The sequence below is a fragment of the Mesonia sp. K7 genome (assembly GCF_003233725.1).
Classification (GTDB): Bacteria; Bacteroidota; Bacteroidia; order Flavobacteriales; family Flavobacteriaceae; genus Mesonia.
Map to the genome: position 1 here is coordinate 1 of NZ_QKQV01000005.1, position 57,671 is coordinate 57,671.

The following is a 57,671-nucleotide window of genomic DNA, read 5'->3' on the forward strand; positions in this document are numbered from 1 at the left end:
TTTCATCAAAAAACAATTACTATTTTTAATAATGAAATAAATGTTTAATAACGGTCAACTCTATTCAGGGAAGTTCAACATTGAAAAATTATATGGTAACCAAAACTCAACTATCGTAATATTTCAATTAACGATTAACAAAAAATCAAATAACTATAACTCCTAATCCGCTGAAAGCGAAAAAGTTTACGAAAAATAAGTTGACTTCTCTTGCTAAATAAATTATTAATTGTATTTTTGCACCCCGATTTCCCCTTTGGGAAAGGGAAAGGAATGTTTAATTATAAAATTTTTTAGTGTGGACACATTAAGTTACAAGACTGTATCGGCCAACAAAAACACCGTTAATAAAGAATGGGTAGTTCTTGATGCCGAAGGTCAATCGCTTGGTCGTCTTGCTTCTATCGCTGCAAAGCTTATCAGAGGTAAGTACAAACCAGACTTCACCCCACACGTTGATTGTGGCGATAACGTCATTGTTATCAATGCAGAAAAAATCAACTTAACTGGTAAAAAGTGGGATGCAAAAGAGTACATCCGTCACACAGGTTATCCGGGTGGACAAAGAAGTTTAACAGCACAAGAGTTATTCTCTAAAGACCCTGTTAGACTTATCGAAAAATCAGTAAAAGGGATGCTTCCTAAAAACCGTTTAGGTTCAGCTCTTTTCAAAAATTTAAAGGTTTACGTTGGTGAGAATCATGATCACGCTGCGCAAAAACCAAAAAGTATTAACCTAAACGAACTTGTGTAAATGGAGACAATTCACAAAATTGGTCGTAGAAAGACTGCTGTTGCTCGTGTATATCTTAAAGATGGAAAAGGAGATATCACTATAAACAAAAAGAACTTAAACGACTATTTCACAACGGCACCGCTTCAGTACAAAGTAAACCAAGCTTTAATGCTTACCGGTAACGAAGAAAACTTCGATATCAACGTGAGTGTTTACGGTGGCGGGATTACTGGTCAAGCAGAAGCTGTACGCCTTGCAATTTCGAGAGCAATGTGTGAGATAGACGCAGAGAACAGATTAACCTTAAAACCAGAAGGTTTATTAACAAGAGACCCAAGAATGGTAGAGCGTAAGAAATTCGGTCAGAAGAAAGCTCGTAAGAAATTCCAGTTCTCTAAACGTTAATTTTATTGGAAGTTTTTTCCAATACAAACAATTATTAAAAAAGTATTTGTTGTTATTCGTTAGTGATAACGAAGTTAGTTTAGCATCTAAATAGGCAAGGCCGAAAACAAATCGCCACTTGTTTATTGCTATCTCAACAGAACGTAAACTATTACAAAATGGCAAAAAAAGTAGAAGTAAAAGAATTATTAGACGCAGGTGTTCACTTCGGGCACTTGACTAGAAGATGGAATCCAAACATGGCTCCTTACATTTATATGGAGCGTAACGGTATTCACATCATCAACTTATACAAGAGTGCTGCAAAAATGCAAGAAACTGCAGAAGCACTTAGCAAAATAGCTGCAAGCGGAAGAAAAATCTTATTTGTAGCGACCAAAAAACAAGCAAAAGAAATTGTTGCTGAAGAAGCAAGCAGAGCTAACATGCCATACATCACAGAGCGTTGGCCAGGTGGTATGCTTACCAATTTCGTTACGATTAGAAAAGCGGTTAAGAAAATGGCTGCTGTAGATCGTATGAAAAAAGACGGAACTTTTAACTCGCTATCTAAAAAAGAGCGTTTGCAAGTAGACCGTATGAGAGCTAAGTTAGAGAAAAACTTAGGTTCTATCGTAGATATGACTCGTTTACCAGGAGCCTTATTTGTGGTAGATACAACTCGTGAGCACATCGCTATTAAAGAAGCACAAAAATTAAACATTCCTATTTTTGCAATGGTCGATACCAACTCAGACCCACGTGAAGTAGATTTTGTTATCCCTGCAAATGATGACGCTTCTAAGTCTATCAAAAAAGTAATTTCTTACGTTTCTGACGCTATCGTAGAAGGTTTATCAGAAAGAGGTTCAGAAAAAGAATCTAAAAAAGAAGAAGGTACAGAAAGTAAAAAGACAAAAGCTGCAAAGCCAAAGAAAAAAGCTGAAGTCGAAGTCCCTTCTACTGATAAAGAAGATGTTGAAGCAATGAAAGAAGCTAAAAACGAAAAGGTAGTACAATCTAAAGAAGAAACCTTAGACAAAGCTTTAGATAAGGACAAGGAATAAAATAACAATTTCGTAAAACAATAGAGATAAGTCGTTTGGTTTTTTGTCATATCATTAATCACTGAACGACTTATCTTTTTTTAAAATTAAAATTCAAAAGAAAATGAAAATAACTGCTGCAGAAGTAAATAAACTAAGACAAACCACTGGTGCTGGTATGATGGACTGTAAAAAAGCATTGGTAGAAGCAGAAGGAGATTTTGATAAAGCGATCGAAATTCTTCGTAAAAAAGGACAAAAAGTAGCTGCCAAAAGAGCAGACAGAGAGTCTTCTGAAGGTGCTGCAATTGCTAAAGTAAACTCAAGTCACAACAAAGGAGCTATCATTTCGCTTAACTGCGAAACCGATTTCGTTGCTAAAAATGATGATTTCATCAAATTGGCTAATGATTTTGCTAATATGGCTCTTAACTGTAATAGCAAAGAAGAATTATTAGCTGCAGATTACAAAGGTATTACCGTTGCCGATAAGCTTACTGAGCAAACAGGTGTGATTGGCGAAAAAATAGAAATAGGGGCTTTCAAAACTTTAGAAGCTCCTTTCGTAGGTTCTTACATTCACGCTGGTAATAAAATTGCTGTTTTAACTGGTCTTTCTTCAAATGGCGATCAAGCTGAAGAAGTAGCTAAAGATGTGGCTATGCAAGCTGCAGCGATGAATCCAGTTGCCTTAGACGAAAATGGTGTAGATCAAGAAATCATCAACAAAGAGATTGAGATTGCAAAAGACCAATTACGTCAAGAAGGAAAGCCTGAAAACATGTTGGATAACATTGCTCAAGGTAAAATCAAACGTTACTTTAAAGACAATACATTGGTTAACCAAGCTTTTATAAAAGATAACCAAAAGACGGTTGCACAACACGTACAAACGTTAGGTAATGACGTAAAGGTTGTAGGTTTCGAAAGAGTTGCTTTAGGGTAATTTTAAAAGAAATAACATTTTTCAGAAAACGCTTCCGAAATATCGGAAGCGTTTTTTTTACAAAAACCGCATTATCACTGCATTAATCATATTTTATTTCAAAAAAATAACTATATTTCACCACAATAAAAACCATTAAATCATGCTAGACTGGTACTCAAGTTTAGATTTAATTGCCAAAATATATTGGACAATTGCTATTGTTGGCTCTCTATTATTTATCTTACAATTAACCTTAAGCTTTGTCGGTGGTGAAATAGAAACTTCCGATGTTGATACAGATGTCGAGTCTGACACAGGAATTGGTTTTCAGTTTATCACTTTTAAAAACCTGGTGGGATTCTTTACTATTTTTGGGTGGACTGGAATAGCTTGTATAGATGCCAGATTATCAATACCAATAACTATTGTCATTTCATTTATTTCTGGTCTGGCAATGATGTTAATAATGGCTGCCATGTTTCATTACATGCGAAAACTCAACGACAGTGGTACTTTAGACTACAAAAACGCACTTGAAGCTATTGGTGAAGTTTACCTAACGATTGGTGCCAATCGTTCTAAAATAGGGAAAGCTCAAATAAAAATTCAAGGCACACTTCGTGAGTTAGATGCACTTACAGATAATGAGAACGAATTAAAATCTGGCACACTTATAAAAGTAATTGATGTCACTTCCAACGGAATTTTAATTGTAGAAAAACTAAATAATTAAACCTATGTCAACCATTTTCCTTCAATCAAGTTCGCTTGGTTACCCTCTGGCAATTATTTTTGCTGTTTTATTTGTCTTTTTATTTTTAGTTGTCTTAATACGCCGTTATAAAAGATGTCCCTCGGATAGAATCTTGGTGGTTTACGGAAAAGTTGGCGGCGGACAATCTGCAAAATGTATTCACGGTGGAGCAGCATTTATCATGCCCGTTATTCAAGATTATGAATATTTAGATCTGACGCCAATTTCGATTGAAGTAAACCTAGTGAATGCCCTATCGAAGCAAAATATTCGTGTAAACGTTCCTTCTCGATTTACCATTGGTGTTTCTACTGAACCAGGTGTGATGCAAAATGCTGCAGAACGTTTGTTAGGTTTAGGTTTAACCGAAATTCAAGAATTGGCAAAAGAAATTATTTTCGGTCAGTTGCGTTTGGTAGTAGCTTCGATGGATATTGAAGAAATTAATGCAGACAGAGATAAATTTTTGGCAAATATTTCGCAATCGGTAGAAAGTGAACTTAAAAAAGTAGGTTTAAAACTCATCAACGTAAACATTACCGATATTGTTGACGAATCGGGTTATATCGAAGCACTTGGTAAAGAGGCCGCTGCTCACGCAATAAACGCCGCAAGAAAATCGGTTGCAGAAAAAAACAGAGACGGTTCTATTGGTGAAGCAAACGCAGTTCAAGACCAAAGAACACAAGTTGCTGCTGCAGACGCCAAAGCAGTAGAAGGTGAAAACCGAGCAAAAATTGAAGTTGCTAATTCTAATGCTGAAAGAAGACAACGCGAAGCAGAAGCAGAAAGATTAGCAGCAGCATCAGAGAAAGTACAAGCGGCAAAAGCTTTAGAAGAATCTTATGCAGCAGAACGCGAAGCAGAAATGGCGAGAGCAGAACGTGAGCGGTCTTCTCAAATGGCAGATATTATTGTTCCAGCAGAAATAGATAAAAACAAAGTAGAAATAGATGCTGAAGCGGAAGCAGAACAAACCAGAAGAAGAGCTCGAGGGGAAGCTGATGCCATTTTGTTTAAAGCACAAGCAGAAGCACAAGGTATTTATGAGATTTTAACCAAACAAGCAAGAGGTTTAGAAGAAATTGTAAAAGCAGCTAATAGTGACCCGAAAGATGCTGTCTTATTACTCATTGCAGATAAACTACCAGAATTGGTAAAAACACAAGCCGAAGCGATTAAGAATATTAAAATCGATAAAGTCACAGTTTGGGATAACGGTAAAACCCAAGACGGTAAAACTTCAACCGCCAATTTCTTATCTGGAATGTATCAATCGGTACCACCGTTACAAGAAATGTTTAATATGGCAGGAATGAACTTACCTGAATATTTAAAAGGAAAAGATGTAAAAGAAAGTTCGCCTGAAGAAAAAGACTCTGATAACTCTGAAAAATAAATAAAAAAACGCTTCCGAAATATCGGAAGCGTTTTTTTATCCAACACTTTCACAAATTAGCTTTTTCATTATATTTGCACAACTTAGCTCACAAAACATGTCATACAAACGAATACTTTTAAAACTTTCTGGAGAAGCCTTAATGGGCAATCGCCAATACGGTATCGATCCAGAACGATTAGCTGAATACGCTAAAGAAATAAAAACCGTAACTGACAAAGGCATCGAAGTTGCTATTGTAATCGGTGGCGGAAATATTTTTAGAGGTGTAGCTGGTGCCAGCAAAGGTATGGATCGCGTTCAAGGCGACCATATGGGAATGTTAGCAACAGTCATCAATGGGTTGGCGTTGCAAAGCGCATGTGAAGATATGGGCATTCAGACAAGATTGCAAACAGCCATCAAAATCAATGAAGTAGCCGAACCTTTTATCCGCCGTAAGGCAATGAGACATCTAGAGAAAGGTCGTGTCGTTATTTTTGGTGGAGGAACCGGAAACCCTTATTTCACCACAGACTCTGCAGCAGTCTTAAGAGCTATCGAAATTCAGGCTGATGTCATTTTAAAAGGAACTCGTGTAGATGGAATTTATACGGCAGATCCTGAAAAAGACAAAGCAGCCACCAAGTTTGAAGATATTAGTTTTGACGATGTTTTAAAACGTGGATTAAAAGTAATGGACAGTACCGCTTTTACGTTAAGCCAAGAGAACGAACTACCAATTATCGTTTTTGATATGAACAAGCCAGGTAACTTACTAAAAGTAGTGTCTGGAGAAAAAATAGGTACCAAAGTAAATTTATAAAACTCACGATCATGGAAGAAATCAATTTTATATTAGAGTCTACCGAAGAAGCCATGCAAAATGCCATCAAGCATTTAGAAAAAGAATTATTGAAAATACGTGCAGGAAAAGCAAGTCCGTCAATGGTTGGTTCTGTAAAAGTAGATTATTACGGAGCATTAACACCGCTCAACCAAGTGGCAAATGTATCTACGCCAGATGCCAGGACGATTTCTATTCAACCTTATGAAAAATCATTTATTGGTGAAATTGAGAAAGCCATTTTAAATGCAAACTTAGGCTTCAATCCCATGAATAATGGTGAAAGCGTGATTATAAATGTTCCGCCACTTACCGAAGAACGCCGTAGAGAATTGGCAAAACAAGTAAAAGCGCAAGCGGAAGATGCTAAAGTGGGCGTTAGAAACGATAGAAAAAATGCCAATAACGACTTAAAAAAATTAGACATTTCTGAAGATTTATTGAGCAACGCCGAAACAGATGTACAAACCTTAACTGATAAGTACATTAATAAAATAGATGAAGTTTATCACCATAAGGAAAAAGAAATCATGACGGTTTAACCAGTGATTTTTTCCTAAAATTTATTTAAGAGCGGCACTATTGTCGCTTTTTTTAATTTTCTTGCAGTCTTAATCGAACCAAAGATAATGCACCATAAACATCAGCTAACTTTATTCCTTCTTTTTTTTTGCAGTTTGATACATGCACAAAAAACGATTTATGGTAAAGTTATCGATGAAGAGCTCAAAGAGCCTTTGCCTTATGCCAATGTTTTTGTAGGTGACGGAAACAACAGTACACTTACGGATATAGATGGTAGTTTTCAATTGAGTGTAAGTGATTCTACCACTCATTTTGTAGTGAGCTATATTGGATATCAAAAAAAGACTATTTCTATAGGCGAATCCAATTTTTATGAAATCACCTTAAAGCCTCGTATTGAACAGTTAAACGATGTCGTTCTAAACAATACGAGTGATTTAGCCAATAAGATTATCAGAAAAGCGATTTACTACAAACAAAAAAACGATCCAGATAATAAGTTTAAAACGTACACTTACCGAAGCTATAATAAACTCATTATCGACGACCAGAAACGTCTTTTAAATGTAAGATTAGACACGACACAAACTTCCGTAGAAACCATTATAACTGAAGGCAGAGCTTATTTAAGCGAGCAAATAAGTGACTTTTCATACAGCAAAGAATACGGGCAAAAAGAAAATATTGTCGCCACACGAACAGCTGGTTTTAAAAAACCTGTTTATGAATTACTGGCAATGAAAGTACAATCTAACACTTGGTATAAAGAAGAATATGTGGTCTTTGGAAATGAATATGCAGGACCACTTTCTCAATACCCGTTTAATAATTACACCTATAAAGTTTTAGACACTACAAAAACCAATCGCCCTGCGTTTGTGATTTATTTTCAGCCTAGACGACAAAAAAAAGTTGCTGCTTTAGAAGGTGTTTTGTATATCGACACACTAAACTACGGTTTACAAAAAGCAGTTGGGCAACTTAAAGGTGAAGTAGACATCAATGCTACACAGGAATTTACTTTTTACGAGCGAGAAAACATCTGGTTTCCACAACGGCATACCGTAACTTTAAAACCGGGAAGCACAGGCAAAAAAGTTTCTATTTTTGGCGGAAACATTTCCTTGGGAAGTTTACCAGAAGGGGAAGATGACCCAAATTTATTTTTACGATCAACGACTATCAACAAAGACATTTTTTTTAATCCTGTTTTGACCGAAGAAATCGATAAAAGCGCAATTACCTTAGATCCAAATGCTTTAAGTCAAACTGAAGATTTTTGGGAAGAAAATAGAATGATTCCCTTTACCGAAAGAGACCAAAACTCATTTGAAGAAATAGACAGTATTATCACCCAGGAACGCATCAACAGAAAACTCGACGTCCGGCATAATTTCAACATTGGGTATTATCCTATTGGGTTTTGGAACCTTGATTTAAGAAGTATTTTTAAATACAACGATTATGAGGGAATCCGTTTGGGCGCTGGCGGAATTACCAACGAAAAGTTCTCTGAAAAATTCCGTGTCAACGGGTTTTTGATGTATGGCTTTAAAGACAATGCTTTTAAGTATAATATTGGTAGCGGACTTGCACTGCGGCGCGAGTCGAACACTTGGCTGAATTTGGGCTACACTAAAGACATTCAAGAAGTGGGAAGTTATTTTTATGTCACTGATGCTCGTGAGTATACATTGTTTGAACCACGACTGGTCAACATCAATTTTTATTACAAACACCGGACATATAAAGCCAGTTTACAGCACAATTTTTTCCCTAAATTAACCTCAGAATTTCAGTTGGCATCTAGTAAAATAGAACAAACCGGACCTTATCGCTTTGTTTACAACAATGAAGTTCTAGATCGTTATGATATTACAGAAGCTTCAGCAAGTTTTCGTTGGAGTCCTTTTAGTCAGTTTTTAAAATCTCCTGATAAAATTATCGAAGTTGATGTAGGCTACCCTAAATTTTCGTTTCAGTTTTCACAAGCCATTCCACATGTTTTAGACGGAGATTTCTCGTACACCAAATTGGGCGCAAGAGTGATGTACAACATCCATAGAATTACCCAAAACAATACCGAGATTATTGCCGAAGTAAATTACGTAAGAGGAGAAATTCCGTTAACACACGCTTTTCACGCCTATCCGAACAACCCAACGAAAGATGAACTCTTACAACGCTTTTCCATTGCTGGGCGAAGAACTTTTGAAACCATGTATTTTGGCGAATTTTTTAGTGATAAATTGGCCACTATTCAAGCAAAACATAGGCTACGACCTCTCCATATCTCTAGACGTGTACAACCCGAAATTGTGTTTGTAACGCGCCATGCCATTGGCGATATGGATGATATCGAAAATCATCAAGGTGTTGGTTTCCAGTCACTAAAACACGGTTACAACGAAGCTGCTTTAGAAATCAATAAAATCTTTTTTGGCTTCGGACTTAATTTTGCGTATCGCTATGGTGCATATTATTTGCCGCAATTTGAAGATAACCTTTCTTTAAAATTCTCTTTTTATTTTCAGCTTTAGACTAAAAACTAATGATTTATTGCTAAGCATTTTATACCTTTGCACGCCTAAATTTATGCCATGCAAAAGTTGTTTAGTTTTGGTTTTTGGAATGTTATCGCAAGAGTAATTCTTAGAAACAGAATTTTATTCTTAGGTATTATCGCAGCGATTACTGTTTTTCTTGCATTTCAGTGGGAAAACATGCGTTTTTCTTATACCGAAGCTAACCTCCTACCCGATCATCATCCTGTAAATATTGAGTATAACAATTTTTTGGACAAGTTTGGTGACGAAGGAAATTTGTTGGTCATTGCAACAAATGATAAGGCTGTTTTTACTTCAGAAAAGTTTGATCAATGGATTGAATTATCTAAAAAATTAGACACTTTTGAGGAAGTTGAACATACGATTGGTATTCATAACCTTAAGACACTACAAAAATACCAAGATCCAAACCGTTTTGAGCTTACCGAAATAGAAGATTCTTTAGGGAACCCACTATCACCGAAAGAACTTAAAAACGAAATTTTTGAGAACCTACCTTTTTATGAAGGCCTGATATACAGTAAAAAATCAAACACCATACAAACCGGGGTTTATATCGATAAAGATATCCTCAACTCTAAAAAAAGAAAAGAGTTTATTCTCAATAAGCTTCAGCCAATTTTAGACGAGTTTAAAACCAATAACAATATCGAGATTCACGTTTCTGGAATGCCCTATATCAGAACACTCAACTCACAGAACATTATCGATGAGATTGGACTTTTTGTTGGAGCTGCTTTGTTGGTGACTTCGCTTATTTTCTTTTTCTTTTTCCGATCGGTTAGAGCTACTATGATTTCGATGTTTACGGTCATTATTGGGGTCATGTGGGCGTTTGGCTTTTTAGGGTTATTTGAATTTGAAATTACGGTCTTAACAGCCATAATCCCTCCACTCATTATCGTGATTGGGATTCCTAACTGTATTTTCTTGATCAACAAGTACCAGCAGGAAATAAAAAATCACGGAAACCAAGCCAAATCTTTACAACGTGTAATTACTAAAGTTGGAAATGCTACCTTGATGACCAACATTACTACAGCTTCTGGTTTTGCCACATTTATCATCACTGAAAGCACTTTGTTGAAAGAGTTTGGTGTGATTGCTTCCATTAATATTGTAGCGATTTTTATCTTGAGTTTATTCCTTATTCCTATTATTTATAGCTTTCTGGCACCTCCAAAAGAGCGACACCTTAAACATCTCGGGAAAACTTGGATAGAAAATTTTGTGAATTGGATTGTGCAAACCGTAAAAAACAGACGAATAGCCATTTATATTTCTTCACTAGTTTTACTGGTCGCAAGTATTATTGGTATTTATATGATTCGCGTATCAGGAAGTTTGCTGGACGACATGCCAAAAGATACCACATTTTTTAGGGATATCGAGTTTTTTGAAGATGAATTTAATGGTATTATGCCGCTCGAAATTCTTATCGACACCAAAAGAGAAAAAGGGGTGATGAAGCTTTCTACCATCAAAAGATTAGAACGCTTACAAGAGCTTTTTGCTGATTATCCAGAATTATCGAAGCCACTTTCGGTGGTTGAACTGGTAAAGTACAGTAAGCAAGCTTACTATAACGGCAACCCAAAATATTACCAATTACCAACTTCGCAAGAGCAAAATTTTATTCTTCCGTACTTAAAAAATATGTCTGACGGAAAAAATAGTTTACTCAATGCCTATGTAGATAGTACAGGACAATATGCCCGTATCACGGTGTTTATGAAAGATATCGGTACTGAGAAAATGGAGCGTATTGAAGATAATATATGGCCTAAAATCAATAAGATTTTCCCTGGAGAACGTTATGAAGTTTCGATGACTGGAAAAGCTTTGGTTTTTCAGAAAGGAACCAGTTATTTAGTAAAAAACCTAGTGCTTTCGCTTGGTTTGGCAATATTACTTATTGCTATTTTTATGGCTTGGATGTTCCGTTCTACCATTATGATTGTGATTTCGCTTATCCCTAACCTTTTACCGCTCATTATCACCGCCGGAATGATGGGTTATTTGGGTATTCCTATCAAGCCATCTACTATCTTGGTGTTTAGTATTGCATTTGGAATTTCGGTAGATGACACCATTCACTTTTTGGCCAAATACAGACAAGAACTCAAAGCTAGAAATTGGCGCATCAAACGTTCGGTTTATCCCGCTTTACGCGAAACAGCCGTGAGTATGTTTTACACTTCTATTGTGCTTTTCTTTGGCTTTTCGGTATTTATGATAAGTAGTTTCGGAGGAACAGTTGCACTTGGCGGACTTGTTTCTGCAACGCTGCTTTTTGCCATGCTTTCTAATTTACTGCTTTTACCTTCTCTGTTGCTTTCTCTGGAAAAAAGCGTTTCTAACCAGAAAACTTTTAAGAAACTCCATCTCGATGTGATTGGCGAAGAGGAAGAGTTTGAAGACGAGCATGAAAAATAACATCAAAAACTCAATAGATATTGTTTTTGGGCTAAGTATTTGCTAAGCTAAAAGCTAAAATTTATCTTTGTCGCTCAAAATTTATAAGAATGACACACACTAAAATTGTAGAGGTTTTAAGTTTAGATCCTGTGCTGCAGGAAGTACATATAAAAGGTTGGGTTAAGGCTTTTAGAAGCAATCGCTTTATTGCCTTAAATGACGGCTCGACGATCAACAATATACAATGTGTTGTAGATTTTGAAAATACAGACGAAGCTATCCTCAATGAGATTACGGTTGGTGCAGCCATTGCAGTAAAAGGAATTCTAAAAGAAAGCCAAGGACAAGGACAAAATGTAGAGATTGAAGTACAATCGGTTGAAATTCTGGGTAAAGCAGACCCCGAAGAAGTAAAAAAAACCATTCTTTCGCCAAAACGCCATTCCTTAGAGAAACTAAGAGAGCAAGCGCATTTGCGTGTTAGAACCAACACTTTTAGTGCTATTATGCGTGTACGTTCTAAACTCTCATTTGCAGTACATCAATATTTTCAAGAGAACGGTTTTAACTATGTCAACACACCCATAATTACCGGAAGTGATGCCGAAGGTGCAGGTGAAATGTTCAAAGTCACGAACTTCGATTTAAAAAATATTCCGCTTGACGAAAACGGAAAAATAGATTACAAAAAAGACTTTTTTGGGAAAGAAACCAATCTTACCGTAAGCGGACAGTTAGAAGGCGAGACCTACGCTTTAGGTTTAGGTCAGATTTATACATTCGGCCCTACTTTTAGAGCAGAAAATTCCAATACTTCACGTCACCTTGCCGAATTTTGGATGATTGAACCTGAAGTTGCTTTCTGCGATCTTGACGGAAATATGGATTTGGCAGAAGATTTTATTAAATATGTGATTAACTATGTGTTGGAAAACTGTGATGATGATCTAGCCTTTTTAGAAAACCGACAAGCGCAAGAAGACAAAAGTAAACCAGAAGCCGAAAGAGCTCCGATGGCTTTACGCGAAAAATTAAAATTCATCACCGAAAATAATTTTAAGCGCGTGAGCTACACCGAAGCAATAGATATTCTAAAAAATTCGAAACCCAACAAGAAAAAGAAATTCAATTATGTGATTGAGGAATGGGGTGCCGATTTACAAAGTGAGCACGAGCGTTATTTGGTAGAAAAACATTTCCAATGCCCGGTAATTTTGTTTGATTATCCAGCCAATATCAAAGCCTTTTACATGCGTCTAAACGAAGACGGAAAAACCGTGAGAGCGATGGATATCCTTTTCCCAGGAATTGGTGAGATTGTGGGTGGCTCACAGCGAGAAGAACGTCTTGAAGTACTACAAGAAAAAATGAAAGCCATCGGTATCGACGAAAAAGAACTTTGGTGGTACCTCGACACCCGTCGCTTTGGTACTTGTGTACACAGTGGTTTTGGTCTTGGTTTTGAACGCTTGGTATTGTTTGCAACGGGTATGACCAATATTCGAGATGTGATTCCTTACCCGAGAACACCACAAAATGCAGAGTTTTAAGTTTTTGCTTTCGTAAGTTCTAATTAAGTATTGTCATGCTTAATTTATTTCACAATGCTTAAAACTTGATGAGATCTTAAATAATGCAGAATGTGATTGAAAACTTGCAGGTAAAATTATTAAAGTAAGTTTTAATAGTTATCATATTAATAACTTTTAAAGTAAATATTTTATATAAGTTTTATTCCACGGAAACGAAAGAATAGGTAAGCTTAACAAAAATTTTGGGATAATAAATCTTCTGATTTCTTATTTTTGTTAGTATAATAATGACTATTTATGCTCAAACAGCAACTCAATCTTAAACTTTCGCAGAAACTCTCTCCGCAGCAAATACAGTTGATGAAACTGATACAGTTGCCCACTTTGGCTTTCGAGCAACGCGTAAAACAGGAGCTAGAAGACAATCCTGCGCTCGAAGGCGGAAAAGAAGAGACCGATAATTACGAAGACGAGTTTAAGAATGATGATTATGAGGATAACGATTCGGAAGTGATCGAAACCGATTCTGACATTGATGTAGATGAGTATTTAAGCGATGACGAAATTCCCGATTACCGTACCCAAGCCAATAATTATAGTAGTGACGATGATGAAAAAAGTATTCCGTATGCTTCGGGCACTTCATTTTCTCAGCACTTAAAAAACCAGTTACAAACTTTTCGGTTAGACGAACAAGAAAAAGAAATTGCCGAATTTTTGGTAGGAAGCGTAGACGAAAGTGGTTACATCAGACGAGCGACTGCAGATATTGTAGATGATTTGGCGTTTACCCAAAATGTTTACACTGATGTCGAAACCGTAGAAAAAGTATTCCATATTGTGCACAGGCTCGATCCTGCTGGTGTTGGCGCAAGAGATTTGCAAGAGTGTTTGCTTATACAGCTCAAGCGAAAAGAAGCAAACCCTGATCAAGAACTGGCAATAGAAATTATCGAAAAGGGGTTTGAGCAATTCAGTAAAAAGCACTACAGTAAACTTCTTGCTAAATTTGATATTACAGAAGATCAGCTACGTGATGCTATAGATGAGATTGCACACCTCAACCCAAAACCCGGAGGAAGTTATGCCGGTAACAATAAAATTGTAGAGCAGGTTATTCCCGATTTTACGATTCGTATAAAAGACGGCGAGCTAGAACTCACACTTAACGGAAGAAATGCTCCGACTATGCACGTTTCTCGTGAATACAGCAATATGCTAAAAGGCTATAAGGAAACCAACGAAAAGTCGAAGAAACAGAAAGAAGCAGTGATGTTTATCAAACAAAAGTTAGACGCTGCCAAATGGTTTATCGAAGCCATAAAACAACGCCAAGAAACGCTTTTTGTAACGATGAATGCAATTATGCACCATCAGTACGATTATTTTTTGTCTGGTGATGAAAGAGACCTCAAACCGATGATTTTAAAAGATATTGCCGATACTATCGATATGGATGTTTCTACCGTGAGTCGGGTTGCCAACAGTAAATATGTGGACACGCCTTACGGAACCAAACTCATCAAAGAGTTTTTCTCGGAATCGATGACCAACGATCAAGGCGAAGAAGTTTCTACTTTAGAGATTAAAAAGATTCTTCAAATGACCATTGAAGATGAAAACAAAAAGAAGCCACTTACCGACGAAAAACTGGCAAAGGTTTTAAAAGAAAAAGGTTATCCTATTGCGCGAAGAACTGTTGCCAAATACCGAGAACAGTTGGATATTCCTGTAGCGAGACTTCGTAAAGAAATTTAAACCAATGAATTTCTTACTCAAAATAGTTTCTTACTTATTTCATCCTTTATTGATGCCTTTATTGGCAACACTTTTCTATTTTTTCTACAGTCCGAGATTTACACCAGTACCTGTAAGGAATGCTAAAATATTAGCCATTTCTATCCTTACAATTTTTATTCCGGTGGTATTTTATTTTCTATTAAAGAACTTAAAAATCATCAACTCTCACGAGCTTACAACAGTAGCAGAAAGAAAAATTCCCTTACTCTTTTTAAGTATTATTTTATTGATCATCAATTATTTTGTCATGAAAGACCTTACGAGTTCTGAATTGTACTTCTACTTTAGGTCTTATATATATGCTGTACTTATTGCACTTTTCTTAATCTATTTTAAAGTGAAAGTAAGTTTGCACATGATGGCATTTACCGCGCTTACCAGCTTTGTGATTTTGATGAGTTACCTGTACGAAATTAACTTAGTTTATCTTATTGCTATTCTGTTTTTTGTAATGGGCTTGATTGCGAGTTCACGTTTACATTTGCAATCCCACAACCTAAGAGAAATTTTGTTGGGAATAGTTGTTGGTTTTTTACCTCAAGTAAGGATTTTTTTATATACCTAAAGTATATAAAACATAAATCCAATTTTGAGTTCGCTTAACCCAACATTTTCATTAGAATTAAGCATCTTACCGTCGATCAAATCGTTGAGACTATAATACAAATGGAAATTGTAGGTGTTGTACCCAAAAGAAAGCGTAATTCCGTAGCGAAGCTTATTCACCTCAGGAATATTGGTTTCTTTTACAGAAAAATCATCTCCTACAAAATTGGCTTTCGTATGATGAATGTATCCTAATTTTAACCCTGTGTATACTCGCCAAAACTTATAAGAAGTTGGGGTAGAATTCCGCCACCTAAACTGTATAGGAGCTTCTATTTGGTATATCGTAAAACGATTGGTATCGTATCCTCCTTCAATGGGATAAAACTGAGTTTCGTCTTGCCTTGCATCCATTATCAAATTTTGTCCGTAAGAGTTGGCAGACCAACCCAAACCAGCGGCAATAGCAATAGTTCTTCTTTCGTTTATTGGCATATCTCTCATAAAACCAATATGAAAACCTCCAGAAAAACCAGACTGTGTAATGTCGGTTGGTCGATCTAAAAGTAGATTGAACGTAAAACCTATATAAAACTGATCTTCTCTGTATTTAGTGTCGGTAATCGTGTCTAGTACCGTTTCTTTTATTTCGGTGGTGTCATTGACCTTCTCATTTTGTTGAGCTGTCGCGAAACCAAAAGAAGTCATTAGAAGAAGAAATACGAGTTTTTTCATCGTGTGAATTTAATACAAAATTAGGGCAAAAAAAAACATCCAACTTTAGTTGGATGTTTTAAATATTTATTAAAACTTATTTACTCTAAGTTTTGAGACGCTTCACCACTTCTTGTGGTATAGTTCACTCGATAAGCTTCAGCTTTACGAAGTTCATATTTGATATCAGAAACCAATCCCATATTGGTCTCACTATCTACTTTAAGCGCTGTGGTCAAAAATGGTTTTAACTCTTCACGCTTCGACTCTCTTTCTTCAATAATAAATTGCTGAATGTCTTTTAAATCGGCAAACTTATCATTCAACTGAATTCTAGCTTCTTTACCAAATTGTTTTTGGTAGCGTTCGCTAGGTTTACCAGCATAAATGTACATCACCAAATCTTTCTTTTGCAGTTTCTCTACCTGATCTGCGTAAGGTAACTCGTTTTTAATCATTAACGTGTTTTCACGCATAACCGTTGCCACCATAAAAAAGAATAGTAACATAAATACGATATCTGGTAAAGATGCTGTTGAAATAGCTGGCAGTTCGCCTCCTTTTTTCTTTTTAAATTTAGACATAGTCTTTAGGTTTTATTCTCTTTCTTTAGGCTCTGCTTCAGAAAGATTTAACGGATACATTTCTCTTATCGTCTTGATATCTTCTTCTAGTTTGCTTATACTTCCTCTAAAATCTGGATTGTTGAAATCGTTTTCCATTTCTGTAAAAGATTTACCAAACAGCTTTTTTGCCTCACGGTTTCTTAAGAAGTTATACGCTGCAACCAATTCGTTTTGTACAGCGATATAAGCTCCGTACTCGGTTTCTCTATCATGCTGAAGAGAGACAACCGCTTTTTGAGGATTATCTGAAGAAGCAGGATCACCACTACCTTGACAATAGTTACAACCTTCTCCACCATTATCGATAAAGTCTATAGCTGCTTGACGAAGATCTTTCAACTCCATGATTTCATCTTCTACCAATAGTTCTTGGTTTTGATTCATCAACACAATAAAAACATTTTTTTGCTTAAATTCTGGTGGGTTTTCAATTTCTTCTATTGGCGGCAATTTACTATTGATACCAGAGTCGGTTTCAATGGTAGTTGTCACCAAGAAAAAGATAAGCAGCAAGAAAGCAATATCTGCCATCGATCCTGCATTTACTTCTGGTGCATTTCTTCTTGCCATATTATTTTATTTAGAAAGTTTTTTAACTCCAGAGAAAATCATTGCTCCAATAGCAATTGCTGCTAAAAAGTAAAATGTTCTTAATCCTGCTCCAATCCATTTAGACTCTCCAACGGTAAGTGTATCTCCGTTATTAAGCACAACTTCTGTACCAGATGACATAAAATAGGCAATAAGGACTATGGCTGCGAAGACACCTACAGAAATAAGTGTTTTTTTGATATCTCCTTTTAGTAAATCTCTAATCACAAAAATTAGAACTAAAAAGAGGATAAGTCCAAACACGATATAAGTAATCGTTAACATTGGTGCAATAAGCGATACATTATCTGATATAAATAACCATATACCTAAAACCAATGCAACAACCCCTATAATAATAGCAAGTATTTTTAATGCTTTATGTAACATAATTATTATTTTTTTAGGGTTATTACTTATTTATTAAAGTGATGTTTTTCTTCTTCTGTAATCTACTAGGATATCGATTAAACGGATAGAAGCATCTTCCATATCGTTTACGATACTATCGATTTTTGCGATGATATAGTTATAGAAAATCTGTAAGATAATCGCCACAATAAGACCAAATACGGTTGTTAAAAGTGCTACTTTAATACCACCTGCCACTAAAGAAGGTTGCATATCACCAGCAGCTTCAATTTTATCGAATGCTTGAATCATACCAATTACTGTACCCATGAAACCAAGCATCGGTGCTAAGGCGATAAATAATGATACCCAAGATACATTTTTTTCTAACTGACCTACTTGAACACCTCCGTAAGCTATTACTGCTTTTTCTGCCGCATCAATACTATCTTCCTCTACTCTATCTAAGCCTTGGTAATAGATAGATGCAACAGGACCTTTGGTATTTCTACAAACTTCTTTTGCAGCTTCTACACCACCACTATTTAAAGCATCTTCTACGTCTTGTGCTAATTTTTCTGAATTAGTAGTAGCAAGGTTCAAGTAAATAATTCTCTCGATGGCAATTGCCAAACCAAGAATCAAACATAAAAGTACAATCCCCATAAACCCAGGACCACCTTCTATAAAACGTTTCTTTAATTCTTGATGAAAGCCTAGGCTTTCTTCTTCCATCTCTTCCTCTACAACAGTTTCTTCTTCATCTTGTACAAAGTTTACCATAGTAGATGGTACTTCGATAGAATTATTCATCGCACTTACAGTAAAGTTGCTAAATACCATAATTGTCGCGATAGTCAAAATTGAAAATAATCTTTTCATTACGTCTAGTCTTAAAATTAATTAGTTAAAAAAGTTTAAATATATTAAAAATTATAATTCACTCAAAATTGCAGAACAGTCAAGGATTACTTACAAGATCCTAAAAACTGTGCTGGCAATGCAGAAATTTCTCAAATAAACTTCAGAAATTTCTCATTTGCACTTGCATTTGCAGAGAGGAAGGGATTCGAACCCTCGATACGCTTTTGACGTATACACACTTTCCAGGCGTGCGCCTTCGACCACTCGGCCACCTCTCTATATGTTACCCCTCTATAACATTCTAATAAAGAGAGCGGCAAATAACAAAAAAAAAACAACACTTTAAAGAAAGTAACGTTAATTTTATCTTATTTCATTTCCCCGCGAAGTGATGTCTCAAAAATAGTCTTAAAAACTTTTGGCGACAAATCTTTTGGCAACAAATACATCAATTTGGCAACTGCAGCTTCTGTGGTTATATCTTTTCCGGAGATTACTCCGATCTTTTTTAAATCTTGGCTTGTCTCATAATGACCCATATTTACACTTCCGCCGATACATTGGGTAACATTTACTACATATTTTCCTTCTTTAATGGCTTTCTTCAATAAATGGATAAACCAATCTTCAGTGTTGGCGTTTCCGCTACCAAAAGTTTCTAAAATTATCGCTTTGATGTGCGAGGTATCTAGAATATGAGCCAATACTTCTTTTCCTATACCTGGAAAAATCTTCAAAACTAAAATCTGATCTGACAAGTCTTGATGAACCAACAACTTTTTTCTTCGGTTAACTTTTTTTAAATAGGGGTAATTGATATTTAGGTGCACTCCAGATTCTGCCAAAGGCGGGTAATTATAAGAGTCGAAAGCTTCAAAATGTTCGGCATTAAGTTTAGTGGTTCTATTGGCTCGGTATAATTTGTACTCAAAGTACAGACCTACTTCCGTAATTACGCTTTTTCCGTTTTCTTTAAGCCCAGCAAGCTGAATACTCGTAATAAGGTTTTCTTTGGCATCGGTACGTAAATCTCCTATGGGTAATTGCGAACCCGTAAAAATTATAGGTTTACTCAAGTTCTCCAACATAAAACTAATCACCGAAGACGAATAACTCATCGTATCGCTACCGTGCAAAACCACAAAACCATCAAAATCTTCATAATTATCTTCAATCATTTTTGTGATTTTCTGATAATAACGAATATTCATATTAGAAGAATCGATAGGTTCTTCAAAACTAATGGTCGATATTTTGTGTTCCAACAAACGAAGCTCGGGAATGTTTTTCTGCAACTTATCAAAATCAAAAGCCATGAGCGCTCCCGTTTTTGGGTTTTTAATCATCCCAATGGTTCCTCCGGTATAAATCAATAAGATGTTGGAAATATGTTTACTCATTCGTATTTATTTTAAAAACTTCTAAAGCATTTTTGGTCGTTTCTTCCGCTATTTTTTCTACCGAAACTCCAAAAATTTCTGCCATTTTTTCGGCAACGAGTCTCGTATAACTGCTTTCATTACGCTTTCCGCGGAAAGGAACGGGAGCCAAATAAGGCGAGTCTGTTTCTAATACAAAATTAGACAAATCAAATTCATGTAAAAACTGGTCTATCTTTCCGTTTTTAAAAGTGACCACACCACCTATTCCTAATTTCATGTTGTAAGAAATTGCTTGTTCTGCTTGCTGCTTGTTTCCAGTAAAGCAATGAAAAACACCAAGTAAATCATCATCTTTTTCGGTTTCCAAGACTTCAAATATTTCATCGAAAGCATCGCGACAGTGTATTACAATCGGTAACTTTTTCGCTTTAGCGAACTGAATTTGCCTCCTAAAAGCTTCTTCCTGAATACCCAAGGTGCTTTTATCCCAATATAAATCGATACCTATTTCACCCACCGCAATAAATTCCCTTTGGGAAAACTGTGTTTCAACGTGCTGCAGCTCATCCTCAAAATTTTCTTTCACGGAAGTAGGATGCAACCCCATCATTAGGTGTACATTTTTAGGATACTTTTGCTCTAAATCGTACATTTTTTGAGTGGTCTCGGAATCAATTGCGGGTAAAAAAAACTTTTTGACATCGGCATCAAAAGCTTTCTGAATTACCTCATCGATATCTACGTCGAAAGCATCGCTGTATAAATGGGTGTGTGTATCTATTAGAATCATAAAGCAAAAGTAAGAAGCCTTTGAATAAGTATGATTAAAAATCCTAAAAAACCTTGAAAATCCCCAAATTATCATGGGTTATTCATAAGGCTTCAGTAATTGATTTTGTTCGTCTATATTTGCTAAAACTTATTTTGGATGTCAACATTACGAAAATTTTTAACCCACCAAGGTTTTATACGAATTCCTTTAACAAAAACCGTTACTAACCACTTTGAGATGCTAGTGAAAGTAAATGGAGTTCCAGGGAATTTTATTTTAGACACAGGAGCTTCCAACTCTTGCATTGGGATGGAGTTTGCCGAAGAATTTTTGCTCATCGCCGAAGATAGTGACATCAAAGCAGCCGGTGCTGGCTCGATAGACTTGCTTACCCAGACTTCTACTAAAAACACCGTTGAAATCGAAAATTGGAAAAACACAAAAATAGATTTAGTGCTAATAGATTTAACGTATATCAACACAGCTCTCGAAAATCACCAAGCCAATAAAGTAAAGGGAATTATTGGTGCAGATATATTACAAAAAGGAAAAGCAGTAATCGATTACAAAACCAAGTGTTTGTATTTGAAATAAAAAAACCGCCTAATAATAAAAAATCAGACGGTTTTCATGTAGAAATCAATAAATTTTTATCTCCAACCCACACAAGTTTTTAAAGGCATACAGCCATTGTTCCCTGCAATATAATTATTTAATTCTGTAACTGTTGTACTCGCCATCGCACTATTAGAATGGTCTCCTTGCTTCATAAAACCTGTCGTTGTGTGGCTTGCGCTTAAGTTATGACCAACCTCGTGCGCCACTACTTTATTCCAAACACTTGATGATGAAGCAGAAGAGGAATTTGTTACAATTGCATAAGCAGTTCTTTTTCCTCCTGAAGTTTTACAAGTCGTACTGGTATATGCTCGACCAAATGCACTTCCAAAATTTCTCCCCGCAAATAAAATATTGGCATCACCCACAGACATATTACCTGCTTGACCCCATGATCTAAATTGCGACAAAGCATCGCTTGTATTGGTCGCAGAACTTGGCTGGTTTGTAGTATTGGTTCTTACAGCACTGCTAAACAACCAAAAATATAATGGGTAATCGTTGTAAGACCAATACCTATAACTAGCAAACTTAACACGATCATTTATAAAGTTTCTTGTGGTGGTCGTGTTTGAATTACCGCGATTAAGGTAATAATGGTAATCTGCCACATAAGAAATACTTAATTCTCTACAATTTGCCATTTGCCTATTTTCGGTGTTTCCTATATCTCTTGTAGGCTCAAAATCTCTGTTGTCACAGAACAAAGTTCTTTCGGTTAGGTCATCTCCAGATTTATAAATCACATAAGAATTTGGCGAAGCTCCACGCACATACAAACTAACCGGATCTATAATGTACTCGTCTGTACCTTCAAAAATCAAACCTGAAAAATAATGATCATTTACCGAAAAAATAGCATTTGCTTTCCTGTCTCTACTATCTCCGTGATAAGTATCTGACCTTCCGGGGGCAACCTCTATCCAATTCCCACTTTCATCAGATTCGTAGGCCTTATAATTTTCGTCATAAACCTCTATAAAATCAACATTAAAAATCCAACCGGGATGAGATTCCATTTGTAAATCTAGTAGAAACGTATTTTCTTTTCCTTGATTCAAAGTGTACTCTAATATTCGCGCAGCGTCTATTTCTACCACTTCATAATTTCCTAAAAATTCGTCTAGCGAATTCTGAATCGAACCTTCAGCACTTGTTCTTCCTTCGGCATTTAGATTTTCTCCTTTTTCATCTAAATAGTCTGTAGTACAAGCGTGAATAAATAACAATAAAAAACAACAGGTTGATAAAAATGCAAGTTTTCTCATAATTATTTGATTTTTGATTAATAATTTATGCAAGCTATGAAAAAAATATAATTTTTATGTTAAAATACTTATTTTTTAGATGAAATGCATTTTTGAAATTTCTAAACGTTAAAGTTATCTCATAAAAAAATCCGCTTGACGCGGATTTTTAAAACTTTTTATATAATTCTCGATACAATTCCGCACTTGCAGAATCAATCGAATTGACAATTGATTTCTTACAACTCTAAAGCCTTTTTGACATTGCCACCCATCAATAATTCTTCTGGGCTCTCTAAAGCTTCTTTAATAGCCACCAAGAAACCAACCGATTCTTTTCCGTCGATAATTCTGTGGTCGTAAGACAACGCCAAATACATCATTGGGTGAATCTCTACTTTTCCGTCAACCGCAATGGGTCTCTCGATAATGTTGTGCATTCCTAAAATACCACTTTGAGGCGGATTGATAATAGGTGTAGAAAGCATACTTCCAAAAACACCACCATTAGAAATGGTAAAGGTACCTCCAGTCATTTCATCTACGGTAATTTGCCCGTCTCTTGCACGAAGTGCCAAACGTTTTACTTCAGCTTCTACGCCTCTAAACGTGAGATTTTCTGCATTTCTAATCACAGGAACCATCAAACCTTTAGGACCAGAAACTGCAATACTAATATCTTTATAATCGTAGGTGATCATTTCTTTTCCTTCAATCATACTGTTGACCGCTGGGTATAAATCTAACGCTCTTACCACTGCCAACGTAAAGAAAGACATAAATCCAAGACTAACGCCATGTTTTGCTTTAAAATCTTCTTTGTATTGATTTCTAAGGTTAAAGATCGGTGTCATATTGGCCTCGTTAAAGGTCGTGAGCATCGCCGTTTCGTTTTTGGCACTTACCAATCTTTCGGCTACTTTACGACGCAACATCGATAGCTTAGAACGGGTTTCACCTCTACTTCCGTTACCTGGAGTTCCCATAGAAGGTGTTACCTTTACAGCATCTTCTTTGGTAATTCTCCCATCTTTACCAGAACCTTGTACTTGTGAAGCATCGATGTCTTTTTCGTCTAATATTTTTTTAGCTGCAGGAGAAGGTGTTCCCGAAGCATAAGTTTCTTTTTTAGCATCAGATTTTTCCTCCTTTTTCTCTTCTTTTGCTGACGCGGATGCATTTTCAGTTGCAGCAGTTTTTTCTTCTGCTTTAGCTTCTTTTTTACTTTCGTCACCTGCTGGTTTTGCTGCATCGGTATCGATAAGACAAACCACTTCGCCTACTTTTACGGCATCTCCTTCTTCCGCTTTCAGTGTAATAATACCACTTGCTTCTGCTGGAAGTTCTAAAGTTGCTTTATCACTATCTACTTCGGCAATCGCTTGGTCTTTCTCTACATAATCGCCATCTTCTACCAACCACTGAGCGATTTCTACTTCTGTAATTGATTCTCCTGGTGAAGGAACTTTCATTTCTAAAGCCATAATCTATATATTTCTATAAAAAGTTTTTTATTGTATTTCTGGTAAATTTTTGTCGAAAACGCTAGCAATCACATTCTCGTGCCTTCTTTTTGATCTTGTTGAACTTCCTGCTGCTGGAGCTCCGTAAAATCTTCTACTGCAAACTCTAAAATTACGAGCCGCTTCAAAGTGCAACAACAAGAAACTATAAGCACCCATATTTCTTGGCTCTTCTTGTGCCCAAACGATATCATCTGCATTTTTATACTTCTCTATAGCATTTTGCATTTCTGTTGTCGGTAACGGAAAAAGTTGTTCAATTCGCACCAAAGCCACATCTTCTCTTTGTAATTCTTCTCTTTTCTGCAATAAATCATAATAGAATTTACCCATACAGAACACCAAAGTTTTTACTTTTTCTGGTTTTACATGCGCATCATCAATTACTGTTTGGAAACTCCCTTCTGCCAATTCTTTTTTAGAAGAAATCACTTTCGGGTGCCTTAACAAACTCTTTGGCGTGAAAATAATAAGTGGTTTTCTGTAATTGGCCTTAACTTGTCTTCTTAAAATATGGTAAAAGTTAGCCGGTGTTGTACAATTAGCCACAAACATATTGTCTTTGGCACAAAGTTGTAAATATCTTTCTATTCTTGCTGAAGAGTGTTCTGCACCTTGTCCTTCATAACCATGTGGCAATAACATTACTAAACCATTTTGCAGTTTCCATTTGTCTTCTGCTGCCGAAATATACTGGTCGAGCATAATTTGAGCTCCGTTACTGAAGTCTCCAAACTGTGCTTCCCAAATCGTTAATGATTTTGGATGTGCAATCGCATACCCGTAATCGAAAGCCACAACTGCATATTCTGAAAGTAAAGAGTTGTATATTTCTAACTTTGCTTTATCGTTTAAGTTATTGTGTAAAATAATTTCTTCTTCGCTCTCTTCTACTTTTAATACGGCATGTCTGTGCGAGAAAGTCCCTCTTTCTACGTCTTGACCAGTCATTCTTACATCGTGACCTTCTTTGATCAAAGTTCCGTAGGCCAACAATTCTGCCATTCCCCAATCAAGCTTATCGTCTTCAAAATACATTTGGTGCCTACCTTCGATAATCTTGGTGATTTTTCGTAAGAACTTTTTCCCTTTTGGCAATTGGGTAATGGTTTCTGCTACTACATCTAAATTTTTTATAGCTACCTTTGTATCGACATCTTCCATCATTTCTACTTCCGTAGCAACATCAAAATCTTTCCAATCGTCTTGCATGATTGGTGTAATGATGGTCTTATCTTCTTTTTTCGACAAATCGAAATCTTGCTCTAAAGCCTCTTTGTAATCTTTTTCTAATCCGGAAACATAATTTTCGTCGATAACGCCTTCTTCGATAAGTTTTTGCGCATAAATATCTCTCGCATTCTTATGTTTTGAAATCGCTTTGTATAATTTAGGTTGTGTAAAGCGAGGTTCGTCACCTTCGTTATGACCGTACTTTCTGTACCCTAATAAATCTATAAAGACATCACGCTTGTATTGCATACGAAATTCCAAAGCAAATTCCATGGCGTGCACAACCGCTTCTACATCATCGGCATTTACATGCAACACTGGCGAAAGTGTCACTTTAGCAATATCCGTACAATAAGTAGAAGACCTTGCATCTAGGTAATTGGTGGTAAAACCAATTTGATTATTAATGACAATATGAATAGTTCCTTGTGTGTTGTAGGCATCTAATCCTGCCATTTGTATGGTTTCGTATACGACACCTTGAGCGGCAATTGCAGCATCACCATGCACTACAATTGCCAAGACATTTTGTGGATTGTCCTTATACAAAACGTGTTGTTTTGCTCTTGCCATCCCTTCTACTACAGGACCAACAGTCTCTAAATGTGAAGGGTTTGGAGCTATGTTTAGGTTTATTTCTTTTCCGGAAATGGTTTTTCTAGTCGATGTCCAACCTAAATGGTATTTTACATCACCATCAAAAACCTCTTGTTCGTAATCTTTCCCTTCAAATTCAGAGAAAATATCTTTCGGGCTTTTTCCAAAAATATTGGTGAGTGTATTGAGACGACCTCTATGCGCCATTCCCATTATAAATTCTTTCACGCCTTTGTCTGCAGCCATTTCTACAATCGCATCGAGACCAGGAATAAACGATTCGTTTCCTTCGACAGAAAAACGCTTTTGACCTACAAACTTGGTGTGCAAAAAGGTTTCGAAAGAAACAGCTTGGTTGAGCTTACCAAGAATGTATTTTTTCTTTTCGTTAGAAAATCTTGGCTGATTTTCGTTGATGTTCAGTTTGCTCTGGATCCATTTAATGATTTCTGGTTGGCGAATATACATGTATTCGACACCTATCGCATCGCAATAAATGGTGTTGAGGTGACTTATGATGTCCTTTAAAGGCGCGTGACCTAAGCCTAATATTTCTCCTGCAGAAAATTCTTTTTCTAAATCGTTTTCGCTTAAACCAAAGTTTTCTATAGCTAAAGTTGGCTCATAAGTTCTTCTAGCTCTTACCGGGTTTGTTTTGGTAAACAAATGACCTCTTGTACGGTAAGCATCGATTAAATTTACTACCTGAAACTCTTTTCTTACGCTCTCTGGAAGTTCTATGGCTGAAATATCGGAAAAGCCATTGCTTTGCGCTTTAGCTTTTGCTGATGAAGAAATTTCATCTGTATCTTCGTCACTGTAAACTTCTTTGGCAAAATCGAATCCTTGAAAAAAGGCTCGCCAACTAGGTTCTACACTATCAGGAAATTGCAGGTATTGATCGTAAAGTTCTGCGAAATAAGCGGTGTGAGCCGCATTTAGAAATGAAAATTTATCCATAAGAGGAAAACTATACTATTGTGTTTTTAAAAACGATACAAAAGTACAATTTTTCATAAATATAGCATTCTGAAAAGCATAAATTTATCTTAATGATAGATATATTTTATTTATCAAAACAGGCTTAGACTTCTCTTTTCATTAAGTTATTTGAGAAATCGATATAAATCTGCTTGTTTTCTTGAGAAGTCTCTAAATTCTCTATCTGAGATAAAGCCTTTTCTGTGAAATCTACAATTTTACCTTTTATCGCTTCTACTGCTCCGCTTTCTTCAAAAATTAATTTGATGGTGTTTATTTTATCTTTTGGATTGGAAGGTTCGATACTGTATAAGTGCTTCAACTGTGTGCCGAGTTCTTTTGGAGCAAGCTCTAAAGCTTTGATATAAAGATAAGTTTTTTTATTTTCGATAATATCGCCACCAACTTGTTTCCCAAACATTTTTGGGTTTCCGAATGCATCAAGATAATCGTCTTGCAACTGGAAAGCGACCCCTAAGTTTTTACCAAACTCATAAAGTTTTTGCTGTTCATTATCTGATACCCCAGCAACAATTCCACCCATTTGTAATGCAGCACCAATTAAGACAGCTGTTTTATACTCAATCATTTTAAGGTAATCTTCAATTTCTACTTCGTCCTGGTTTTCGAAATCGATATCGTATTGCTGACCTTCACATACTTCTAAAGCTGTTTTGCTAAACAATTTTGCTAAGGCTTGAAAAGTTTTCGGATCATAGTTCTCAAAATACTGATAAGCTTGAATAAGCATGGCATCACCCGACAAAATTCCGGTATTTATATCCCATTTGTGATGTACGGTTTTCTTTCCGCGTCGCAGCGGAGCTTCATCCATAATATCGTCATGCATCAAAGAAAAGTTATGGAATATCTCGATAGCCAAAGCAGCATCTAAAGCCTTCTCGTAATTGCAGTCATAGGTTTCTGCGGCGAGTAAAACCAAAACAGGTCGTATTTTTTTTCCGCCAAGGTTTAAAATATATTCTACAGGTTCGTATAGACTTCTAGGTTGTTTGTGCTCTATTTTATCGATGAGGTATTGTGAAAAAACCGTTCTGTAGAAATTGATTTTATCCATTGGGTAAAAAATTTTGGCTAAAATACCATAATTCCTTTAAAAAGAGACATTAATTTACTTAACAATAATTTAACAAAAATACTTCGGAAACTTTTATTGTTTTTAAAGTTTCCTGTTGTAGATTTGCACCCGAAATGGAAAATAAAATTTTAGATACCGCTGCAGAAATGTTTTTGAACTACGGATTCAAAAGCGTTACGATGGATGATATTGCTAATGAAATAGGCATTTCTAAAAAAACCATCTATGTACATTACAAAAATAAAAGTATTCTCGTTGAGAAAACCGTAGAATATTTGTTTCATAAAATTTCTGCTGGAATAGAAGAGATTAGAGACCAGGAGAAAAACCCCATCGAGGAGATTTTAGAAATCAAACGCTTTTTGTTGTACAACCTAAAAGAGGAAAAATCATCACCAGAATATCAGCTTGAAAAATACTACCCAAAAGTATATAAAGACGTGAAGCAAAAACAATATTGTGTGATGAGCGAATGTGTGGTTTGCAATTTAGAAAGAGGCTTAGAATTAGGGCTTTACAGGAAAAACATCAACACAGAATTTATTTCAAAAATATATTTTAATTCCATGATGGCTTTAAAAAACAAAGACCTTTTTCCTTTAAATAATTTTTCTATGCAAATGCTCATGAACAATTATTTAGAATATCACTTGCGTGGAATTTGCACCGAAAAAGGACTGGAAATATTAAATCGACATCAACTAACAAATCAGTAAGAATGAGAAAACAATTGGTATTATTCTTAGGGTTTATCACGAGCATCTCAAGTTTTGCTCAAGTGGAGAATCCAGAAGAAAGCTACTCTTTTAGCTTAGAAGAAGCAATAAATTTTGCTTTAGAACATAACAGAATGATTAGAAATGCCTCGCTGGATATCGAAGCGGCAGAGAAACAAAAATGGGAAACTACGGCAACAGGTTTACCACAAATTAATGCCAATATCGATTACCAAAGATGGCTTAAACAACAAGTACAATTATTACCTGCTGCCGCTTTTGACAACACCCAAAGCACCATAGATGTTGTAGAAACCTATTTTGATGGCGCAGTAAGAAACAGTACTCCTGTAAATGTTCCGCAAGGGTTTATTCCGGTACGTTTTGGTACCAAACAAAATGTAAATGCAACGGCAACTTTAAGTCAGTTGATTTTTGACGGTTCGTATCTCGTAGGTTTGCAATCGGCAAAAGTGTATTTACAAATTTCGCAAAACGCAAAACTAAAAACCGATCTTGAAGTAAAACAGGCAGTGATAAATGCCTACGGAAATGTGCTTTTGGCAGAAGAATCGATGGCTATTTTTGAGAAGAACATCGAGGTTATTGAAAAAAACCTTAACGAAACCCAAAAAATATACGAAAACGGCCTCACAGAAGAAGAAAACGTAGAACAGCTTCAAATCACACTATCGGGTTTGCAAAGTAACCTCAACAATACAGAGCGTTTACATAAAATCGCATACCAAATGCTCAATATTCATCTTGGTTTAGATGTAAATACCGATACTAGTGTAACCGATGATTTGGAAGCTTTGGCCGTACAAAATATCAATAACAATTTATTAGAAACCGATTTTAATGTCGAAAACACTATTGACTACCAGATTGCCGAAAACGATAAAATCTCAAAAGAACTTTTAGTGAAATTAGAAAAAAGTAAAGCATTGCCTTCGCTCACTGCATTTGTCAACGGAGCTTATATGGGTAACAGCGACGAGTTTACTTTTTTAGACCGCGACCAACAGTGGTTTGGTTCTTCACTTTTAGGTGTGAGTCTAAACATTCCTATATTTAGCTCGATGCAACGTCACGCCGCTACGCAAAGAGCAAAAATAAACCTTGAGAAAGCAGAAAACAACCTTACGGAAACGCAGCAACAACTGAAACTTCAGATAGAAAATGCCAAAAGCAACTATCAGTTTGCCATAGAAGATTACGAAATCAAAAAAGAAAATTTGAGCCTGGCAGAACGCATCGAGCAAAAAAATCAAACTAAATTTTTTGAAGGGATCAGTACCAGTTTTGATTTACGTCAGGCACAAACACAACTTTACACCGCTCAACAAGAGTTTTTACAAGCGATGTTAGATGTAATTACCGCTAAAGCGGAACTAGAAAAAGTTACCAATCAAACCATATAAACCAATCTACAAGCATTAAAATTCCATAAAAATGAAACAAGTATCAATTATATTATTTGCCGCTTTACTTATCGTTTCTTGTTCAGAAAACAAGGATACTGGAAGCATAGATGAAATTATTAACAGTAAAGATCTAGAAAGAATGAGAGCCAAAAAGACAGAAGTTTTAGCTTCTTACGATAGTATTGGCGACATCATCAAAAGATTAGAAGAAGCCATTGTAGAGGTAGACTCTACCAAAAAATATCCTTTGGTAACCAGCTTCAAAATTCAAGACACCACTTTTAATAGCTACATCTCTTTACAAGGTAGCGTAGAAACCGAAGAAAACATTTTGATTTATCCAGAATACCAAGGTGTTTTAACCCGTGTTTACGTACAAGAAGGGCAAAAAGTGAGAAAAGGGCAATTGCTAGCAAGAATTGATGACGGCGGATTGTCGAATCAGTTATCACAATTGGAAGCACAATACCAATTGGCAAAAACCACTTACGAGCGTCAAGAAAGACTTTGGAACCAGAAAATTGGTAGCGAAATACAGTATTTACAAGCCAAAACCAATATGGAAAGCTCTAAAAGTGCTGTTGATCAGTTGCGTTCACAATTGGGGAAAACCTCTATCACTGCTCCATTTTCGGGGACTATTGATGATGTGATTACGGAGCAAGGTCAAGTAGTAAGTCCTGGTCAAGCGGTAATGCGTATCGTAAATTTAGGCGATATGTATGTAAAAGCATCGATACCAGAAACCTATTTACAAAGTGTAACACAAAATAAAAATGTAGAGGTTAATTTTCCTGCATTAGATAAGACCGTTACCGGAAAGATAAAAACGGTTTCAAGCTACATCAACCCAAACAACAGAACTTTTGAAGTAGAAATAGATGTACCTAACAAAGACAATAGTATCAAGCCTAACTTAATGGCCAATCTAAAAATTAATAATTACAGTAAAGATAAAGCCATTACCATTCCTACAGATGCAATTCAAGAAAACGCAAAAGGTGACAAATATGTCTTTGTGATTACCGATTTAGATAAAGAAAACAACGCTGTCGCGAAACAAGTACAAGTAGAAACCGGATTAAGCCAAGACGGAATGATTGAAGTTACCAAAGGACTTTCTTCAGAAGACGCTATTGTACTTGACGGTGCTTTAACCTTAAAAGACGGAACTAAAATCACTTTAAAAACAACTAACTAATGGAAAATAAAAAGTATAGATATTTTGGCACATCCAATTGGGCTATCGACAACCCGATGACGGTTTTTGTCATCATCGCGATTGTCTTGATAGGTGGTTTGATGTCCTACATTACGCTTCCAAGGGAAAGTTTTCCTGAGGTGATCGAAAACAAAATTTACATCAGTTCTGTTTTTCCTGGTAACTCTCCTGAAGATGTAGAGAAACTCATTACCAAACCATTAGAAGAAGAAATAGACGATGTGTCTGACGTAACCGATATCAGTTCACAATCGGTACAAGATTACTCGATCATTACCGTAGAATTCAACGAAAGTGTATCTATAGAAGAAGCCAAAGCACGTATCAAAGATAAAATTGATGCGGTAAAAGCAGAACAAGATTGGCCCACTTTAGATGGTGGTGGAAAAGTAGAACCTAACGCTTTTGATCTGAATATTTCGGAAATGATGCCGATTGCACAACTTAACCTTACAGGCGAAAACTACACGATTGAACAGTTAAAAGATTTTGCTGAAGATTTGCAAGATCGTTTAGAAGCCTACCCCGAAGTAAAAGAAGCTACGCTTTTGGGTGTGCAAGACAAAGAAGTAGAAGTTGCGATCGATGCGTTTAAAATGCAAGCAGCTGGTGTCTCTTTCAATCAAGTGATTGGTGCGATACAGAACGAAAATATGACCATTTCCGGTGGAAATATTATCGAAAACGGTCTCCGCCGAAACGTACGTGTGATTGGTGAAATAAATGCTCCCAAAGACCTCAACAATATTGTCGTAAAAGAAGACAACGGCGCCGTTTACCTGCGTGATATTGCGACGATTAACTTTAGGCCAAAAGACGCCACCACTTACGCACGCGAATATGGTGAGCCCGTTGTCATGTTAAGCATCAAGAAAAAAGGTGGGGAAAACATGATTGATGCCATGGAAAAAATAAAAGCGCATTTACCCGAAGCGCAGTCGACTTATCTACCAGCAGATTTAAAAATATCGATTTCGAGTGACGAATCAACCCGAACAGAAGACCAAGTTGCCGAACTAGAAAACTCCATTATTTTTGGGGTGCTTTTGGTGGTAAGTGTTTTGATGTTCTTTTTAGGGTTTAGAAATGCACTTTTTGTGGGAATTGCGATTCCGCTTTCTATCTTTTTATCATTTTTATTATTGCCTATTGTAGGTGACTTTTTAGGATTGAATGTTACGTTAAACACAATGGTGCTTTTCGCCACGGTGATGGGTCTTGGTATGCTCGTAGATAATGGTATTGTGGTCGTCGAAAATGTCTACCGTTTAATGGACGAAGGCGTACCCAGAATTGAAGCTGCCAAACGTGGTTTGGGTGAAATTGCTTGGCCAATTATTGCCTCAACAGCCACCACTTTAGCAGCCTTTTTACCGCTTGGTTTTTGGCCGGGAATTATGGGTAAGTTCATGATCTTTTTTCCACTAACGCTTTCTACGGTTCTGTTTTCATCGTTATTTATTGCTTTGGTCATTAACTCGATGTTGACTTCAGAATTTATGAAAACCGAAGAAGCAGAAATGTCGAGAAAAACTTTGATCAAAATAAGTTTAGCACTTTTAGGCTTCGGAGCATTATTGATTATTTCTGGACTTCTCAACACACATATCATCTTTCAAGTTGTGGGGCCTTTTATTTTGATAGTTGCTTTTGTGATGATTTTTAGAGGTTGGAAAAACAGAGCAAAAACACAACTTCTTAAACAAGGTTTAGGTGTATTTGCCATTGGAGTTCTATTTACGATCCTTGGTTTTGTTGGTGGACCAAAAGCACTTATCGGATTCGGAAACTTGTTTGTTTTTCTATCAATCGCTTTATGGTTCTTCAAATATGTATTAACACCTGCTTCCAACCATTTTCAGTACAAAATCTTACCAAGAATTGAGAGAAAGTACCAACAATTTCTAGACTTTGCATTAAAAGGTTCACATGCTTATATGTTTGTATTCGGGACTTTTGGATTGTTGATATTGTCATTCATCGTTTTTGCAATAGCTACACCAAACGTATTGTTTTTCCCAGAAAACCAACCGAACCAAGCCATTGTTTATATTGAATACCCTGAAGGAACTGACATCGAGAAAACCAACGAATTGACAAAAGTTGTCGAACAACAAGTTTTTGATGTGCTAGATGATTATACCTATGAAAAGGATGGAAAAACCTACAACTATATGGCAGAAACCATTGTTTCACAAGTTGGTGAAGGCGCTGGAAACCCGCAAACTGATGGTGCCTCACAAAATGAAATGCCACATAAAGGAAAAGTAACCGTTCTTTTTAGGGAATACAAATACCGCTATGACGAAAACGACGAAAAAGTTGCGAGTGCAGAAGTATTGACAAGAATTCGTGAAGCCGTAAAAGGTCACCCTGGGGTAAGTATTATTGCTGAAAAAGATCAAGCTGGCCCGCCAAGTGGTTACCCTATTAACATCGAACTGAGTGGTGAAGATTACAACGAACTTATCGAAGAAGCTAGAAATATACAAGCCTTTATCGAAGCACAAAATATTTCGGGTATTGAAGATCTTAACCTAGATGTTAACCAAAACAAACCTGAGATGGAGGTTATTGTAGATCGTCAAAAAGCAGGTGAGTTAGGAGTTTCTACAGCGCAAGTTGGACAAGCTTTACGTTCGGCGATTTATGGTTTTGATGTTTCTACTTATAAAGAAGGCGAAGACGATTATGATATTTTTGTTCGCTTTGATAATGATAGTCGTTACAACGAAAGTATGTTGTTTAACCAAAACATTACTTTTAGAGATAACTCCGGAATGTTGAAACAAATTCCGCTTTCTACTTTAGTGAAAACCAAAAATGTCGCGAGTTTTAGTTCAATCAAAAGGAAAGATTTAAAACGTGTCATCACGATTTATTCTAACGTTCTTGAAGGTTACAATCCTACTCAGATTGTTGAAAAAATAAAAGCCTCGCTCAAGAATTATAACCTACCAAGCGAAATGAGCTATAAGTTTACAGGTGAGCAAGAAGAAATGGCCAAAAACATGGAGTTTTTGTCGAAAGCTTTAATGATTGCCATGGCTCTCATTTTATTGATTATTGTGGCACAATTCAATTCTATTTCTAAGCCAATTATCATTCTTATCGCTATTGTGCTAAGCTTTATTGGAGTATTGTTTGGTCTGGTGATTTTCCAGATGGATTTTGTAATTATGATGACCATGATGGGTATTATTTCCTTAGCGGGAATTGTGGTTAATAACGCGATTGTACTCATCGATTATACCCAGTTGCTTATCGACAGAAAGAAAGAAGAACTGAGTATTCCAAAAGATAGGTACTTAACTCGTGAGCAATACCGTGAAGCAATTGTAGCTGCGGGAACCAACCGTTTACGCCCTGTATTGTTAACCGCCATCACGACCATTTTAGGTTTAATTCCGTTGGCCGTAGGCTTAAACATCAACTTCTTTAGTTTGTTTACTGAATTCGATCCACAAATATACATTGGTGGTGACAACAACATTTTTTGGAAGCCGATGTCGTGGACCATTATTTTTGGTTTGACCTTTGCCACTTTCTTAACCTTAGTAATTGTACCTACCCTATTCTATTTATTAAATAGGGCAAAGATTAGGTTTTACGAAAGCAAAGTTGCTAGAGACAATAAAATAGAAACTACTGCTTAAAACAAAAAGGCTTCCAAAATCGGAAGCCTTTTTTAATATTTAAAGTTTATAATTATAAAAAATTAAAACTTATGAGTTAAACCAACACCTAAGACTTCTCTTACTTGAAAACCACTTACGGCATTATCGTCATAAATCGCTTGGAAGATAAAGTTAGCCGATAAAAACTCATTTACTTTCATGACCGTATTTAAAGTGTAATCGATATCTACATTTTGTGGATCTTCTAAATAATTTGAGTAAAGATTTAAAATGTTTTCTATGGTTACATTTTCTACAACATCAAATTTTGCGTAAGCTCCTAAAGCAGCTCCAAATTCGAAACGCGTTGTTTCGCCAGCGTCTACCCCAAAATAATCACCATCTACATAACCTGGAGTTGTGGTAAACATTTCGTTTACAAAAATAAACCTAGCTGTTGCAGGAGCGATATTTACTTTAAGATTGTCACTCTTTTTCCATAATACACCAGGACCTAATTGTAAATAACCTGGAGACATCACACGTGTAGTTTCGGTTCTTGTTTGTCTAATGTCGATTACATCACCAGTTGCAGGATCGATGATTTCTTCTTCGCCATATTCATAACCTTTGTCAAACTGGGTTCTGAAATTTAAAAAGAAAGAATAATACCAGTTGGTTTCTTTTATTTGTCTACCCGCAATTGAATTTAGTTCAAAACGATCGTTGGTTTTTCGAGACCATTCTTCCCCTTTTATTTTTGTGATACCGTAGTCTGCAATTACTTTATTATCCCAAGTAAATTTTCCTTTTTTATAGTTGGCATCATAACTTAGGTTTAAGCTTCCTGCGTAGTTAGAAGTTCCGCCACCTTGCCACTCTGCGTTAAACGCCGTTTGATTAAACAAAAGAGAGATCAATCCAGCCCTAGACCAACCATCTGGCTTTTCTTCTGCTTCTTGCTCTTCTTGAGCAAAAATGGGTTGTAAACTTAAAGCTAAGACTAAAGTGAAGATTAGTTTTTTCATTTGTTTTTGAATTTTATTTTTTGCAAAAATAATTGAAAAAAAAGAATCGCTAAACTTCAGGTCTTAAAGTATCCTTAAACTTTTTTTGACTTTTTATACAAAGGCACTGTAGAACAGGCTTCTCCGTACATTATCGACTTTACCACAGGTTGTAGTTTCGCAATAAGCGATAAGTAAGACGTTTCTGGAATTGGTTTATTTGAGCAACCTTTAATAATTACTGGTAGATTCTGATATTGGTGTACTTCAAGTTGACATATAATTTCTTGAAAAATTACTGTCTCTAATAGTTTTAAATCACCTACAACTACTTTTTTAGCAAATGGTGAAAGCTGTGTCATTAACAATAAATAAGCCCACGAAGGAATAATCGCATCACTACTGCAATGCAACGCCACATACTTATCTTGGTATTGGGACCAATCGTATGTTCTTACGCTTTCGCGAAAATCTTTTTCGCGTAATAAAAAACCTTCGTACAGCCAGTCTTTGATATCAAGTAAAACGCGTTCGCCTTTTGGGTAATAATCTTCTAAGTCTATCGTGACGAGTTTACTATTGGCAACTCTATTTACAATTTCTCCTTCCATACTACAAAAATACCAAATCTATTTTTACTGATAACCTTCTGCTTGTAGCGAAAATAATTCTGCGTACAATAAATTATTATTCATCAGCTCTTGATGTTTACCAATTTCTAATACTTCTCCATCCTTGAGTACCAAAATTCTATCAGCTTGGCGAACGGTACTAAATCGGTGTGAAATAATAATACTCGTTTTACCTTCAGTAAGTCCTATAAAACGGGAGAAAACTTCACTTTCTGCTTTGGCATCCAATGCCGAAGTGGGTTCATCGAGTATCATTATTTTAGCAGCTTTCATATAAGCTCTTGCCAAAGCTACTTTTTGCCATTGTCCGCCAGAAAGTTCAACCCCATTTACAAAACGTTTTCCCAATTGTTGGTCGTAACCTTTTTTAAGTTCGGCTACCACTTCGTCGGCCAAACTCAATTTAGCCGCATCCTCTATTTTTTTCTGGTTTTCGAGTTCATCGATATCGCCTATGGCAATGTTTTCACGTAAAGTAAATTCGTATCGAAAGAAATCTTGAAAAATTACCCCAAAATATTCTTGGTATTGCGCTTTATCGAATCGATTGATGTTAACTCCATCCAGTAAAATTTCACCTTCGGTAGGTTCGTAAAAACGCAGTAAAAGTTTGATAAGTGTTGTTTTTCCAGCACCATTCTGACCAACAAAAGCCATTTTTTCTCCTGCCTGTAACGTAAAATTGACTCCCTTTAACACCTCGACTTCGGTTTCTGGATAAGCAAACCGTACGTTTCTAAATTCAAAACCTTGCTTGATTTCTTTTGGAAGCAATAAAGTTTCCTGACTTTGGTCATCGACTTCGATATCGATAAAATCGAAATAATCTTTAAGGTACAACGCGCTTTCTGAAATTCTTGTAAAACGGGCAAAAAACTCTTGTAAACTTTTCATCAAACGGTTAAAAGAACCTGATAGAAAGGTAAGTTCACCAAGCGTGATGATGCCTGTTAAAACCCTAAAAATGATAAAAATATATGCGCCATAATAACTAATGGTTCCTAACACGTTAAACACAAAACCTAAAGAAGTTCGCTTGATCGCAAGTTTTCTATTAAGCAAATAATAGCTTGTCGAGAGTTTTTCGAAACGGTTGACGACAAAATCGGTCAAGCCGAAAAGTTTGATTTCTTTGGCGGTTTTGTCATTGGCTCCGATAAATCGTAAATAATCGAGTTCGCGTCTTTCTGAAGTCCAGCTACGAGCCAAAGAATATTGCTCTTGGCTAAATTTTATTTCGTTGATAAACGAAGGGATGATACTCAACACCAACAAAATGATAAGAATGGGCTCGAAATAGATAAGACCTGCAACCAACGACGCAATGGTAATCGTACTTTGTGCTTGTGCCAAAACATTAGATAACAAGCCAACTCGACCTGTGGTTTGTGTTCTCGCTCTTTCTAATTTGTCGTAATAATCTGGGTCTTCAAGCTGACTGATATTGATCTGATTGGTCTTTTTAATAATTTTCACGGAAGTGGAAATATTATACTCATCACCCAACAAACCATCGGTAAGCGAAATAGCTCTACTAAAAACTTCAGAAAGTAAGACCAAACCAAACTCGATACCCACATACGTCCACAATTGCGTATAATCTGGGTTTTCTAAATCGATTTGTAGCAAGATTTCGTCGACAATTTCTTTTCCTACCCATAAAATAGCAACCGGAAGCAAAGCTCCGACAAGTCTACAAATAGCAGAAATAAGAAAGAGTTTTTTGTTGACATTCCAGATTTCTTTAAAAAATCGAGGAATATACGCCAAAGCATTAAAAGACGATTTGATACTGGTTTTGTTTTTGTCTTTTAAGGAATTGAGTTCTCTTCTTCTTGGCATTTACAGTTTAAAAAAAATTAGAGCATCCCGAGCTCTAGTTTTGCTTCTTCGCTCATCAAATCTTGACTCCAAGGTGGGTCGAAAGTAATTTCTACTTCGGCATCTTTTACGCTCTCGATGGTTTTTACTTTGTCTTCTACCTCTGCCGGTAAAGATTCTGCTACTGGACAGTTAGGCGTAGTTAAGGTCATCAAGATTTTTACTTCGTAATTTTCGTTTACAAAAACATCGTAAATAAGTCCTAACTCATATATATCTACAGGAATTTCTGGATCGTAGATAGTTTTTAAAACTTTTACGATTTTTTCTCCTAATTCTTGTGTGTCTATTTCTTGTTCCATATTAAGTCAATTTTGTCTGAAAAGCAACGGCATAAAGTTTTAGTTGCTTGATCATACTTACCAAACCATTTGCACGAGTAGGCGACAAGTGTTCTTTAAGACCAATGGTATCGATAAAATCTAAATTTGCATCGATAATTGCTTTAGGCTCTTGATCTGACAAAACCCTAATCAAAATAGCGATAATACCTTTGGTAATAATCGCATCGCTATCGGCCGTAAAAACTACTTTGCTTTGGTCATTGAGTTCTGCATGAACCCAAACTCTACTCTGACAACCCTTTATCAAATTTTCATCAATTTTATATTGGTCGTCTATTAGTGGTAAATCTTTTCCGAGGTCTACAATATATTGGTAACGTTCTTCCCAATCGGTAAACATCGAAAATTCGTCTATGATTTCTTCTTTTATTTCGTTAATTGTCATCGTTCGCTTTTAAAGCGGTAAAGATAACACTTCTATCGTTAAGAGAATATAAAGTTAGTTTTCCATCGACCACCTCAAAAGAACCTACATTAGAAAGTGTTTCTGCAATTTCTTCTTCGGCATCCATTCTTCCTTCACAGAATTTTTTTGTTGAAGCGATGTTAGAGAAAGTAATCGCGTAAATATCGATCTTATAATCTCCAAACATATTGTTACATTCTGTCGTTGCACTAAAATTATTATTCATCGCATTGAACTGAATGGTTAAGTTTTTACTGTTGTAATCTTTACCGTTTACGGTTAAAATATCATATAAACCATTTAACTGCACATTGCTTGTCGTGTTAAGTACTTGTTTGGTTTGTTCACAAGAAGCAAAGGTAAATAACACCGAAAGTGCTAAAGTGAAAAATATTGCTTTCATAACTTTTGTTTTTGTTTATTGTTATGCTAAAGTCGGCATAAAAAAACAGAAACGCGTTTACAATAACATTTTTTTAGCTTTTGAATCGCCTTTTAAATCGAATACTTAAACAAAAAAAGACCACCCAAAACGTTTGAGTGGTCTTTAAAAAATGTTCGTTGATTTTTAATGTTTTATCATTATCTTTTTTGAGATGGTTTTGTTGTCTGCAAAAACTTGTATGTAATATATTCCTTCTGCGAAAGAACTTGAATTAATGCTGTATTGATTATAATCGGTTTTTTGCATATTCACAGAAACTTCCTGCCCTAAAATATTGTATAACCTTACCTTGCTTTCATCTAATCTAATCTCGTTTTCAAACTCTAATATAAACTTGTCGTTTGCAGGATTTGGATAGATTGTAAAAGGATTTTTAGGAGTAATTTGCTCATATGACAATGGGTAATTTACCGTAAAATTGAAAATAATACTATTACCAAAATCACCCTCGAAATTTTTAATCATAGCATTGTTATTTACGTCTCTTATTCTAACGTAACCCAAACCGTCATTATTTGCCCAAAAGTCAATGCCGTCTCCATCTGTGTCTATCACTTCTAATGTATAACAACCATTACCTAGTTGTACAATATCTTCAGAAGTGCTATTGGCAGAGGTGGTACTTTTTGTATACACCACATTCCCTTGACTATCTTTTATCTTTATTGTTGTTTCATGAGGTGCGTTATTAGATTTGTATTGAAGTTTAAACTCATCTGGCAATACTTCTGTAATAGAAAAAGTGCTCGTATACTTATTATTGTGAATGTACTGATCAGAGCTATTGTTTACGCTAACGATCTCTGCATGAAACTTATTGTTTTGTGGTGATTGAATAGTACTCCATAAAGTGGATACAACTGGTAAATCAATAATTTCTTTTTCTAAAAAGTCAAGACTTCCCGTCCAAGTATAAGATGCTTTATTAGCCGCATCATTTACCCAATAATTTATTTTCACCTCAGTTATGGCTGAGCTTCCTGAGTTTTGAAGTGTAATTTGTGGTGTATAACACATCGGATTTTCCCTTGCGTATTCTACCTTATTTGTAGGCCGCTGAATATCGATAATTCTAGCATCCAAACTATGATTAGGAGCAGCATAAGTAACCAATTGGTGATTGACCAAATATCTTGAGTCACCTGTTGGGTTAGAATTGAACCCATAATCTAATATGACGTTTTGGCCTGGAGTTACGTACGGAGTGATTAAAGATTCTTTCACGTCTGTTGCCATACCAGGACACCAACCTGCACGGTCATAAATCCAAGTTCCTCCTTGAGGATAAACTGGGTTAGAGGCACATTCTTTCCAGGCAGTCCAAGAAAACTCTTTCGCTCCTCCATTTACATCAATATAATGACTTCGAGGAATAAATTCTCCTTGCTGCCCATGACCTGTGATAGCACTTCTTACTTTAAAATCATGGCCATTTGCCAAAAGTGAAATTGTACGAGGTTCAAAATATTCATCACTTATGATATTATCGGCATGAACAGTACCTTGATCTGTTTTCCAGATTTGGGTGATATCCAATACATCTTGAGGAGGTGTTCCTACAATAAATAAAAACCTAATATCCATATCTTCTTGCCATTGTCCTCCTCTGCTCATCATCAACCTTTTTTGACCTTTGAGTATGGGACTAAAATCTGTTACATCAAATGTCCAGGTTTTTCCTTCAGGGCCAAGATCTAAATTAATTCCGTACGGAGTCACAAAAGACATCAGTTCAAAACTCATCGGGTTTCTTTCCCAATAATTTAAATCTGATTGTGTGAGGGTTCCGTCTAAAGTGACAGGCACGGTATTTATTAGGTTTGAATTTTCGTCATAATAGCGCTCTCCTAACACTATATCCCAATATTGAACAGGAGTCGCCAAAATAATATCGTCGCTATTGGTCGTTCCGGCTTGAGAAGAAATAGATCTTTCTATAACCACATGCGGTATTTGCTCTATTTCTAAATTGTCTGGTGCACTGTTAACTGTTAAATTATACGTGCCTTGAAGGAAATTTACATTTGGTCTATGGCCATCTTCTTTAAAGTCTTTGAAGAACTGTGACCCAAGTGGTTTTCTCCATACAGCTCCATTTATTACTTGTGCATTATAAGCATTAGGTGAAGCATCTTGAATAACTTCTCCATTTCCTTCGTTCAGTAAATAATTAAGTTCTAAATTGCTATATGCTGGATGAGTTGTTTCTATTCTTTTATGCATCCAATTTTGGATATTGTTTTGAGAAAGTTCTGTACTCCACACTCTAACATCATCTATAATTCCGTTGAAATAGCGATTGTTTATACCTCTACTTATTCTTACAGGAATACCGTTTGTAATATCGGTATCTACTCCTAAGTTATTGATACTGCTTATCGTTTCTAATTGACCATCTACATAAAACTTAATGCCATTGAGGTCATTTCCTTGAAATGTATAAGCTACATGGTGCCAATTGCCGTCTGACACTACAGTTGACCCAATAACATATCCACCATTTACTTCAACTCTTAATTGACCTGAGGCATCAATCCTAAACACCCATTTTTTTCCGTTCTGATCGATTCCCCAAGAACAGATTTCTTTATTACTAACATCTGTTTTAATCCAAGCCTCAACAGATCTCGGTTGGTTACCTCCTATACCTTTATAAGTGTCGGCTTCGATATAATTTTCTCCATGAAAATAAAAATGACGGTCATCAGAACTTTTTATGGAACTTAACGTTGTGGTATTCTCTCCCTTTATTTGAATATCTGATAAACTTGAAGCATTTGTATAGCTTAGTTCGACAATAATATTATCTGTTCCATTCCAGTTATAAGGTGTATGAAACTGTATTCTATTTAATCCTGTTGTAAAATTGTAATGATTATAAAAAACTTCAGTAAATCCCGTTAGGTCAGGATTAGAAGCTGCTAGATTAGCTTGAGAAGTAGATTTAACTTGTACCTTTAAGAAAGATATATTCTCAGGATTAGTGGTAACCTCTAACTGAATAGCATCTATATTTCCTGCCGTAACTCCTGCCGTTGACAATTCTGTTGCGGTATATAAAAATTGCGTTTTGCTAACCTCTTTTGATGCCGGTAGTATTTCAGGTATATTTAAAATACCATTTCCAACATCTGATGATGTTTCTGAAGTCGTACTGTTTAAAGTAACACTCTTTAAAGCTTGTGCGTAATAATCGTGCACAGGAGTTGTTTTATAATCAAAAGTGGCTCCGGTATGTTCAGAAATAAAATATTTATTGATAACCCTAGGTATAGAGTCTGCTCTTGTAGGATCTTCAAGATAGGTATTACAACTATAATCCCATTCTCCGCAACCTATGTTTGTTTGTCCTTGGATTGGAGGTGAGACATTACCATCTTTACACCTCATATTGTAAAGCATAAGTATTTTCTCAAATTTTACTCCACTCAGATCTGGGAAATCAATGAGTGTATCTCTAATACCTGTACCATGGGTTTGGGTGTAATCCCATGTGCGGACCTCTAAGGTGTCTCCTACTGCTTGAGCATTTGTGTAATGGAATGCCAAAAAGCATATTAATACTGTAAAAAATAGTTTTTTAGTCATGTTGTTTGCAATAATTATAAATAGGTATAAATTTAAGGAATCTTAACAATTTTTTAGTAGGCAAGCAACAAAAATTACCTTTTAAAAAAATACGTAAAAGCTTTCCTCTCTTCTAGATTAGCTGCCATAAGAACACAAAAAAACTATCCACTTAAACGTTAATAGGTTATAATCATTATCCTGACAATAATAGGGAATATCTCTTTTATAGCAACATTTTTTTAGCTTTGATGATGCCTTCTATCAAGTAGTCTATTTCTTCTTTGGTGTTATAAAAATAAAAGGAAGCCCTTACTGTTCCCGGGATTTTAAAATAATCCATAATAGGCTGCGCACAATGATGTCCTGTTCTTACGGCAATTCCCATTTTATCGAGAATGGTACCCAAATCATACGGATGAATGCCTTCGATATTAAAAGAAACCAGTGAAGTTTTACGGTTTGACTCACCATAGATTTTTAGACCTTCAATCGTTAAAAGCTTTTCGGTAGCATAGGCCAACAACTCGTCTTCGTAATGTTTGATGTTTTCAAAACCGATATGATTAAGGTAGTCTATCGCTTTCGCGAAAGCAATACCGCCACAAATATCTGGTGTTCCGGCTTCGAATTTATGAGGTAAACCTGCATAAGTAGTTTTTTCGAAAGTCACTTGGTCGATCATTTCACCACCACCTTGGTATGGCGGTAAACTTTCTAATAACTCTTTTTTTCCATATAAAATTCCTACACCTGTAGGACCGCACATTTTGTGGGCAGAAACAGTATAGAAGTCGGCGTCAAGCTCTTGTAAATCAACTTTTATATGAGAAGCAGATTGTGCTCCGTCTATCAGTACCTGTGCTCCAAATTGGTGCGCTTTCTCTATGATTTCCTCGACCGGATTGATGGTTCCCAACGCATTGGAAACATGGTTAACAAAGACCAATTGGGTTTTGTCCGAAAGTAATTCCGTGTAAGCGTGCATATCTAATTCTCCTGCATCGGTCATCGGAATCACTTTTAAAATCGCTTCTGTTTTTTCGCACAACATTTGCCAAGGCACGATATTGGAGTGGTGTTCTAAAGCAGAAACAATCACTTCATCTCCTTTTTTTAAGGAGGAAGCATAACCATAAGCTACTAGATTAATTCCGCTGGTTGTTCCCGAAGTAAAAATAACTTCTTCTTTATAACGAATGTTAAAATGTTTACGAATAGTCTCGCGAGCTTCTTCATAAGCATCGGTCGCTTGTTGCGACAAATGATGTACACCACGATGGATATTGGCATTATACCTATGGTAATAATCTACAATGGCATCGACCACTTGATTGGGCGTTTGCGAAGTTGCAGCATTATCAAAATAAACCAAAGGCTTGCCATTTACTTCTCGAGAAAGTATCGGAAAGTCTTTACGTATTTTTTGTACATCTAAACTCATAAATAGAATAAATTATAAGTCAAAACCTAAATTGACATTGAGTTTATTGGCAATGAGCTTATTGATTCGTTTTTTTATCTCTGGTATTTTTACACTTTCCAACACATTATTTGCAAAAGCATACATCATCAAAGCACGGGCTTCTTTTTCTGGAATTCCTCGTGATTTGAGGTAGAACAAAGCATCTTCGTCTAACTGACCAATCGTACAACCGTGACTACATTTTACATCGTCTGCAAAAATCTCTAACTGTGGTTTTGAATTGATGGTTGCTTTATCACTCACCAACAAATTGTTATTACTTTGGTAAGCATTGGTTTTTTGCGCTTCTTTTTCAACTAATACTTTACCATTGAAAACCCCTACTGCTTTATCATCAAAAATACCTTTGTAATCTTGGTGGCTCTCACAATTGGGTTCGATATGATGTACCAACGTATTGTGATCTACGTGTTGGTCGTTTTCGATAATCGTAATTCCCTTTAAGGTAGAATTGATGCGTTCTCCTTTTTGGTAGAACTGTAAATTATTTCGCGTAAGCTTCCCACCAAAAGAAAAAGTGTGAACGGCACAATCGCTTTCTTGCTGTTGTTCGATAAAGGTATTATCGATTAACGAAACCGAAGTAATATCGTTCTGAATCTTATAGTAATCGACCATCGCTCTTTTTTCAGCAAAAATTTCGGTAACCGAATTGGTCAATACAGGATTCTCGGTAAGGCTTTGGTGACGTTCGATAATCTGCACATGTGAGTTTTCCTCAACGATAATCAAATTTCTGGGTTGTAACATCAATGCCGATTCGTTACCTGTAGCAAAATTGATTACCTGAATGGGTTTATCTGCCATCGTGTTTTTAGGAATATGTATAAAAGCTCCTTCTCTGCTAAAAGCGGTATTTAACGCATTGATACCCGAATTTTTCTTATTGATTTTATTGAAGTAATTATCGATAAGAGGCTTAAATTTTGATTTGCTCAAGGCGGAAGACATCAAACAAACATCTATTTTATCATGGGTTGTAGATGATAAATGTGATGAATAAATACCATCGATCAACACAATTCTATAGGTGTCTAAATCGTGAATAAGGTATTTTTTGATATCGTTATACTCTAAAGAGCTGTCTTTTTTCGGGAAAAGACTATAATCTTCTTTAAGTACTTTGTTAAGTGAGGTATATTTCCAGTCTTCTTCTTTTCTGCTAGGAAAACCAAGGTGCTCAAATTCCTTTAGTGCATCGGTACGAATTTGATGCACCGAATGGTTGACATCAACTTGTTCTTCGAACGCAAAAAAAGAGGAAACTAATTTTTCTTTTAAATCCATTTTAAATGTCAAACTTGTGATTAAACTGTTTTCGCTTCTTCCTTTATCCAATCATAACCTTTCTCCTCTAGTTTAAGAGCAAGTTCTTTTCCGCCAGATTTTACGATTTTACCGTTGAGTAAAACGTGCACATAATCTGGAACGATATAATCTAAAAGTCTTTGGTAATGCGTAATCACTAAAACCGATTTGTCTTTGTTCTTTAGCTTGTTCACCCCATTGGCAACTATTTTTAGAGCGTCGATATCCAACCCAGAGTCGGTTTCGTCGAGAATTGCCAATTTTGGCTCTAGCATTGCCATCTGGAAGATTTCGTTTCTCTTCTTCTCACCTCCAGAAAAACCTTCGTTGAGCGAGCGTGATAAAAATTTACGATCCATATCCAATAGCTCAGACTTTTCACGAATTTTCATCAGCATATCTTTAGCGGGCATTTCTTCAAGACCTTGAGCTTTTCTGGTTTCGTTAATAGCGGTTTTCATAAAATTGGTCACCGATATTCCTGGGATTTCCACCGGATATTGAAATGATAAAAACACGCCTTTGTGCGCTCTTTCATCTACCTCCATTTCCGAAATTTCCTCATCATGAAGAAAAATTTCACCTTGAGTTTGCTCGTATTCTTCTTTGCCGGCAATTACAGACGCAAGTGTACTCTTACCCGAACCGTTTGGCCCCATAATCGCATGTACTTCTCCTTCTTTTATCTCAAGGTTGATACCTTTGAGAATTTCTTTTCCGTCTACACTCGCATGTAAATTTTTTATCTTTAACATTTTCGCTTCTTTTTCTTTAAATCTTTATTGTTTCGTCTTTTACAGGTTCTGAAACCTCAATAATTTCTTGTATTTCTATAATTTGCTCCCAACCATCTTTCATTGGGTTTTCTTTTACCATGGCTTTTACCGTTACAGGAACCATATCGTGTTTCTCTTTTTTCAGCTCTTCTACTTTGCTCGCTAAGTCTTTGGCTTTATCGTCGAGTTGCACACCGTAGATAAAATTATTTCCGTTTAAAACGGCTGCATCATCATAATAGATAAACTCGCCACGCAAAACCGCAACGGTATTGTTCTCGTGCAACAACTTTGGTGCTTCTGCTTGTGTTACGGCTGTGCTATCGATATTTTCTTCGTTATCAGTAGCTTTTTTATCATTTTTACAAGCTGTAAAAAGCACAGCTGTCATGATGAAGGGTAAAAGATATTTTTTCATGATATTTAAAAAAGGTTTAGTTGTTTATCCTACAGATCCTTCTAAGGAAATTTCTAATAGTTTTTGAGCTTCTACCGCAAATTCCATCGGGAGTTTGTTAAGCACTTCTTTACTGAAACCATTTACAATCAAGGCAATTGCTTTTTCGGTATCGATACCTCTTTGATTGCAATAGAAAATCTGGTCTTCGCCGATTTTACTAGTGGTAGCTTCGTGTTCTACTTGAGCGGTTTTGTTTTTGGTTTCGATATACGGAAACGTATGTGCGCCACATTCGTTACCCATCAATAAAGAGTCACACTGCGAGAAATTTCTGGCATTTGTTGCTCTACTATTTATCTGTACCAAACCACGATAGCTATTTTGTGATTTACCCGCCGAAATTCCTTTGGAGATAATAGTACTTTTGGTGTTTTTCCCTAAGTGAATCATCTTAGTTCCTGTATCGGCTTGTTGGTAGTTGTTGGTTACTGCAATCGAGTAGAATTCTCCTATTGAGTTATCGCCTTTTAGCACACAACTTGGGTATTTCCAAGTGACAGCACTTCCTGTTTCTACTTGTGTCCAACTTATTTTAGCGTTTTTCTCACACAAACCTCTTTTGGTCACAAAATTGAAAACGCCTCCTTTACCTTCGGAATTACCTGGATACCAGTTTTGTACGGTACTGTATTTGATTTCGGCATCATCCAAAGCAATTAACTCTACTACAGCTGCATGCAATTGATTTTCGTCACGCATTGGAGCGGTACAACCTTCGAGGTAACTTACATAACTACCTTCGTCGGCAACCACCAAAGTACGCTCAAACTGACCTGTTCCTGCTTGGTTGATTCTAAAATAGGTAGAAAGTTCCATCGGGCATCTTACCCCTTTTGGGATGTAACAAAACGAGCCGTCACTAAAAACAGCCGAATTTAACGCAGCGTAAAAATTATCTTTTTGTGGAACTACCGATCCGATATACTTCTTTACCAATTCTGGATGTTCTTTAATGGCTTCAGAAATCGAACAGAAAATAATTCCTTTTTCCGCCAAGGTTTTCTTAAAAGTTGTGGCTACCGAAACCGAATCCATCACGACATCTACTGCAACCCCTGCTAACTTCTTCTGTTCGTCTAGCGAAATCCCTAATTTCTTAAACGTATCTAATAATTCTGGATCGACTTCATCCAAACTCTCGTACTTTGGCTTTTTATTGGGCGCCGAATAGTATGAAATATCCTGAAAGTTTGGTTTTTCATATTTTACATTTGCCCATTCAGGTTCTTCCATCTGCTCCCAAATACGAAAGGCTTCGAGTCTCCATTCGGTCATCCATTCTGGTTCTTCCTTCTTTTTGGAAATCGCGCGAACGATTTCTTCATTCAGACCTACCGGAAAAGTATCATACTCGATATCCGTATAAAAACCATATTCGTACTCTTTGGTTTTAAGTTCTTCTCTTAAATCGTCTTCTGTAAACTTATTCATTTATTTAAGTTTTTAAAGTTAAAAGTTTGAAAGTTGAAAGATTTACGGTTTATATTGTTTTTGACAAATATTTTATCAAACCACTGATCAACTTTGATATTTCGTTAACTTTTCCCTTTAATTCTTCAAACTGTTTTTCTTCAATGTATTTTAAATCATAAGCTAAATATAATTGCGAACGACATTCACCAGCCGACGCTTTAGCTATGTACAAAAACCTAATAAACTCTTTATTGGTTTCTCTTTCAAATCCTTCTGCAATATTAGAAGAAATTGAGATGCTTGATCTTCTTATTTGATCTCTTAAAGCAAAATCTTGCGAAAAAGAGATTTTATCATTTGTTATTCTGTAAATTAGCTGATTTAATTCTCTTGCTTTTTCCCAAGATTGGATTTCCTCAAAAGAATTAAACTTTGCCATTCTTTATGTTTTCACTTTAAACTTTATAACCTTTAACTTTCAAACTATATTAAAGTGAAAAAGATTCTCCGCAACCACAAGTGCGTTGTGCATTTGGGTTATTAAAAACAAATCCTTTTCCGTTAAGACCACCCGAATATTCTAACGTGGTGCCTAACAAATATAAAAAGCTCTTTTTATCGACAATGAGTTTAATACCATTGTCTTCAAAGACTTTGTCTCCTTCTGCTTGCTGTTTATCAAATTTTAAGTCGTATGATAATCCCGAACAACCTCCGCTTTTAACACCCACACGAACAAAATCGTCGTGAGCACTAAAGCCTTCTTCTGTCATCAAACCAGCAAGTTTAACCTTTGCTTGTTCACTTACTTTTATCATCTTTTATAGCGTTTTGCTTAATTAGTCGCAAATATACAATTTACTTAACTGAAAACCATAAAAGTGATATATCAAAAGTTAATCGCTGAATTTGTTTTAGTTATAAGTATAACAAAGAGTCTCAATTTATTTTTTTTGATTAGTTTTATACAAAAAAAACTAAAAAACCCTATTTTCATGAAAAATATTCTCCTCTTAACAGTACTATTCATTTTTTCCTTACCTCTATTTTCACAGCAGAACTACAAGTTAGCACCAACACACGGTAAATATTCTGATATTATTGATTTTGAAGTTATTAAAATTAACGCTTATAAAAAAATTGATGGTCCAATGGACAGAATTCCAATTAAAGCCCCTGAAGGAACTATTTACCTACAATTAATGATAAAGTTTATTAACAATTCCGATGAAAAACAAGTTGTTGATTTTGAGAAATTCTTTTTAAGCGACGGAGAAAATAAATATAAAGTTGTTCAAACAATTAAATTAGGAAGTTTCCAAATGACCAACGAGACCAAAAGAACAATTAAAGCTGGTAAAAAGCAAACTGTTGCGGTTTTATTTTTACCTTATCCAATTGATAAAAGACCAGAGACACTTAAGATAGACCATACTGAACATCCAATCAATTACAAAGATTAAAACTCAGAAAAACGATCGTCAAACAAAAAGTTGTCGTCGTTGAGTGTTTTGAAGAAAGTGAGCAACAAATCTTTTTCTTCTTCCGTAAGCGGAATACCAATAGTACCGTTTTGTTGTAACTGAGCATCTAAAGTTTCCGAGACCTCAACACCTTCATCATAAAAATCGAGTACGTCGCGTAAGGTCTGAAAACGACCATCGTGCATATACGGATAAGTAATCTCGATATTTCTAAGTGTTGGGACTTTAAATTTTCGGTTGTCTTGGGCTAAACCGGTCACTCTTTCGCGACCTATATCGTTATATTCTGGGTCGATTTGCAGACCATTATTGCGATACGACTGATCGGTAAAAAGAATCCCTGCATGACAAGTGGCGCATTTTTGTTCAAAAATAGCTTTTCCTTGTTGCTCTTCTTCCGTGAAAACGTCACCAGAATTATGGAGCACACGATCGTATTTGGTATTGGCAGAAACCATCATCACCACAAATTGTGATAAGGCTTTGAGCATATTTTCGGTATTGACTTCTTGGTTGTCGAAAGCTGCCGCAAAGAGTTCCACGTAAGTGTCATCTTGTTTGAGTTTTTCGATTACATTTCCCACTTGCTCGTTCATTTCGACAGGCGAAGTAATAGGCACAATGGGTTGCTGATCGAGATGGGAAACAGCTCCGTCCCAAGTAAAGTCATTCATAAATGCCATATTGAAAAGTGGCTGAGCGTTTCTTGTTCCTAATTTGCCTTCGACACCGTGACTTACAATGTGCGTGTGATGTGTAAAAGCAAAATCTTGGATATGGCAAAAACCACAACTTACGGTTCCATCGGAAGACAAATCGCCTTCGTAAAATAGTTTTTTACCTAATTCAAAGCCTTTTTCGGTAGGTGGGTTTTGAGCTAAATCGTATGTTAGTTCTGGAAAATGCTCGGGTTTTACAAATTCCAACAATTCGTTTTCTGGCTCAGGAATAGGTTCATAACCTTCGTCTTCTTTTTGACAGCTTACGAAAATTAAACCAACTAATATTCCTATATTAAAACGCATTTATTGACTTACTGAAAAACTTTTTGAAAAATTCTCGATGACTTTTGGCGCATTTTCTGGATCCATCTGAATATCGCTTTTTGCGTCTAAAGACATGTTATTTTCGCCGTCGAAAATGAGCGAAATATCTGAGGTGATTGACAATGCCATAGGAATAGTTGTGTCCTCATGGGTTAAATCTAAAAGCTCTGCAAACGCTAAGGTAACTTCACGATAATTATCTAAAGCTTCGCCATGGCTTCCTATGTGGTATCTATAAACCTCATTATTTGCTTGGGTTGAATTATAAAATCCTTCCATTTTTAGGAAAATATAACCTGCAGACCAAGACCAAAGCATTTCGTTTTCTTGAGCAGTAGGTACAAAATTATCTACACCTTCTAAAGGATAGTTAGACTGATCTACCCCTATACCAAATCGAATAGCACTGTATTTTTTGGTCGGGATTCCATCTAAATTAATATTTTTACTAGACTCCTCTTCTTGATTGATTAAAAAATAGCTCTCTGCTTCTGGGTAGGCATACTCCATTCCGTTTTCATCAATTAAAACAATATTGCTTATAATATATTTTAAAAAATTAATGGAATACGTTTCTTCTTGTTCGTTGATATAAATGGGTTCATCATCTATTTCGACCTCTTGGTTTCCTATTTGATTATGGAATTGAAGTTGAAGTTCAGTTTCACCCTGTGTTGGAGTATTAATGGTTAAATCGTCATTGTCTTCAAAACAACTCATTAATAACGTTGAAACTAAAAATAGGGGTAAAAAAAACTTTTTCATCATTTTAATTTTATCAATAAAATATCTTTAGAGCCTTTGTTTTCTAGTATATCTTGGTCGTTACTTTGGGTGCTTCCTGTCAAAATAATCTGGTTGTTATCTAATTCGATGGCTTGGTTGATAAAATCTAGTGAAGAACCCCCAAAGTTTTTTTGCCACTTTAAGTGACCATCACCATCAGTAATAAAAACCCAAGCATCGTTTTGGCCTTTGTTTGAAATAAGATTACCATCATTACTTTTTGAGTTTCCGGCGATAAGCAAATCACCATTTTCAAGTTCGGAGACGCTTTGCGCGGAATCGAAATCGGAACCTCCGTAAGTTTTCTCCCAAAGTAAGTTTCCTAAAGCATCTATTTTGATTACCCAAGCATCAGCATTTCCGAGAGGAGAAGAAACATCTATGTCACTACTTCTGGTATCTCCTACAATAACGAAATTACCATCGCTAGTTTTGGTTACTGCATAACCGACGTCAATACCACTGCCTCCATAATTTTTCTGCCAAAGTAAATTTCCTTCTATATCGATCATCACCACCCAAAAATCGTAACTGCCATTTGGCTGCGTAATATCAAAATCCTCACTTTCTGAGGAACCAACCATTAGAATATTTCCAGAATTTGTTTGCACCACATCATAACTTCTATCGTTGTTGGTACCACCAAAATACCTTCTCCAAATTTTATTTCCAGAGTCATCTACTCTTATACCCCAAAACTCACCAACACCGTGACTTGCAGATTGTTGAGCTGCTGGTCTTGCATTATCGTTTCCTTCTCCATCACTTGCAGTAACATCAAGAAAGCCGGTTAGAAAAAAGTCTCCATCATTTAATTCTACTGCCGAGAAGCTACGATCACTCCCTGAAAACCCGAAGGAATTTACCCATTGTTTATTTCCTGAACTATCTAATTTTAAAAAAAAATAGTCGTAAAAACCTTGATTATTTTCTACATCTCCGTCGTTACTCCTGGCAAAACCTGTGATGAGAAAACCTCCATCTTTTGTTGTAATGATATGTTGACCGCGATCGTCTTCGCTTCCTCCAAAAACTTTATCCCATAGTTGGTTTCCTTCATTATCAAACTTTACTACCCAATAATCACTATCGGTTGTTGTTTTTGCTGTAATATCTTCATCATTACTTTGCGTATAACCCAAAACAGCATACCCTCCGTCTGAAGTTTTTGTAATCGATAAAGCATCATCTTCAAGGCTACCACCATATGTTTTAATAAAATCTAGTTGACCTAAAAAGCCTTCTTGAATTGGTGGAGATGGAGCAACGCAACAATCTTCATCATCACTTTTACAGTTTGTAAAAAGGACAATAAAAAACAGAAAACGAACTACTTTGCTTAAGCTAAGCATTATTTTTTAATAATTTTTTTACTGATTTTATCGTTAATCATCACGTGGTAAACTCCTTCCGCGAAAGCAGAAAAATCTATGGCATTATTATAAATTTCATTTTTATTTAATTCTAAAACCTTTTGCCCTAACACATTGTATAATTTGATATTATCAACTGTCATTCCTTCTGCATTTTTAAAATAAAGAATATCATTTGTGGGATTGGGGTAAAAAGAAATCCTGCTTAATTCATCAGAATTTGTAGAAAAAGTGCCTGACTTTCTTATTAAGAAAAAACCAGTATTGATATCTGAAACGGCAATGTTTGTACTCGCAAAGTAAGGATAGCTACTCCAAACACCGCTAAAACCAACATTATCATCTGACGGGTAAGAATCGAAAAAGCCAACTTCTGATACATTTCCACTAACAATATTGGTAATATCAACTATTCTAATTCCTGCCGTATAATTCGATAAAAATAAATTATTCCCTTTTACGTAATAGTTATGGTCTACAGCTGTTGTAGGTCCTGTATAATCAAAATCGAAAATGGGGTTATCTAAATCGGAAACATCAAAGATTAATGTACGTGTATTAAAGCCAAAGTTAATTTCATCTAATTCATCATTCAAAATGAAATAATGAGCGTCTTCTGTTAACCAACCCTGATGTGTATAAGCAACATTTACATAAGAAATAGAAGAGATTAGTTGTGGATTAGAAAGTTGAGTTACATCTACAAAAACTACTTCATCTTCGTTTGATCCTATAAAAATTTCTTTTCCTATATGATCCGTATCTGGTCCATTATAAGTTATCACTTGAGCATCGTGCGAATAGAAACTAGCATCATAACCTCCTAATGGTTGTGGGTTAAGCGGGTTCGAAATATCTATAAAATGTGGACCACCATTAAAAGTGCCTGTTCCTACAGCGTAAGCAACAGGTTGGCTTTCGTTGATGACAATATTATGACAATTTCCAAAGCCTGCATAATGTGCATCTGCCGTAAATATTTGCGGTGCACTTGTTACATTTCTCAGCTTAGTTAAATCAAAAACTTGCATACCGTGACCTGGAGCTTCACTTACAATAAAGGCATAATTATCATAAACTTTAATATCACGCCAAGTACTGTTATCTGTGTGAGTCGGCAGCTTACCTACATAAAAAATATTAACAGGGTCGGTGACATCAATAAATGCTGTTCCATTATCTAAGCCCATAATTGCATACTCACGATTAGTTTGCAAATCTGTCCACCCCCAAACATCATTTCCTTTAGCTGCATCCATTTCTTGTAATGTTATCATATCCATCAAATCATAATCATTGCAAGGGTAATTCCCTGCCATGCCGCTATTACAAATTTCTAGTTGTGAAAAACTAGAAAATGCAGAAAGGAAGAATACAAGTGAAAGTAGTTTTGATTTCATTTTTAAAGATTTATTTTTGTCTCACACAAATATAAACGTAATTTTCAGGTATTTATGATGTTTGACGGAAATAATCACACTTCTATTGAAGAACTAGGCGAATTTGGATTGATCAACCACTTGACTCAATTTGTAGAGCATTACCAGCCTACAACCATAAAAGGAATTGGTGATGATGCCGCCGTTATCGATCATAAGAATGAGCATACCGTCATTACCACCGATCTATTGATAGAAGGGGTACATTTTGATTTGGCTTATGTTCCCCTAAAGCATTTAGGCTACAAAGCCGTCATGGTCAACCTCTCTGATGTTTATGCTATGAATGCCGAAGCGAAACAAATTACGGTTTCTATAGCCATATCAAACAGGTTTCCACTAGAAGCGATAGAAGAATTGTATGCCGGAATTTTACTCGCATGTAAAACCTATCAAGTAGATTTGGTGGGTGGCGACACTACTTCTTCTACCACAGGTTTGATTATAAGTGTAACCGCATTGGGGACTGCAAAAAAAGAAACAATAGTAACTCGAGATGGTGCAAAACCTAACGATTTATTAGTTGTTACGGGTGATATTGGTGGTGCTTATATGGGATTACAAGTATTAGAAAGAGAAAAAGAAGTTTTTAAAGTCAACCCTAACTCACAACCTGATTTAGAACCTTACTCTTATATTGTCGAAAGGCAACTCAAACCTGAGGCCAGAAAAGATATCCCAAAACTTTTGGAAGCGCTGGATGTTTTACCCACAAGTATGATTGATATTAGCGACGGACTTTCCTCAGAAACCATTCACCTTTGTAAAAACTCTAAAGTAGGTGTCAATCTTTTTGAAGAAAAAATACCTTTAGACCCAACAGTGATTAATGTTTGTGAAGAATTTCAACTCGATAGTACTACTGTGGCTTTAAGTGGCGGCGAAGATTATGAGTTGTTATTTACCATTGCTCAAAACGATTACGATAAAATAAAAGGCAACCCTAATTTTACAGTTATTGGTCATATGACCGAAGAAAAAGAAGGTATGCATCTTATCACAAGAGCGAACCAAAAAGTAGCTTTAAAAGCTCGCGGCTGGAATTCTTTTGAAGAAAAGGAAGAAAAAAACGACTAATTTTTTAAACCTTTAATCACCGAAAAAGCTTTATCGACCACTTCGTCATTGACCAAGGCAATAAACTCATTGGTCGTAGAAACCACATCGTAAACCGCAATTCCGTTCCAGGCGAGGTTTTTAAAAATTTGGTAATACAGACCCGTAATCTTATAATTGTCTTGCGGGAGTTTGATGCTCACCGCCGATAAATTTCCACGGAAGTGAATGAGTTTTTCTTGGTTAAAGTTATCTTCAACCAAATCTTTTTTTGATCCTGAAATCATCAAGTTACTTTCGGCAATACCTCTCGTAAAAGCATAAAACAAATGGTGGATATCGTCTATTTTTTCTAACATCATCGCGTTACTTTGTATCAACGAATCTGAATTTTGGTAGGTAAACGCACAGATATTAGAACGCACGGTTATGTCTCCTAATCTACGCAACGATTCTTTTACTTTCGCGGAATTGGAAACACCAGCAGGCGAATTGCACCTACGCAATGCCATCATGATAGCTCCGGTTTGCACTTCTTTTCTAAGCATTTGTGAAATCGTCGATTGTAAATCTTCCGCCAAAGCACTATAATTAATAATTTTTCGCGAAAGCGCTTCTTCTAAAAACGATTGATTACTAAGTATTTCCTCTACACATTGAGAAATAGTTTTCATTTGTTATATATTTAACAATTTGTATAAAATTAGTCAAATATAAATAATTTTATGGTTAGCAAGAACTTACCTTCTACTTTAGCAGCAGATTTTTTACAAGATTTATGTTAGTTTTAAAGTTTGGCGGGACTTCGGTTGGTTCTGTAGAAAACATTGAGAAAGTAAAAACAATTGTCGATGACAATGCCCCAAAAATAGTAGTACTTTCTGCGATGAGTGGAAGCACAAACAACTTAGTTGCGATTGCTGAAGCCATTTTACACAACCAAACCGAAGCTGCCCTCAAACTGATTGCTCAGCTGAAAGAAAAAAACAAGCAAACTGCATATCATCTTATCCAAAATTCTAGTGTTTTACAGGAAGTTGTAAATTACATCAACCAGATCGACAATACATTACTGAGCTTTACCCATAACAACTCAATACCCAATTTCCAAAACACTGTTCTCGCTCAAGGCGAATTGTTTTCCACTTTTTTAGTAAACGCATACCTCAACGAGCAAGGAATAGCTTCTAGCATAATTCCTGCGCTCGATTTTATGCGCGTAGACAAAGAAGGTGAACCTGATTTGTTTTACATCCAGCAGAACATCAAACGTTTATTAAGCCAACAAAAAGATACCCAGATTTTTATCACCCAAGGTTTTATTTCACTCGATGCAAGAGGCGAAGTAACCAATTTACAACGTGGCGGAAGCGATTATACTGCCACGATTATTGGTGCGGCAATCAAAGCCGAAGAAGTGCAAATCTGGACAGACATTGATGGCTTTCACAACAACGATCCACGGTTTGTAGAAAACACTTATTCAATACCGCAGTTATCGTTTGACGAAGCAGCAGAATTGGCTTATTTTGGAGCTAAAATCTTACACCCACAAACCGTTTTACCCGTACGGGCACTTGATATTCCCGTAAGGTTAAAAAACACTATGCAACCCGAAGCCGAAGGCACTTTGATTTCTAACGAAATTTCCAGCGAAGGTATCAAGGCCATTGCCGCTAAAGACGGAATTACGGTTATTAAAATAAAATCTGAGCGAATGC

51 protein-coding genes and 1 tRNA gene (1 of these 52 running past the window's edge) are annotated in these 57,671 nt (G+C 36.0%); 21 read left to right on the plus strand and 31 right to left on the minus strand.

Annotated features, from left to right (window positions below):
* The first annotated feature begins 298 nt into the window (after positions 1 to 298).
* The 13 genes from rplM (at position 299) to DNG35_RS04955 (ending at position 15,480) form a co-directional block, all read left to right on the plus strand.
* Positions 299 to 754, plus strand: a complete 456-nt coding sequence (gene rplM, locus DNG35_RS04895; protein ID WP_111126784.1) for a 50S ribosomal protein L13 — start codon at positions 299 to 301, stop codon at positions 752 to 754.
* The gene (gene rpsI, locus DNG35_RS04900; RefSeq protein WP_111126647.1) at positions 755 to 1,141 is read left to right on the plus strand and encodes a 30S ribosomal protein S9; all 387 of its coding nucleotides are present in this window, start codon (positions 755 to 757) and stop codon (positions 1,139 to 1,141) included.
* Between the two features lie 158 nt (positions 1,142 to 1,299).
* Positions 1,300 to 2,187 carry a 30S ribosomal protein S2 gene (gene rpsB / locus DNG35_RS04905; protein ID WP_111126648.1) on the plus strand — a complete coding sequence of 296 codons (888 nt, stop codon included), beginning with the start codon at positions 1,300 to 1,302 and terminating at the stop codon, positions 2,185 to 2,187.
* A gap of 103 nt (positions 2,188 to 2,290) precedes the next feature.
* On the plus strand, positions 2,291 to 3,112 hold the full coding sequence (tsf, locus tag DNG35_RS04910; RefSeq protein ID WP_111126649.1) for a translation elongation factor Ts: 822 nt from the start codon (positions 2,291 to 2,293) through the stop codon (positions 3,110 to 3,112).
* Between the two features lie 142 nt (positions 3,113 to 3,254).
* On the plus strand, positions 3,255 to 3,827 hold the full coding sequence (locus DNG35_RS04915; protein ID WP_111126650.1) for a hypothetical protein: 573 nt from the start codon (positions 3,255 to 3,257) through the stop codon (positions 3,825 to 3,827).
* Between the two features lie 4 nt (positions 3,828 to 3,831).
* On the plus strand, positions 3,832 to 5,247 hold the full coding sequence (locus DNG35_RS04920) for a flotillin family protein (protein ID WP_111126651.1): 1,416 nt from the start codon (positions 3,832 to 3,834) through the stop codon (positions 5,245 to 5,247).
* A gap of 97 nt (positions 5,248 to 5,344) precedes the next feature.
* Entirely contained in the window at positions 5,345 to 6,052 is a 708-nt protein-coding gene (gene pyrH, locus DNG35_RS04925; RefSeq protein WP_111126652.1) for a UMP kinase, read from the plus strand.
* An 8-nt stretch (positions 6,053 to 6,060) separates the two neighbouring features.
* A complete protein-coding gene (gene frr, locus DNG35_RS04930) occupies positions 6,061 to 6,615 on the plus strand; it encodes a ribosome recycling factor (RefSeq protein WP_111126653.1) in 555 nt (184 codons plus the stop codon).
* 87 nt (positions 6,616 to 6,702) lie between these two features.
* On the plus strand, positions 6,703 to 9,138 hold the full coding sequence (locus tag DNG35_RS04935) for a DUF5686 family protein (RefSeq protein ID WP_111126654.1): 2,436 nt from the start codon (positions 6,703 to 6,705) through the stop codon (positions 9,136 to 9,138).
* A gap of 60 nt (positions 9,139 to 9,198) precedes the next feature.
* Positions 9,199 to 11,601 carry an RND family transporter gene (locus tag DNG35_RS04940; protein ID WP_111126655.1) on the plus strand — a complete coding sequence of 801 codons (2,403 nt, stop codon included), beginning with the start codon at positions 9,199 to 9,201 and terminating at the stop codon, positions 11,599 to 11,601.
* 89 nt (positions 11,602 to 11,690) lie between these two features.
* Positions 11,691 to 13,133 (plus strand): asparagine--tRNA ligase, encoded by a 1,443-nt coding sequence (gene asnS, locus DNG35_RS04945; protein WP_111126656.1) that lies wholly within the window; start codon positions 11,691 to 11,693, stop codon positions 13,131 to 13,133.
* Positions 13,134 to 13,412: 279 nt separating this feature from the next.
* Positions 13,413 to 14,873, plus strand: coding sequence for an RNA polymerase factor sigma-54 (gene rpoN / locus DNG35_RS04950; RefSeq protein ID WP_111126657.1), 1,461 nt, complete (start codon positions 13,413 to 13,415; stop codon positions 14,871 to 14,873).
* A 4-nt stretch (positions 14,874 to 14,877) separates the two neighbouring features.
* Positions 14,878 to 15,480, plus strand: a complete 603-nt coding sequence (locus tag DNG35_RS04955) for a hypothetical protein (protein ID WP_111126658.1) — start codon at positions 14,878 to 14,880, stop codon at positions 15,478 to 15,480.
* On the opposite strand, the gene DNG35_RS04960 is transcribed toward DNG35_RS04955, so the two are convergent.
* The 8 genes from DNG35_RS04960 to DNG35_RS04995 all read right to left on the minus strand — a co-directional run bounded on the left by DNG35_RS04960 (position 15,477) and on the right by DNG35_RS04995 (position 20,779).
* Complete coding sequence (locus DNG35_RS04960; RefSeq protein WP_111126659.1) at positions 15,477 to 16,196, minus strand: porin family protein; 720 nt, start codon at positions 16,194 to 16,196, stop codon at positions 15,477 to 15,479. The two genes, DNG35_RS04955 and DNG35_RS04960, sit on opposite strands and share 4 nt — an antisense overlap.
* Before the next feature lie 80 nt (positions 16,197 to 16,276).
* Positions 16,277 to 16,759, minus strand: a complete 483-nt coding sequence (locus tag DNG35_RS04965; protein ID WP_111126660.1) for a biopolymer transporter ExbD — start codon at positions 16,757 to 16,759, stop codon at positions 16,277 to 16,279.
* A gap of 12 nt (positions 16,760 to 16,771) precedes the next feature.
* A complete protein-coding gene (locus tag DNG35_RS04970) occupies positions 16,772 to 17,371 on the minus strand; it encodes a biopolymer transporter ExbD (protein ID WP_111126661.1) in 600 nt (199 codons plus the stop codon).
* A 6-nt stretch (positions 17,372 to 17,377) separates the two neighbouring features.
* Positions 17,378 to 17,782 carry a hypothetical protein gene (locus DNG35_RS04975; RefSeq protein WP_233494457.1) on the minus strand — a complete coding sequence of 135 codons (405 nt, stop codon included), beginning with the start codon at positions 17,780 to 17,782 and terminating at the stop codon, positions 17,378 to 17,380.
* 33 nt (positions 17,783 to 17,815) lie between these two features.
* Complete coding sequence (locus DNG35_RS04980) at positions 17,816 to 18,625, minus strand: MotA/TolQ/ExbB proton channel family protein (protein ID WP_111126663.1); 810 nt, start codon at positions 18,623 to 18,625, stop codon at positions 17,816 to 17,818.
* 172 nt (positions 18,626 to 18,797) lie between these two features.
* Positions 18,798 to 18,885, minus strand: a tRNA-Ser gene (locus DNG35_RS04985).
* A 90-nt stretch (positions 18,886 to 18,975) separates the two neighbouring features.
* Positions 18,976 to 20,007, minus strand: a complete 1,032-nt coding sequence (locus tag DNG35_RS04990; protein ID WP_111126664.1) for an asparaginase — start codon at positions 20,005 to 20,007, stop codon at positions 18,976 to 18,978.
* Entirely contained in the window at positions 20,000 to 20,779 is a 780-nt protein-coding gene (locus DNG35_RS04995) for a TatD family hydrolase (RefSeq protein WP_111126665.1), read from the minus strand. Before DNG35_RS04995 ends, DNG35_RS04990 begins: the two co-directional genes overlap by 8 nt.
* 138 nt (positions 20,780 to 20,917) lie before the next feature.
* On the opposite strand from DNG35_RS04995, the gene DNG35_RS05000 reads away from it, so the two are divergent.
* Positions 20,918 to 21,355 carry a retropepsin-like aspartic protease gene (locus tag DNG35_RS05000; RefSeq protein WP_111126666.1) on the plus strand — a complete coding sequence of 146 codons (438 nt, stop codon included), beginning with the start codon at positions 20,918 to 20,920 and terminating at the stop codon, positions 21,353 to 21,355.
* A 56-nt stretch (positions 21,356 to 21,411) separates the two neighbouring features.
* Here the strand turns inward: DNG35_RS05000 and DNG35_RS05005 are convergent, their stop codons facing one another.
* The 4 genes from DNG35_RS05005 to DNG35_RS05020 form a co-directional block, all read right to left on the minus strand.
* A complete protein-coding gene (locus DNG35_RS05005) occupies positions 21,412 to 22,647 on the minus strand; it encodes a M12 family metallo-peptidase (RefSeq protein WP_111126667.1) in 1,236 nt (411 codons plus the stop codon).
* Between the two features lie 218 nt (positions 22,648 to 22,865).
* On the minus strand, positions 22,866 to 24,110 hold the full coding sequence (gene odhB / locus DNG35_RS05010) for a 2-oxoglutarate dehydrogenase complex dihydrolipoyllysine-residue succinyltransferase (protein ID WP_111126668.1): 1,245 nt from the start codon (positions 24,108 to 24,110) through the stop codon (positions 22,866 to 22,868).
* A 27-nt stretch (positions 24,111 to 24,137) separates the two neighbouring features.
* Entirely contained in the window at positions 24,138 to 26,939 is a 2,802-nt protein-coding gene (locus tag DNG35_RS05015) for a 2-oxoglutarate dehydrogenase E1 component (RefSeq protein ID WP_111126669.1), read from the minus strand.
* Positions 26,940 to 27,063: 124 nt separating this feature from the next.
* On the minus strand, positions 27,064 to 28,038 hold the full coding sequence (locus tag DNG35_RS05020; protein WP_111126670.1) for a polyprenyl synthetase family protein: 975 nt from the start codon (positions 28,036 to 28,038) through the stop codon (positions 27,064 to 27,066).
* Between the two features lie 134 nt (positions 28,039 to 28,172).
* On the opposite strand from DNG35_RS05020, the gene DNG35_RS05025 reads away from it, so the two are divergent.
* Genes DNG35_RS05025 through DNG35_RS12260 form a run of 4 tightly spaced genes read left to right on the plus strand, consistent with a single transcriptional unit; the run spans position 28,173 to position 35,080 of the window.
* Positions 28,173 to 28,775: a TetR/AcrR family transcriptional regulator gene (locus tag DNG35_RS05025; RefSeq protein ID WP_111126671.1), complete on the plus strand. Its 603-nt coding sequence runs from the start codon at positions 28,173 to 28,175 to the stop codon at positions 28,773 to 28,775.
* A 2-nt stretch (positions 28,776 to 28,777) separates the two neighbouring features.
* The gene (locus DNG35_RS05030; RefSeq protein WP_111126672.1) at positions 28,778 to 30,199 is read left to right on the plus strand and encodes a TolC family protein; all 1,422 of its coding nucleotides are present in this window, start codon (positions 28,778 to 28,780) and stop codon (positions 30,197 to 30,199) included.
* Between the two features lie 31 nt (positions 30,200 to 30,230).
* Positions 30,231 to 31,403 (plus strand): efflux RND transporter periplasmic adaptor subunit, encoded by a 1,173-nt coding sequence (locus tag DNG35_RS05035; protein ID WP_111126673.1) that lies wholly within the window; start codon positions 30,231 to 30,233, stop codon positions 31,401 to 31,403.
* Complete coding sequence (locus tag DNG35_RS12260; protein WP_233494458.1) at positions 31,403 to 35,080, plus strand: efflux RND transporter permease subunit; 3,678 nt, start codon at positions 31,403 to 31,405, stop codon at positions 35,078 to 35,080. The genes DNG35_RS05035 and DNG35_RS12260 overlap by 1 nt, the downstream gene beginning before the upstream one ends.
* Positions 35,081 to 35,142: 62 nt before the next feature.
* Here the strand turns inward: DNG35_RS12260 and DNG35_RS05050 are convergent, their stop codons facing one another.
* The 14 genes from DNG35_RS05050 to DNG35_RS05115 all read right to left on the minus strand — a co-directional run bounded on the left by DNG35_RS05050 (position 35,143) and on the right by DNG35_RS05115 (position 49,584).
* Positions 35,143 to 36,069 carry a DUF3078 domain-containing protein gene (locus DNG35_RS05050; protein ID WP_111126674.1) on the minus strand — a complete coding sequence of 309 codons (927 nt, stop codon included), beginning with the start codon at positions 36,067 to 36,069 and terminating at the stop codon, positions 35,143 to 35,145.
* A gap of 74 nt (positions 36,070 to 36,143) precedes the next feature.
* Positions 36,144 to 36,659, minus strand: coding sequence for a DUF2480 family protein (locus tag DNG35_RS05055; RefSeq protein ID WP_111126675.1), 516 nt, complete (start codon positions 36,657 to 36,659; stop codon positions 36,144 to 36,146).
* Positions 36,660 to 36,683: 24 nt separating this feature from the next.
* Entirely contained in the window at positions 36,684 to 38,522 is a 1,839-nt protein-coding gene (locus tag DNG35_RS05060) for an ABC transporter ATP-binding protein (RefSeq protein WP_111126676.1), read from the minus strand.
* Between the two features lie 17 nt (positions 38,523 to 38,539).
* On the minus strand, positions 38,540 to 38,863 hold the full coding sequence (locus DNG35_RS05065; RefSeq protein WP_111126677.1) for an SUF system Fe-S cluster assembly protein: 324 nt from the start codon (positions 38,861 to 38,863) through the stop codon (positions 38,540 to 38,542).
* A 1-nt stretch (position 38,864) separates the two neighbouring features.
* A complete protein-coding gene (locus DNG35_RS05070; RefSeq protein ID WP_111126678.1) occupies positions 38,865 to 39,290 on the minus strand; it encodes a SufE family protein in 426 nt (141 codons plus the stop codon).
* The gene (locus DNG35_RS05075; RefSeq protein WP_111126679.1) at positions 39,280 to 39,714 is read right to left on the minus strand and encodes an META domain-containing protein; all 435 of its coding nucleotides are present in this window, start codon (positions 39,712 to 39,714) and stop codon (positions 39,280 to 39,282) included. The genes DNG35_RS05070 and DNG35_RS05075 overlap by 11 nt, the downstream gene beginning before the upstream one ends.
* A gap of 165 nt (positions 39,715 to 39,879) precedes the next feature.
* Entirely contained in the window at positions 39,880 to 43,344 is a 3,465-nt protein-coding gene (locus DNG35_RS05080; protein WP_111126680.1) for a LamG-like jellyroll fold domain-containing protein, read from the minus strand.
* A gap of 205 nt (positions 43,345 to 43,549) precedes the next feature.
* A complete protein-coding gene (locus tag DNG35_RS05085; protein WP_111126681.1) occupies positions 43,550 to 44,767 on the minus strand; it encodes an aminotransferase class V-fold PLP-dependent enzyme in 1,218 nt (405 codons plus the stop codon).
* Positions 44,768 to 44,779: 12 nt separating this feature from the next.
* The gene (sufD, locus tag DNG35_RS05090) at positions 44,780 to 46,096 is read right to left on the minus strand and encodes a Fe-S cluster assembly protein SufD (protein WP_111126786.1); all 1,317 of its coding nucleotides are present in this window, start codon (positions 46,094 to 46,096) and stop codon (positions 44,780 to 44,782) included.
* Between the two features lie 20 nt (positions 46,097 to 46,116).
* Positions 46,117 to 46,872 (minus strand): Fe-S cluster assembly ATPase SufC, encoded by a 756-nt coding sequence (sufC, locus tag DNG35_RS05095; RefSeq protein ID WP_111126682.1) that lies wholly within the window; start codon positions 46,870 to 46,872, stop codon positions 46,117 to 46,119.
* A gap of 16 nt (positions 46,873 to 46,888) precedes the next feature.
* Positions 46,889 to 47,311, minus strand: a complete 423-nt coding sequence (locus DNG35_RS05100; protein ID WP_111126683.1) for a hypothetical protein — start codon at positions 47,309 to 47,311, stop codon at positions 46,889 to 46,891.
* Positions 47,312 to 47,335: 24 nt separating this feature from the next.
* Positions 47,336 to 48,784 (minus strand): Fe-S cluster assembly protein SufB, encoded by a 1,449-nt coding sequence (gene sufB / locus DNG35_RS05105; RefSeq protein ID WP_111126684.1) that lies wholly within the window; start codon positions 48,782 to 48,784, stop codon positions 47,336 to 47,338.
* Positions 48,785 to 48,833: 49 nt separating this feature from the next.
* A complete protein-coding gene (locus DNG35_RS05110; protein WP_111126685.1) occupies positions 48,834 to 49,205 on the minus strand; it encodes a four helix bundle protein in 372 nt (123 codons plus the stop codon).
* Between the two features lie 49 nt (positions 49,206 to 49,254).
* Positions 49,255 to 49,584, minus strand: coding sequence for an iron-sulfur cluster assembly accessory protein (locus DNG35_RS05115; protein WP_111126686.1), 330 nt, complete (start codon positions 49,582 to 49,584; stop codon positions 49,255 to 49,257).
* 177 nt (positions 49,585 to 49,761) lie between these two features.
* Between DNG35_RS05115 and DNG35_RS05120 the strand changes: the two genes are divergently transcribed.
* Positions 49,762 to 50,229, plus strand: coding sequence for a hypothetical protein (locus tag DNG35_RS05120; protein WP_146228832.1), 468 nt, complete (start codon positions 49,762 to 49,764; stop codon positions 50,227 to 50,229).
* Here DNG35_RS05120 and DNG35_RS05125 read toward each other — a convergent pair.
* Genes DNG35_RS05125 through DNG35_RS05140 form a run of 4 tightly spaced genes read right to left on the minus strand, consistent with a single transcriptional unit; the run spans position 50,226 to position 54,855 of the window.
* Positions 50,226 to 51,275, minus strand: coding sequence for a cytochrome-c peroxidase (locus DNG35_RS05125; protein ID WP_111126688.1), 1,050 nt, complete (start codon positions 51,273 to 51,275; stop codon positions 50,226 to 50,228). The two genes, DNG35_RS05120 and DNG35_RS05125, sit on opposite strands and share 4 nt — an antisense overlap.
* Complete coding sequence (locus tag DNG35_RS05130) at positions 51,276 to 52,061, minus strand: MbnP family protein (RefSeq protein WP_111126689.1); 786 nt, start codon at positions 52,059 to 52,061, stop codon at positions 51,276 to 51,278.
* Positions 52,061 to 53,434, minus strand: a complete 1,374-nt coding sequence (locus DNG35_RS05135) for a hypothetical protein (protein WP_111126690.1) — start codon at positions 53,432 to 53,434, stop codon at positions 52,061 to 52,063. The genes DNG35_RS05130 and DNG35_RS05135 overlap by 1 nt, the downstream gene beginning before the upstream one ends.
* Complete coding sequence (locus DNG35_RS05140; RefSeq protein WP_111126691.1) at positions 53,434 to 54,855, minus strand: choice-of-anchor B family protein; 1,422 nt, start codon at positions 54,853 to 54,855, stop codon at positions 53,434 to 53,436. The genes DNG35_RS05135 and DNG35_RS05140 overlap by 1 nt, the downstream gene beginning before the upstream one ends.
* Before the next feature lie 54 nt (positions 54,856 to 54,909).
* Here DNG35_RS05140 and thiL point away from each other — a divergent pair, with 54 nt between their 5' ends.
* Positions 54,910 to 55,971: a thiamine-phosphate kinase gene (gene thiL, locus DNG35_RS05145; RefSeq protein WP_111126692.1), complete on the plus strand. Its 1,062-nt coding sequence runs from the start codon at positions 54,910 to 54,912 to the stop codon at positions 55,969 to 55,971.
* Here thiL and DNG35_RS05150 read toward each other — a convergent pair.
* Entirely contained in the window at positions 55,968 to 56,624 is a 657-nt protein-coding gene (locus tag DNG35_RS05150; RefSeq protein ID WP_111126693.1) for a hypothetical protein, read from the minus strand. The genes thiL and DNG35_RS05150 overlap by 4 nt on opposite strands.
* Positions 56,625 to 56,728: 104 nt before the next feature.
* On the opposite strand from DNG35_RS05150, the gene DNG35_RS05155 reads away from it, so the two are divergent.
* Positions 56,729 to 57,671: the 5' portion of an aspartate kinase gene (locus tag DNG35_RS05155; RefSeq protein WP_111126694.1), read on the plus strand. It continues 398 nt past the right edge of the window; only the first 943 of its 1,341 coding nucleotides appear in the window; its start codon is at positions 56,729 to 56,731; the stop codon falls past the right edge of the window.

What these genes read in the sequence shown, in the direction of transcription:
- DNG35_RS05060 (WP_111126676.1), bottom strand. Translation starts at nt 38,522, where the DNA reads ATGCCAAGAAGAAGAGAACTCAATTCCTTAAAAGACAAAAACAAAACC.
- DNG35_RS05110 (WP_111126685.1), bottom strand. Translation starts at nt 49,205, where the DNA reads ATGGCAAAGTTTAATTCTTTTGAGGAAATCCAATCTTGGGAAAAAGCA.
- DNG35_RS05035 (WP_111126673.1), top strand. Translation starts at nt 30,231, where the DNA reads ATGAAACAAGTATCAATTATATTATTTGCCGCTTTACTTATCGTTTCT.
- rpsI (WP_111126647.1), top strand. Translation starts at nt 755, where the DNA reads ATGGAGACAATTCACAAAATTGGTCGTAGAAAGACTGCTGTTGCTCGT.
- DNG35_RS04935 (WP_111126654.1), top strand. Translation starts at nt 6,703, where the DNA reads ATGCACCATAAACATCAGCTAACTTTATTCCTTCTTTTTTTTTGCAGT.
- DNG35_RS05135 (WP_111126690.1), bottom strand. Translation starts at nt 53,434, where the DNA reads ATGCTTAGCTTAAGCAAAGTAGTTCGTTTTCTGTTTTTTATTGTCCTT.
- DNG35_RS05030 (WP_111126672.1), top strand. Translation starts at nt 28,778, where the DNA reads ATGAGAAAACAATTGGTATTATTCTTAGGGTTTATCACGAGCATCTCA.
- DNG35_RS05075 (WP_111126679.1), bottom strand. Translation starts at nt 39,714, where the DNA reads ATGAAAGCAATATTTTTCACTTTAGCACTTTCGGTGTTATTTACCTTT.
- DNG35_RS04920 (WP_111126651.1), top strand. Translation starts at nt 3,832, where the DNA reads ATGTCAACCATTTTCCTTCAATCAAGTTCGCTTGGTTACCCTCTGGCA.
- DNG35_RS05150 (WP_111126693.1), bottom strand. Translation starts at nt 56,624, where the DNA reads ATGAAAACTATTTCTCAATGTGTAGAGGAAATACTTAGTAATCAATCG.
- DNG35_RS04990 (WP_111126664.1), bottom strand. Translation starts at nt 20,007, where the DNA reads ATGAGTAAACATATTTCCAACATCTTATTGATTTATACCGGAGGAACC.
- DNG35_RS05000 (WP_111126666.1), top strand. Translation starts at nt 20,918, where the DNA reads ATGTCAACATTACGAAAATTTTTAACCCACCAAGGTTTTATACGAATT.
- tsf (WP_111126649.1), top strand. Translation starts at nt 2,291, where the DNA reads ATGAAAATAACTGCTGCAGAAGTAAATAAACTAAGACAAACCACTGGT.
- thiL (WP_111126692.1), top strand. Translation starts at nt 54,910, where the DNA reads ATGATGTTTGACGGAAATAATCACACTTCTATTGAAGAACTAGGCGAA.
- DNG35_RS05115 (WP_111126686.1), bottom strand. Translation starts at nt 49,584, where the DNA reads ATGATAAAAGTAAGTGAACAAGCAAAGGTTAAACTTGCTGGTTTGATG.
- DNG35_RS05070 (WP_111126678.1), bottom strand. Translation starts at nt 39,290, where the DNA reads ATGACAATTAACGAAATAAAAGAAGAAATCATAGACGAATTTTCGATG.
- rpoN (WP_111126657.1), top strand. Translation starts at nt 13,413, where the DNA reads ATGCTCAAACAGCAACTCAATCTTAAACTTTCGCAGAAACTCTCTCCG.
- DNG35_RS05005 (WP_111126667.1), bottom strand. Translation starts at nt 22,647, where the DNA reads ATGAGAAAACTTGCATTTTTATCAACCTGTTGTTTTTTATTGTTATTT.
- DNG35_RS04965 (WP_111126660.1), bottom strand. Translation starts at nt 16,759, where the DNA reads ATGTCTAAATTTAAAAAGAAAAAAGGAGGCGAACTGCCAGCTATTTCA.
- DNG35_RS05065 (WP_111126677.1), bottom strand. Translation starts at nt 38,863, where the DNA reads ATGGAACAAGAAATAGACACACAAGAATTAGGAGAAAAAATCGTAAAA.
- DNG35_RS05085 (WP_111126681.1), bottom strand. Translation starts at nt 44,767, where the DNA reads ATGAGTTTAGATGTACAAAAAATACGTAAAGACTTTCCGATACTTTCT.
- DNG35_RS05130 (WP_111126689.1), bottom strand. Translation starts at nt 52,061, where the DNA reads ATGAAAAAGTTTTTTTTACCCCTATTTTTAGTTTCAACGTTATTAATG.
- DNG35_RS05025 (WP_111126671.1), top strand. Translation starts at nt 28,173, where the DNA reads ATGGAAAATAAAATTTTAGATACCGCTGCAGAAATGTTTTTGAACTAC.
- DNG35_RS05020 (WP_111126670.1), bottom strand. Translation starts at nt 28,038, where the DNA reads ATGGATAAAATCAATTTCTACAGAACGGTTTTTTCACAATACCTCATC.
- DNG35_RS05080 (WP_111126680.1), bottom strand. Translation starts at nt 43,344, where the DNA reads ATGACTAAAAAACTATTTTTTACAGTATTAATATGCTTTTTGGCATTC.
- DNG35_RS04980 (WP_111126663.1), bottom strand. Translation starts at nt 18,625, where the DNA reads ATGAAAAGATTATTTTCAATTTTGACTATCGCGACAATTATGGTATTT.
- sufD (WP_111126786.1), bottom strand. Translation starts at nt 46,096, where the DNA reads ATGGATTTAAAAGAAAAATTAGTTTCCTCTTTTTTTGCGTTCGAAGAA.
- odhB (WP_111126668.1), bottom strand. Translation starts at nt 24,110, where the DNA reads ATGGCTTTAGAAATGAAAGTTCCTTCACCAGGAGAATCAATTACAGAA.
- DNG35_RS04955 (WP_111126658.1), top strand. Translation starts at nt 14,878, where the DNA reads ATGAATTTCTTACTCAAAATAGTTTCTTACTTATTTCATCCTTTATTG.
- DNG35_RS04970 (WP_111126661.1), bottom strand. Translation starts at nt 17,371, where the DNA reads ATGGCAAGAAGAAATGCACCAGAAGTAAATGCAGGATCGATGGCAGAT.
- DNG35_RS05140 (WP_111126691.1), bottom strand. Translation starts at nt 54,855, where the DNA reads ATGAAATCAAAACTACTTTCACTTGTATTCTTCCTTTCTGCATTTTCT.
- DNG35_RS04940 (WP_111126655.1), top strand. Translation starts at nt 9,199, where the DNA reads ATGCAAAAGTTGTTTAGTTTTGGTTTTTGGAATGTTATCGCAAGAGTA.
- DNG35_RS12260 (WP_233494458.1), top strand. Translation starts at nt 31,403, where the DNA reads ATGGAAAATAAAAAGTATAGATATTTTGGCACATCCAATTGGGCTATC.
- DNG35_RS05015 (WP_111126669.1), bottom strand. Translation starts at nt 26,939, where the DNA reads ATGGATAAATTTTCATTTCTAAATGCGGCTCACACCGCTTATTTCGCA.
- DNG35_RS05055 (WP_111126675.1), bottom strand. Translation starts at nt 36,659, where the DNA reads ATGGAAGGAGAAATTGTAAATAGAGTTGCCAATAGTAAACTCGTCACG.
- DNG35_RS05050 (WP_111126674.1), bottom strand. Translation starts at nt 36,069, where the DNA reads ATGAAAAAACTAATCTTCACTTTAGTCTTAGCTTTAAGTTTACAACCC.
- DNG35_RS04975 (WP_233494457.1), bottom strand. Translation starts at nt 17,782, where the DNA reads ATGTTACATAAAGCATTAAAAATACTTGCTATTATTATAGGGGTTGTT.
- DNG35_RS04995 (WP_111126665.1), bottom strand. Translation starts at nt 20,779, where the DNA reads ATGATTCTAATAGATACACACACCCATTTATACAGCGATGCTTTCGAC.
- DNG35_RS04915 (WP_111126650.1), top strand. Translation starts at nt 3,255, where the DNA reads ATGCTAGACTGGTACTCAAGTTTAGATTTAATTGCCAAAATATATTGG.
- DNG35_RS04960 (WP_111126659.1), bottom strand. Translation starts at nt 16,196, where the DNA reads ATGAAAAAACTCGTATTTCTTCTTCTAATGACTTCTTTTGGTTTCGCG.
- sufB (WP_111126684.1), bottom strand. Translation starts at nt 48,784, where the DNA reads ATGAATAAGTTTACAGAAGACGATTTAAGAGAAGAACTTAAAACCAAA.
- rpsB (WP_111126648.1), top strand. Translation starts at nt 1,300, where the DNA reads ATGGCAAAAAAAGTAGAAGTAAAAGAATTATTAGACGCAGGTGTTCAC.
- DNG35_RS05125 (WP_111126688.1), bottom strand. Translation starts at nt 51,275, where the DNA reads ATGCGTTTTAATATAGGAATATTAGTTGGTTTAATTTTCGTAAGCTGT.
- sufC (WP_111126682.1), bottom strand. Translation starts at nt 46,872, where the DNA reads ATGTTAAAGATAAAAAATTTACATGCGAGTGTAGACGGAAAAGAAATT.
- DNG35_RS05120 (WP_146228832.1), top strand. Translation starts at nt 49,762, where the DNA reads ATGAAAAATATTCTCCTCTTAACAGTACTATTCATTTTTTCCTTACCT.
- asnS (WP_111126656.1), top strand. Translation starts at nt 11,691, where the DNA reads ATGACACACACTAAAATTGTAGAGGTTTTAAGTTTAGATCCTGTGCTG.
- pyrH (WP_111126652.1), top strand. Translation starts at nt 5,345, where the DNA reads ATGTCATACAAACGAATACTTTTAAAACTTTCTGGAGAAGCCTTAATG.
- DNG35_RS05100 (WP_111126683.1), bottom strand. Translation starts at nt 47,311, where the DNA reads ATGAAAAAATATCTTTTACCCTTCATCATGACAGCTGTGCTTTTTACA.